The following is a 57,671-nucleotide window of genomic DNA, read 5'->3' as shown; positions in this document are numbered from 1 at the left end:
TATGAATCTCGCGATGCGCTGGTTGATCCATGAGCGGGATGCGCGCGGGTTGAACTATATCAATCAGGGTGACTGGTGTGATCCGATGAACATGGTGGGATACAAAGGCAAAGGCGTATCCGGCTGGCTGACCATTGCGACGGCATATGCATTTAATGTATGGGCAGATCTTGCTGAACAGGCAGGGCATGCCGAGCTTGCAGCGGAATTCCGTCTGGAAGCCAATCAGACGAATGCGGTAGCGAATGAGTACCTGTGGGATGGGGACTGGTATGCCAGAGGCATTACGGATGATAACGTAGTGTTCGGTGTGAGCAAGGACGTGGAAGGGCGAATTTATATCAATCCTCAGAGCTGGGCACTTATGAGCGGTGCTGCGGATCAGGAGAAACAGGAGAAGTTAATTCGCGCGGTAGAAGAGCAATTGGAGACGCCATATGGTGTCGAGAAGCTTGCCCCGTCCTTCACAGCAATGCGGGAGGATGTAGGCCGTGTCACGCAGAAACATCCGGGAAGTGCAGAGAATGGAGCCGTGTACAACCACGCGGCGGCGTTCTATATCTATGCGTTGTATCTGGTGGGTGAGAAAGAGAAAGCCTATCGTCTGCTGCGTAAAATGATTCCGGGGCCCGATGCCGAGGATATTCTCCAACGGGGTCAACTACCGGTATTTATCCCGAATTATTATCGCGGAGCTTATCGTCAATTCCCGCGTACAGCGGGGCGCTCCAGTCATCTGTTCAACACGGGCACAGTGCCTTGGGTGTATCGTTGCCTGATCGATGGATTGTTTGGCCTGCAAGGTCACCCACAAGGGCTTCAGGTTCGTCCACAACTTCCAGCAGATTGGAATGAGGCATCGGTTACGCGGTTGTTCCGTGGGGCTGAACTGAATGTGAACATGAAGAAGGATGCGACTGTCCAGACGATTGAAGTGTGCGTTGACGGTGAACGGATCGACGGTGACATCATCAAGAATATCCAAGCCGGCATGAATTATGAGGTGCTGGTGAAGCTACCATTGTAAAAAAGAGTACAGAGTACTGCTGAACAGTGTGAAGCGTTCCGAACAATTACGAAGACAAATTATAAACTGCCTTTCCTTCTTAGGGAAGGGCAGTTTTTGCTTTTAACTTGATCAGGATTCACTCCATTCTTTGACTCTGTACCAATAGCTGTATATCTGCGAATAACCTAGCTTGGCGTAGAGCTTTAATGCAGGTGCATTATTCGCAACAACTTGAAGATAACTGGACGTAGCACCATTCTCTACTGCCCAATGCAGGAGGTGAAGGATCATCTGTTCTGCAAGTCCCTGATTCCGAAAGTCAGCGTCTGTAATGATGTCATACAAGCCGATATAGCCACGTTCGATTACACCAAATCCACAAGCGACGACTTGGCCGTCCATCAACAACGAGATGAAACCTGCCTTTGTGCGAATATTATTCAACATAAGTTCCGAAGTTTCCCGTTGCAGATCATTCATCTTGTTCAGACGGCAAAAGTGATCCAGCCATATTGTGGTCAACTGTTCGTCAATCTGTACAGCTTGGTGCACAGGTTCTTTGATATTATCCAGACTCCGAGTTTGGACATGGGTCAGATCCACAACAGCATACCCTTTGTCTTGCAAAAGCTGGTCAAGATGATCCGGTTGAATAAACGGTGTGATTTTGAATATGGTATTTAACTGATTGGAAGCATAGATGCGCTCACATTCCGCAATCTTTTCATGCACATCCAGCGTGGAGTAGTGGATAGGTTGAACGGAGTTGGCACGTTTGGTATATCCTTTGGCAAAACGCAGTACCCAGCCGTCATATAGTAAGGTAGACAAGGGCTGCCAGTGGTTAAGAGACATCTCTTCAATGGTTTTTTGTTCTGTATCCGTTGTGTGCGTCATATCCAACCTCCGATCTTATAATTTAATAATAATACATAATAATGTATAAAAATTCAATATGGGTAGTTATATCGCCCAACAGTATGCATTTTAGTCGGATATGGTATACAATTTGATTTGGTTGAATGAATAACTTCAGAAGTGGAGCGCGTTATGTTAATCATAGAATTAAATAATCACAGTATTAACTGTCATATTGAATACGGCAAACGCAAGAAAATATCCATCACGATGGACTTGCCATACATGGTAACGATCAAAGCACCCAATGGTACCAGTGAAGACATGATCCGGCAACTTGTCGAGCAGCATGGGGATGTGATTTTGAAGAAGTCCGCTCTCATGCAGCGGGCACTGGAAGGTCCTCAGGCCAAGGAATATGAAGATGAGGGCAAAGGGAGGTTTTTGCTTTTTGGCAAGGAACATGCACTGCATGAATTAATCCCTGTAGATGGGCGTACAGAAGAAGAGATGCGAGCGAGTCTCAAGAAGTTTTATTTTGCTGAGTGTAAACGCATGATTGGAGAGCGCATCGGTCGTTATCAGCAGGAGTTGAAGGTGAAGCCGAGGTCGATAGAGATCGTGGATTCTCCCACCAAGTGGGGAAGTTGCAGCTGGGACAAAAAGCTTACGTTCAATTATCGCCTGGCAATGGCACCACTGGAAGTAATCGATTATGTCATCATTCATGAACTTTGCCATATTCACCACATGAATCATGATCGCTCCTTCTGGCGGCGTATTGGCAGTATCATGCCGGATTACAAAACAAAAGAAGATTACCTGATGCGAAATGGTCGAGCCATGACGCTATAATTTCAGACTTCATCGTACATTTCAATTTACATGAAAATAGCTGTTCCTCTTGTCGATTTGAAGTACAATATAAGCAAATATATCCATACCACGAATGCATTCATGTGCCCGTGGTGGAAGGAGTCCCCGATGGCTGAGAGTAACCATTATTCTGTGCTGGTAGATGAATATATCTCGGAGTTTGAACCCGATGTACAGGTAAGATTACAGGCGTTAAGACAGATTATTCGTGATTCGGCTCCACACGCCGAAGAGAAGATCAGTTACAAGATGCCCACGTATGCACAGCATGGGAATCTGGTTCATTTTGCCGCATATCAGCATCATATTGGCTTTTACCCTGCGCCCAGTGGGATTCTGGCATTCAAGGAGGAACTATCCAAGTATAAAGGCGCCAAGGGATCTGTGCAGTTTCCGCTGGACCAACCACTGCCGGAGGATTTGATCCGCCGGATTGTGGAGTTTCGGGTGAAAGAAAATGTGGAGATCGCGCTGGAAAAGAAACGCAAAAAGGAAGCATCAAAGTAATCCAAGCTTGTACCATAACCAAAGCTCATATCATAAATCTAAAAACAGTCGGATGCCTAGGCATTCCGACTGTTTTTGTGTTTGAAGTTAATAAATCGTTCGCTACTTCATTTAACTTTAGTTTATCCCAGTACTCTTGCTCCAGTTCTATTCGAAGTAATACGTGACGTCTGAATTACTTGCCGTAGGAATCAAGTACATAAAGCTTGGGTCCACTTGCAGGTAGATGGTCAGATCGGACACGCCCAAGTTAGGAACGGTCAGACTGAACCGACCGGTAGTATCCAGCTTCACCGTTTCAGTACGAATATGTTTTTCGTCAGGTGAAGGACCGTGGATCTGGAAAGAGAATGTTTTGCCTGCATAAGCGGTGAGGGTTCCCCGTACTTTCAGCGTACGATCCGCTGTATATACGAATTGCATCAGATGATTATCCAGGTAGTCCTCGTTCCCGGTATCCGGTTCTTGTGGCTCTGTTCCAGGTTCTGTCCCAGGATTCTGTGGATTAGTAGCAGGCTCTTGTGAAGGGTTGCTAACCGAGAAGAAACGAGTCTGATATGAAATTTCTGCTTTGGACCCGTCTTTCTTTTTCAAACCGGTAATGCGAACGTTGAACGTATCGCCTGCCTTCAGGGATTTCAAGTTATCCGGACGGAAAATGACAGCATAGTTATATCCATAACCATCGGTATTTACATTGAAAAAGGCTTTTGCAGGATCACTGCTAACCGGCGTTTTTGCTCCCAGTACCCATGTTTTCTGATCGGATGAACGAACGATCTCCACTTGTACCTCGGAATTGGAGGGCTTCGCAAAGACGTCCGGATTCAGCTGTGCAGACCAGGCTTGTGACACATGGAATGCTTCAATCGGGAATGCACCTTTGTTCGGATACAAGTTGTAATTGTAATTGAGTTTTCCTGAACGGCTTGTATCCATCACTTGCATAGTGCTGAAGTGGCTCGCATAGTTTTTGTTGTCCCGGGATGCGATCCCGAAGCCGACTTTCTTCAGTTGCGGACTCAAAATCCAGCGACGATGGCCGAGTGCAGCAATGTTGCTGGCATCCGAATCATCCATATAAGCTTCGACGCTTTTGACTGCAAGATTTCCTTGAGCACCATAGGCAGCATACAGGTTGGAACTTGAAGCCGATTTGGCGCCCAGATCAAAAAAGTCTTTTGGCATATCGGCAGGACGGGCCGGGAAATGAGTCAATTCTCCGGTAGAGACCACAACTGCTCCATGTTGGGCTTGACGATTAAGCGCAGCATCCAGAACGAGATCCCCATCCAGACCGGAGAGATAACGATAGAAGTTGGCTGCACCTAGAGCCTGCTCTAATGTGGAATCACTTACTACACCAGCGACGTAAGGTGCCTTGGTCGAAGGATTCTGAGTGAATGTGGCAGGTATGTCCTTGCCACTCATCCATTGTGTCCATTTCTGACTGATTTCCTGCTCACTTCGCTCAGGCAGCAGGCTGTCGACAGGGGCTGCAGCGATCTGCTGGGTCCCCAGCAACATGAATAACAGGCCTGCCAGAGGAAGAGAGAGTAACGAGCGGATGTACCTTTTTTGAATAAACATGTTCTAATCCCCTTCTAGTATAAAATGATAATATTATGTATTCGATGTATATTATCGACATTAGAGGGAGAATTCGTTAGTTTTATGAATGAAAATTGTGTTTTGAATTCAGCGATTTTTCAGCCAGAGCTATTATAATACTCACGGAATCCTGTAATCGAAAAGGAGTTTTGGCATGTCTAAGACGCTGCATAAGTCGTTTTATCTCATTCTGCTCGTGTTTGTTGCTGTGTTTATTGCTTCGTCCTTGGTGGTTCGGGCGCAGTATAACTACGCCTTGTATGGGGACAATCCCATTTTGGGCATGCAGCAGTGGAGTATTTTTCTCCCGGTCATTCTTTTGCTTCTTGGTTCAGGTGTCGGGCTATACGCTCTGTGTCTGAAACTGAACAAATACAGTCCGAAAGTTGTCATTCCAATCGTGCTGCTATGTTCTCTGGCCATTCAGATCATCATCATTTTCGTATTTCCGAGATTGCCCACCGATGATTCACAGACTGTTCTTTCACTGGCCATGAACATGCTGTATGACCAGGACTACTCCTCGTTTGAGACGGGTGGATATTTGCACATGTTCCCGTTCAACTACTCGATCGTGCTGTACCTGAAGACGTTGCTGTACCTGTTCCCGGACAACTATCTGGTCATCAAGCTATTCAATATTTTGTTTGCAACGTTAACCACATTCATGATTTATCTTATTTATAAACAAGTGAACGACAGATCCACAGAACGTGATTACGGTGTGTTGATCTTTGCAGCGACGTACCTGCCATCCTTGTTCCTGAACAACCTGATCTATAACGATGTGATTGCCACAGCATTTCTGACATCGTGCCTATACTTTATCATTCGTTTTGTGCGTGTAAAGTCTTGGAAAACCATCGTCATTGCCGCCGTGTTTCTCGCGATGGGCAATTACTTCCGAAGCATCGGCGTGATCGTGCTAATCGCTGCCATCATCTATATCCTGCTGAATATGCGGAGCATTGGAATGAAGAAAGTCATCCTTTCCATCGGTGTGTTAGCTATGTTATTTAATGTACCAACCTGGACTCAGAATGCGGTTCTTCAGTCCTCCGGTGCCGTGAGTGAACCTGTTGGAGAGAATGCTGCACCGGTCTATATGTGGCTGAATATGGGGATCAACCTGGAGCGTTTTGGCTTCTGGGACAATATGGAGAGTTATCAGATCTATCAGAGACAGGCCAACTACAATAAGGCTGAGAGTGCAGCATTGTTTAAACAAGAGATCGGCAACAAGCTGTCCGAAGCAAGTGCAAGTGACCTGGTGCAGATGTATTACCAAAAGATCATATGGACCTGGACCGAAGGAACGTACCAGATGGACCGATACGGAATCGGCAATGAAAGCTCTTTGGGTACCGGAAGAGGAAGGGGAGGCGGAATCGCAGGCTCCTACAGTTATACCAATGCAATAACAGAGCTGTTGCAAGGGGATTCGGATTATCGGACAGGTTTGCTCTGGATTGTGTATGTGATGAATTTCCTGATGTACTGTTTTATTCTCATCCGGTTGCTCGGTGGAATTCGTCGTAAAAGGTATGACGAAGTCTCATTGATCCTGGTCATTCTCGGATTCATCGGATTTTATATTCTTTGGGAGATTAAGTCCCGATACATCTATCCTGTATATCCGCTGTTGGTTGTGTTGTCCTATATGGGGTTCAAAGACACGTATGACTTCATATTCCATCGTAAAGGTACCTTGGAGTCATTTTCCCTGAGAGAAAGGTGATCATATGCGAAAAAAACAATATTTCACATCGGTTACAATACTCCTTTTGTTAGGGTGTTCGGTTATGCTTGCGGCCTGTGATGTTATCACCGCCCAGAATATTACCAACACCGGTTCTGTGCAAGGCATGAACGGTGGTGGCATGCCGAATGGTGAAGGCTTTGGAATGAACGGAGGAACACCTAGAGGTGGAAGAGACGGGGCGGGTATGAACGAACGTTCAGGCAGTCGAGACATGCTGCAGGGGGGAATGAGTGCCGACATTGCAGGCAGAGTCATCTCGGTGACTGGAAACACAGTTACGCTGGCATTACTTGAGGTCCAGGACAGCTCATCTCCAAGTATGGAATGGAAGGATACCGGACTGGAGATGAAATTGAATATAAGTGATGATGTCACTATCACTGAAGGCATGGGGATGCCACGCTCGGGTAAATCAAGCCCGAGTGCGAATACGTCCATTCAAGTGTCTGATCTTCAGAAAGAAAATATCGTGATGGTGTGGTATAAGGACAACACCGAGACGGTGGAGCGGATGGCGGTTGTCCAGTAAAAGAAAATGGGTTATCGTCGTTTTGTAATTGCTTACATTCAATTTATGGGTTATTATGGAAACAGGTGTTTTTTGAAGGGAGTGAGCGTCATGAAACGACGGTCTAAGATGGTATGCTCGATTACTACAATGAAGGTAAGCATAAACTGAATAATTCCGGCAGACCATCCGATGAAGGAAGAAAAACTTTAGTTTCCCAGTACGGTCTGAGATCTGCCGATCTATAGGGATATAACTGCTCAGTTTTCTGGCGTATGCGAGGTCTGTTTGCTTGTGCAAATTTCTCGTACACTCAGAATTTTTAAAAGCCGCAGGCATAGCCTGCGGCTTTTTGCGCGCAAAAATAGGTACTCGATGGTTGCAAGCAATCCACCTGAAACGATCCAAAAAGGAGAACTGCCCATGTTAAAATTAAAATATTTATTTCATCATAATGACCTTGCCGAGATGATTCTAAAGAATTGGAACTACGATTCCGAATCGCTGGACATGTTTCAGTATTATCGCATATCCTCCAATGCCGTGTACCCGTTCAGAGAGCAGGGGGAAGTTCGATTGCTTCGTTTTGCCCCGGTAGAGGAGAAAAATCAAGTCAACCTTGGCGCTGAACTGGAGTTCCTCGGTTATCTTCGAGCGAATCATTATGGAGCTATGGAAGCCGTACCTTCCCACACAGGGAAAGAAATCGTAGAAGCTCACACGCCATGGGGGACGTACTACGCTTCCGTATTCAAGAGAGTGCCCGGTTCACAGGTAGGAAGCATTGCTCTGAATGATGCCATCCTGTACAGCTATGGTCAGGCATTGGGAGAGTTACATCAACTATCGCGATCATTCATACCTGAGCAAAAGGAGAAGCAGCGCTGGACCTATACAGATGTTTTGGATTGGATGCAGGAGATCCTGGAGGATTTCCCTGGGGAGACGGCTGCTTTGAACGAGGTCGAGCTTCTCCGAACGTATTTTGCGACTTGGCCGATAAACAAGCAAAATTTCGGACTCATCCACTACGATTTTGAACTGGATAATGTGTTCTATGATGAAGGTAGCCAGTCTTGTTATGCCATTGATTTTGATGACGCGATGTATCACTGGTACGCGATGGATGTGGAGCGAAGTCTGGATAGTCTGCGTGAGGAAATTAAGCCTGAGCAATGGCAGCAGAAGAAGCAATTGTTCCTGAACGGGTACTGGTCCGAGGCGGGAGAACGTTATGATCTGGAGAGCATGTTCCCCGCCTGTCGCCGGTTTGCCAATCTATATGGATATGTTCGTGTGCTTCGGTCTGCTGCAGATCAGTGGTTATATGAGCCGGAATGGATGAGTGGACTAAGAGCAAGGTTAGAGAGGAAATTGTCAGAAAGGGCAGAGCAATTCGGTTATCCGATTTAATCTTCAGTGCAAACCGGAGTTTCTCAATGCAATAACCATTGTCATGTTTCACACCAGGGAAAGTATTCTTCCAAAAAATAAACCAGCTGGGAATTCGATGTGAATTCCAAAGCTGGTTTTTACATGTTATTCCGTATAATCACTTATTGCAGTTCGCCCCGCCTCTACACTGATCCAGTAGGAATAATCTTCGCGTACGTCCACATAGAGATTAAGCTCTTTTGCATCGAGGTTACTTACCGTTAGTTTAAAATTACCATAGGCATCTGTTGTAACCTGCTGTGTTTGGATGTGCTCTACAGCAGGGGAAGGACCATGGATTTTGATCGGCATCGTCTGGTTGGCATACGCTGGGAACGTACCTTGGAGGACTAGCGTGTGATCGACAGAATATACTGCTTTTATGGTCTGATCCGGCAGTCCGCCGTTCTTTTCATTCTCGGTAGCTACAGTGGCCTTCTGTGGTCTGCCCCATAGCTCGAAGCCTTTTTCCTTCAGGTTCTGGAGGAAAACGACAGCCTCTGCCCGAGTCAAGGTTTCTTGTCCTGCATAACCTTGGACCGTAGCTGCTGTTTTGCCTGAAGAGTATCCCATGTTCAGCAGATACCGGATGGCATCTTCATCCTGGGTATAATTCTTACCGCCAAGACCTGATACGATTACAGCTACTTCTGTCCGGTTCAAGGCATGATTGCGGAGTTTCGGATTCTGCTGGCTGGTATCCAGATTCAGATTCAACGCGGAAGCATAGGAATAATAACGATCACTCCAGATCTTACCTTTGGCAGCTTGTCCCTCCACAGCATCAATGCTCTGAATAACATGGGAATCAGCATACAGTTTGAATAACATGGAGAGGAACTCGGCTTCACTAACCTGATTATTGGGTTTGAATGTTCCATCCTCGTATCCACTGACCATCTCCTGTTGAACAGCCCATTGAATGGCATCTTTCGCCCAATGTGAGCGAATATCACTTAATTGGGGGATTCCCGTTACCGTAACAGTGACAACCGCTTCGATCCCTTCAAAACGAATCCGGATTTCGGCTTTACCAGCCTGAAGTCCAAGGATTTTGCCATCCTTGATGGCAATGCGATCTGACGTCGTCGTGAAGGAAACGTTAGACTGTGGAACATAGGATGTTCCGTTATCATTCACGGCAGTGATCGAAGGCAGAGCAATCTGCTCTCCTGCTCGAATGCTCAGGTTCTGTTGTTCTGGCGTTATACGGGTAAGTGTTGCATCTTGAATACCGTCCACATGGAAGAAATGTGTGGCGTATGAGATTTCCGCTGTTGTACCGTCTTTCTTTTGCAGACCTGTAATTCGAATGTTGAACGTATCGCCATTCTTCAACAATTGCACATCGTCGGGTCGGAAGATAATGGCGTAGCCATAGCCATATCCACCTGTCTCTACATTGAAGTAGGCCTGATTAAACCATTGTTTATCCGCAGGGTCCACATTGTAATAACCGGTTGGAAAGCCACTATTCTGATTGTTGGCATTAAAGGTCCATGTACGCTGATCGGAAGTTCGAGTCATCTCGACCTGTACCTCAGAACGTGACGGTTTTGCGAATACATCTGTATTCAGTTGAACAGACCAGGCCTGTGTACTGCCAAAGGCTTCGATGGGAAATGCGCCTTGATTCGGGAACAGACTGTAGTTGAACGAAGCTCCTCCAGTTCTGCTTTTATCAAATACCTGCATGGCACTATAGTACTGATCATATGACTTACCTGCTTCACTGCGAGTGGCGAGTCCAAATCCGATTCGTTGCAGTTGTGGACTCAAAATCCAGCGCCGATGACCCAGTCGATCAATATTGGAGGCATCCGAATCATTCATATAGGCCTGAATGCTTTTTGTCAGGACGTTATTTTTGGCACTGCTGGTAACGTACAGATTGGAGCTGCTGGCAGATTTTGAACCTGTGTCAAAGAAGTCCTTTGGCATATCTCCTGGCTGCTCTGGATAATGGGACAGGTATCCACCCGTGGAGACCACAACAGCCCCATGCTGGGCTTGACGATTCAATGTTGGATCAAGGACAAGATCGCCTTGCAGCCCTGTGATAAAACGATAAAAGTTGGCTGCGTTCAGTCCTTGTTCCAGATAGGCATCACTTACCACACCAGCAGAGTAAGGAGCACTTGTCGAAGGTGTTTCAGTATAAAGGGGAGCTGTATCCGTGCCATTCATCCACTGATTCCACTTCTGGACAATCTCCTGCTGACTTCGCTCAGGCAACAAACTGTCGACCTGTTCCGCATGTGCCGCCTGAGTCCCCCATAACAGAAACAGCAGGCCTGCCAAGGGCAGTGCGAACAGCGAATGCATTTTATTTTTCCGGTAAACCATGTTTCCAACCCCTCTCCATTCTGAATGTACGAAGAACATGTGCATGTACAGCATCATGGTATATTCATCGACATTACAGCTGATTTTGCTTAGAGGCAGGCATGGGAAGCATCGTGCGAGCATATGAATGAGGGCGTTAAATAAGTGAAATTGGTGGTTCATTTATAAAAAAAGAGCACAGGCTACCCGGCTGATTCGGGGCAACTCATGCTCTTTCTACATATGTATCTATTTGGTTAGTCGAGACTCAGGTCGAAATCAGGCTCACACATATAATCTAATGGGTACAGATCATCTCGTGCCGAGATTAATGCACGGAAATGAAGATAAAGATTATTGGGCTGTACCACAATGCCACCAACACGATGAGGTATGAGTTCAGCCACGACGAAGACATCTTCGGCATTGTTACATTTAAATAGAACGTTCTTCGGATGAATGACTTCCTCCAGGTAACTGTATGTCATCACATGAAATGTTTGTCCACGCCATTTGGTCTTGACTACTTTATAGGACTGTGTACGAATCATGTCCAGATAACGTTCAAGCGGGAACGTATGCTCAAATTGCGTAATGTAGCCATTTTTGTCCACATCAATCGTAAACTCCACATCATAGCTCACATGCATTTCTTCTTTATAAGTTCCGTTCATGACCTTCATGGCGTCAAAGTGTAATCCGAATTCCGGATCTTCCACATAGGGAATGGTAATGAGTTCGGGGTCAACATAATCTGTAATCATACTGTTCATGGAAGGTGGGCTGTAATACTTCGATGGCTGAAGATCAATGGATCCGATCATGCTTCCAGGAAAACCGGGGCTGCAAGTTATTCGCATAGTCATCTCCTTCGGTGTTGGTCAGTAGTTAGACGAACGAGTAAGAAGAAAGTTGCACCAGAATAAGGAAAAGAAGGGCGGGGGCAAACTCGGCATTTCATTCTCCCAATATTGAGCAGGAACGAGTGGTAGGTAAATTTTCTTTTCATATAAACAGGAGTACCGGCACGATTTCCAATCGTCCTGCTCTTTTGATACAGTAACTGTAGGACATATTGGAGGTATATATCATATATGGATCATGAATGGGTCATGGAGAACAGTGCCCCGTATCGCTCTCAGAGAGGAGTCCATCTTAATGAATGTGAATGAACATGTAATTGAACAGCAGTCACTTACCTTTGTGGGAATTAAACGAACATTTTCTTGTGTGGATGGCGAGAATTTAAGAGAAATTCCTAAGATGTGGCAGGATACTTTGGCAGACGGAATCGAGGAACGTTTAAACGGGTTCAATAACGGAGCTATTCCCGGTCTGGTGGGCATCTTTGTAGATCAGAGGGAGTTGCAGGACAATCAAATGGAGTACTGGATTGCCACCCTGTAAAATCGAATTAGGAGGTCTTCGATGTTATCGAATAAAGTAATTGATCATTGCCAGGAGCAAGGTTGGTGGCATGAAGATGTTCCAGCGGCCTACGAAGAAGCATTACGCAAGCTTGAGATTGACCTTCAGTCCGATTTTGCACAATTTTATTTACATGCAGAGGATGGACCGACTTTTTACAGCAGGCATCAGGAGTTGTACCATATCTGCTGGTTTATGGAGAACACCGTATATATGGAAGACATGAATGTAGCACAGCTTACTCTGGGACTTCCCGAGGCGTATATTCCAATGGATAGTTTTGAAGGTGAAGGTGGATTTTTCTACAACCGTCAGACGGGAGAAGTGGTGCTGGTGGAACTGGGGGAGTCCATCGAACGCTTTCTCAATGGCGAGAGTAAACCGCAGTGGGCTGATTTCAATGCTTTTCTGGAGTGGTATTTTGTTCTGGAGGAGGAGACGGTGCAATGAAAGATCTAACACCGGAACATGCCGAACTGGAGAGACAAATTATAGAAACGGTAGAAGCCGGTAATGTACTGGATGAGACACAGCAGCATGAACAAGCAATTATCTATTATGATCAGGCATGGGGCATGTTGCCAGAGCCAAAGATGGAATGGGAGATTGCAAGCTGGATCGCGTCCTGTCACGCAAATGCACATATGGAACTGAAGCAATATGAACGGGCGAAGCCATGGGCTGAGATATCGTTACATACGCGGAGTACGGATAGAAATACAAGTCCATTAATCGATCTCGGCATGATCTGTATGAGACTTGAACAACATGACGAGGCGTATTCGTATCTGCATCAGGCGTATGCGTTCGGCAAAGAGCGTGCATTTCAGGGCAGACCGAGGGACGTGTTGAGTTATTATAAGGAAGAGCTGGCCAAGCGCAAGTAGCGTGGTTCCGAACATGTAATGCAAAAGAGAAGGGTACTCCCTTTGGGCCAAACATGACCACGGAGTACCCTTTCGTTTATTACGGGGACGTTCAGCTTCATCTAATCCGAAATATTACGCGTATAGTATTCAATAATATCCTTACGACGGATAATACCGAGGAAGACACGATCGACATCCACCACGGGCACAAAATTTTGGTCAGCTGCAAGTGTCAGCATATCCTCCATTTCAGCCTCAATGAATACACATTCATTATATACCCGATTGTTAATCTCATGGACTTGAACCTGATCCATCGTATCAAAAGTCAATCCGGGTGTATTTCGCATTTTCCATAACAAATCGCCTTCGGACAGGGTAGCAACATATTTTCCATCCTGGTCAATCACGGGAATGGCGGTGTAGTGCTGCGATTCCAATTGCTCAATAGCATCTTTCATGGAAGCGGTAGACTTGATATAGGCCACTTCGGCTTTGGGGAGTAAAAAATAGCTGATTTCCATCATCGGGCTCCTTTTCAGCCTTTTGCATAGCAAAAAAGCTTTAGTATGTAATCTCACTCTTCTTATTTAAACATATTATGTGAGCTTTCGGCTATTTTTAATGATAAATTCGTCAGATTTGTTTCATTGTTTAAATGGCTCTGGAAATCTATAGTGTATATTAGAGGTGATGTGACCATGAAATCCAAACGTAAATTAATGTACGGACTGCTGCCCATCTTGTTTGCAGGTGGAATCGGAATGTATCTATACATGCAGAATAGCAAAGAAGCAGAAGCCAAGCCCCAGACGACCGTGAATCAGTACATAGAGCATCTGCAAAAAAAAGAGTTTGACCAGCTGTATACCCTAATGACGTCTGCTTCGCTGGAAGAGTCGGGTATGACCAGGGAACAGTTTGTTGAGAAATACAATGCGATCTATTCGGGGATGGAAGTATCCACCGTTAAGGCAGAGGTTAAGCCTGTGGAAGTTGCCGAATCGGCTTCCGATGGCAGTAAGACCGATACAGAGAAACCAAACCCGGATACGTATGAGGTGGATTACAATCTGCAACTGACCACTTTTTTGGGAGAAGTCAGTGAGACGCATACATTAAAACTGGTCCGGCAGGAGCTGGAGGACGGGGGCAAAAACTGGAAAATTAACTGGCAGCCTTCACTGATCCTGAATGACATGGTTAAGGGAAGTAAGGTACGCGTGAGGACACTGTTCCCGGATCGGGGAGACATAGTGGATCGTGATGGTTTGCCGCTTGCTACCCAGGGCACGATGAATGAATGGGGCATTGTACCGGAGAAACTTGGTGATAACCCGGACCAGATGATTACCCGAATTGCGAGTCATTATCAGGTTTCGGAAGATGCCATTCACAAAGCCCTTGCGCAGACATGGGTGAAGCCAGAGTACTTTGTCCCGATTGGTTCCACAGAGGAGTTTGACGTGCCAGAATCTTTAAGCGGGGTTACGATGCAAAGTAAGGAGATCCGTTATTATCCACTCGGTGAGGCGGCTGCGCACTTGATTGGTTACGTGCGCAAAGCCACCAAGGAAGATCTGGATAAGGATACGGAAGGGTATTATCGCGCAGAGGATTGGATCGGTAAAGCGGGACTGGAGCAGTCCATGGAGAAACAGCTGCGCGGTGAACGTGGTGGTTTGATTGAAATTACGGATGAATCCGGCAACTCCCGTTCTGAGCTTATTCGCAAGGATGCTGTAGATGGACAGAATGTTCAACTGACGATTAGCTCCAAGCAGCAAAAGAAATTGTATCAGACATTATCGAGTGGTGATGATGCCGGTGCGATGGTTCTAATGAATCCGACGGACGGCAACCTGTTAGCGTTGGTCAGTGCGCCTTCCTATAACCCGAACAAGATGGTTACAGGACTTACACAGGCAGAGTGGGATGCGTATTCGGCGAATGAGAAACTTCCTTTTATCAACAGAGTCACGACCCGATATGCACCAGGATCAACCTTCAAAGCGATTACAGCCGCAGCGGGACTGATGGAGAAGGTGACCACAGCGGACAAAACCCATGATATCTCTGGCTTGCAGTGGCGTAAGGACGATAGTTGGGGCGGATATTACGTCAAACGGGTAAAGAGTTTATCTCCTGTTAACATGGTCGATGCGCTGGTGTACTCGGACAATATCTACTTTGCCATGGAAGCGATCGAAATGGGGAGCGCCAAGTTTATTGAAGGGATCCAGAAGTTCGGTTTTGGCAATAACTTTGGACTGGATGAACTGTATCTGAAGCCAAGCCAATATGCCAATGAAGCACATCTGGAGCTGTCTTCGGAGGTATTGCTCGCGGATACGTCCTACGGACAAGGGGAGATGTTAATGTCTCCTATTCATCTGGCATCGTCCTTTACACCTTTTATTAATGAAGGGAAACTGGTGAAGCCTGTCCTGATCGAGGAAAAAGAATCTTCAGACCCAGAGGTGATCATTACTCCGGAAGTCGCAAATACGGTTAAGGATGCCTTGAGAGAAGTTGTTTCCCGGCAGGGAGGTACCGCCCACACCTTGAATTCAATTCCTGGAGGGCTCGCAGGCAAGACGGGAACAGCCGAACTGAAGGCGAAAAAGGGAGAGAAGGGGCAGGAAAACGGATTTTTCGTAGTGTTTGATACCGACTCTCCGACCTACCTGTTAACCGCTGTAATTGAAGAGGTGAACGGCAGGGGCGGAAGCCATTATGTGGTGGATAAATTAAAGCCTTTTTTGGGAAAGCTCGAGATTTCGCAGTAATTCCGATGTAATGTCTAGTCTCACAAGCATATAAATAGCCCGGTCACGATGTTATGGTTCTCACATGTGACCGGGACTTTTTTTGTTCTATTTTATTCAATATAGGGGTTCATTTATTTTCTTGCAGTAATCATGAAGCGTGCCGAGTTGGTACGAATGCCCTTCTCTTCGTAATGTTCTCTCACAAACTGCTGGAATCGTTCAAAGTCAGTTTCTACCTTTCCGAAGTCAGGAATGATGGGTGCATGCGTTAGGAGAAACATCAAATCTTCAGGTGTAGCGTAATGCTCCACCACGTTATATTCACGGGCCTGAATGTCATGAAAACCTGCTGTTTGAAGTTCATGCTTGTAACGTTCCATCAAGGTGCCGGGTTGAATGCCAAGGCTCTGCCCACGGCCAAAAGCTTCTGCAATGTTGGATTTATCGTGTTCGCTGACCTGCTGGGTTAGAAATATCCCGCCCTCAGCAAGAACCCTGAATACTTCTGATGCAGAGAACCCGGAGTGTCTGGAGGATACCACATTAAAGAAGTGCTTCGGGAATGCAAGGTTCTCTGCGTCCATATGAAGAAAGCGTACATTGGGATGAACTCCTGCAGTCTGAAGATTACGTTGTGCGGTTTCAATCATTTCTTGAGCGAGGTCAATTCCCACCAGTAATAAGGGTTCCCCCGCAATGGACAGAATCGCTTCTCCACCGCCTGTTCCAATATCCAGCAACAGATCGGATGATCGCGTATGGCAAACAACTTCCTCATAGAAGTTCCATCCGATTTTCTCCGAGATAACGTTCATGGAGCTGAAGTTCCAGCCATTTGCCCGGCCTACGCGTTCATAGAAGCCAGCGTAATCTATGTTGTTTTTCATTTTCATATTCCTCCAATGTGAGTTTGTTTGAACAGGACAAGAACATTGCGCCAGATCGGTCTATTGTAAATGGTCGAATAGGATCATATGGACAGACGTATCCCTTGATAGCTGGTACGCGTTTTGACCCAGCCCGACGACTATTTACTTCGAACTATTCGGAGCAACATCCGTATCACCTCACAAGTTGGAATGTCTCCATTATATTCAATTGACAGCGTATTCGCGAGGTGTTATTTTGAGGTGGAATCTATTCTATGAGTTCGAGGTGATCCATGGTGGCTATTCGTGCCAAGCAGATTTTTGTCAATTTACCTGTTCAAGATTTGAAGAAATCTGTTGAGTTTTTTACAAAGGTCGGATTTGAGTTTGACGCCAATTTTACGGACGAGTCTGCGACTTGTATGATCATCGGAGATAACATTTACGCCATGCTTCTGGTGGAGGACCGTTTTCAATCCTTTATCTCGAAAAAAATCTCCAATGCTGCCGATACAACCGAAGTCATCGTTGCCCTGTCTGTAGATAGCCGTGAGCAGGTAGATACGATTGTAAAAGCTGCCCTTGATGCAGGAGCGAAGCCATCCAACGAACCGCAGGATCACGGATTCATGTATGGCTGGAGTTTTCAGGATCTGGACGATCATCTGTGGGAAGTCTCCTATATGGATCTAAGCGCTTTTCCTTCGGCGTGACAACATAAGAATAAGTAAAACCTTCCTATATTATAATAGGAAGGTTTTTTTGCATCATTTCTGCATCCATTTATTATCGGAAGTATGCAATGCCAACGAACTGGGCAACATCCGGGTACGCACAGGACAGCAGGGCTGAACAGGAGGAGATACCGCGTGTGGGTATCTCCTTTTTCGTTAATGGAAACACGCACCGAATATATCCGAATTACATATGGTGTATTTTACCTTTTTGCTATATGATAAGTGTCGATTATGTTGACGTTTTGTATCGAAAGATGCCATAAGCTCATGTACTGGAAAGTTAGAAGGTAAGTATACATACGTTTCTTTTTGATGGAGGGATTAGGATGTATTGTCACATATGTGGGACCAAAAGTAGTCCTGGGGATAGTACGTGCAGAAAGTGTAACACAAAACTGAAAGATGCAAGCTCCACAGAGGAACAGATCTGGGCGGAAACAGCCGTGGGTTTGGAAAAAAGAACAGGGGAAACAGCCGAATTGTTATCCCGGCAGCAACAGCCTGCACCCAGACAGAGCAACAGTCAAGGCCGCGCATTTAGTTGGATCATTCCACTGCTACTTGCAGCAGTGATGGGGGCTTTACTGACGTTCTATTACAAGCAGGAGATGAGTATTAATGCGGAGGTGAAATCTCTGCATCAACAGGCGGAACAAGCTGCACTAGAGGGGAAATATAAAGAGGCTCTTCAGCTGCTGGACAGCGCGCTAGCGAAACGACCGAAGTATGATGCGCTTATACAGGATCGGCAAATTACGGCGAAAGCGTTCAATCTGATGAATCAGTTGAATGAGGCTGCCACAAGTCTGCAAACAGGAAAACTCTCAGAAGGAGACAAATCCATTCAGGCAGTAGCGAAAGCATTGAAAGAGCGAGAAGAGCCCGTTTTCACCAAAGTACGTGCAACGTTAAGTAATAGAAAGGTTACGCTGGCTGTACTGAATGTGAAAAAAGAAATCGATAGTTTGACGACGGTAGAGGCACTGGCTGAGAAGCTGGATACGATATCGAATCTGAAGGGTAAGGAAGCCGAAGCCGTAGAGAAGCAAATTGTTGATAAGCTGGCTGGAATTAGCTACAAGCAGGCTGAGCAGCAAGTTAAGACAAAGGATTTTACAGCGGCATTGCAAACGGTCGATCAAGGGCTGTCTTATGCGCCAGAGGATGACAAACTGACAGCGTATCGTGATCGGGTACTGAGTGAGAAGAAGAATTTCGAGAAAGCGGAAGCTGAACGGATTCAACTTGCCGAACAACAGGCAGCAGCAGAAGATCTGAAGAATCGAACGTCGGCAGTGAGCATTGTGAATGTCGAAGCCACGCTTGATATGTATGGTGACCTGTATATTAGCGGTTCAATCATAAACAATGCAACCCGGCCGATCTCTTCCGTCACCGTCATGGTCGATATATATGGTACAGACGGCAATTATCTGGGTCAAACCTATGTGGATGTGTATCCAAGCTGGCTTGAAGTGGGTGAAGAAGGATTTTTTGAGACGTATTACTATGGTGTATACCAAGAAGCAGAAGTATCTGTTGTGAATGCAACGTGGTATCTGGAATAGGAGGATAGGTTGGCATGGGCAAACGAATATGGAGCACCATTATATCCAGTGCAATCATTATAGGAGCCGGAGCAGGAGGCGTGTTCTGGATTCACAGTTATACAGCAGATCAGTTGCAGGCTGAACCGAGATTGGCTGTTGTTAATGCGAAGGAAACAGAAACTGCAGCATCCAAACCGTCCTCCAATACAGCCGTGAAGAAAACACGTAAACAGATTATTGAAGAGAGTCAGAAGAAAGTGGTTACGATCGAGAGCAGCAGCGGACTAGGCTCCGGTTTTCTCTATAATGATCAGGGAGATGTTGTAACCAATGCTCATGTGGTAGAAGGTTCGAAGGAAGTGACGATACGTACCCTGAATCATGAGGAATATAAAGGAACCGTAATTGGAATCGGAGAAGAAACGGATATTGCTGTCGTTCGAGTACCTGATCTGAAAAAGGTGAAACCGCTGGCTATCGCCAAATCTAAAGCCGAGACTGGAGATGAAATCCTGGCTCTGGGGAGCCCGCTGGGGTTCGAGAACACGGTAACTACAGGCATTATCAGCGGTGTTGGACGCAGCTTCGAAATTGCGCCTTACATCTACAGCAATCTGTATCAGATCTCGGCGCCGATTACCCATGGCAACAGTGGCGGACCTCTAATCAACGCAGAGACGGGCGAAGTACTTGGTATTAACTCAGCCGTTGTGGAACAGGAGGGCGGAATTGGGTTCAGTATCCCTATCACCAGCGTGCTGAAGCAAGTGCAAGCCTGGTCCAAGCAGCCATCCAGCACAACGGCGGTTCAGACGGCCGGTGGTACTGGATGGGAATCAACCTCTGCTTCTGCGAAAGCAGAAGGGGTGGTGACCGAATTTTACAACAGTTTGAATCTAAGTGACTATGTTACAGCTTATGCTTTGCTCGGCAGTGAATGGCAGAGCGGTACAAGTTATGCCAAGTTTCGTGAGGGTTACCTCAATACCAGTTATGTAACGATTGGAGAGGTCACTTCTATAGACAAGGGCAATGACGGAATGGAAGTGACTGCAGTGATTACAGCCGATGAACGCAGGGATGGCGAATATGTAACGACGAAGTATAAGGTTACATATCAGGTTGCTTCCGAGAATGGTCAATTGAAAATATTGCATGGTAAAGGTAAGAAAATAACATAATAAGCAATCAAAAAGGAGCGTTGGCATAGGTGCCAATTCTCCTTTTTGATTGCTTATATTCGATGCATCTGTTAAAATACAGAACGAATGTTCAGTATGCGTGGAATGGAGTGAAATGGAATGAATATGAATAAAAAGCAACTTCAAACCGAGCAGACCAAGAAGAAACTTGCGGATGCTTCCAAAGCCCTTTTTGTACAAAAAGGCTATAAAGCAACGTCAATTGAAGATATTGTAGCTGCGACGGGAAGCAGTAAAGGCAATATCTATTACCATTTTAAAAGTAAGGAAGGTCTATTCCTTTATCTCATCGATGAGTGGGACCGGGAGTGGGAAGCGAGTTGGGCGGCCAAAGAACATCTCTATCGCACCTCTACGGAGAAGATTTATGGTTTGGCAGAGCAATTAGTACTGGATGATATGAATCACCCGCTGACGAAGGCGGCTGATGAGTTCTTCACGGGGGAAAAGAAAGAAAATGATATTGAAGAGAGAATCTCTTTGATGTTTGAGCGGCATATTCAATTTAATAAACAAATGATAGAACAAGGGATTGAGAGCGGCGAGTTCAAAGCAGACAATGTAGATCATCTCGCACTGATATTGGAAAGTACCATTATTGGTCTTAGTCAGATGTCACGGGGGATGGAGCCTGAACAGGCTCTTGCGTTGTACCGCCAGGCCGCCAGTGTATTCTTACACGGGATTGCAAAAGATAAAGCTTAAGCACCATTTTGACAACTACGGAGGATGGAATCATGGCATTACTAACACGGAACAGGGGCGCATTGCTACTGTTGATGTTTAATATTTTTCTCGTTTTTACGGGTATCGGTCTGGTTGTTCCAATCATGCCTGCGTATATGGATCTCCTGCATATCACCGGATTCACGGTTGGATTGCTGGTAGCGGCATTTTCCTTCACCCAGTTTCTGTTCTCCCCGCTTGCGGGGCGATGGTCGGATACGTGGGGACGTAAAAAAATTATCGTTGGCGGTATGCTGATCTTTGCCGTATCGGAGTTTATGTTTGGTGCGGTTAATGCACCAGTCTTGCTCTTCGCGGCCCGGATGCTTGGTGGTATTGGCGCGGCGATGATCTTCCCGGCGGTTATGGCTTACACCGCAGATATTACTACCGAAGAAGAACGCGGCAAAGGTATGGGTTTGATTAATGCAGCGATTACAACCGGGTTTATCATCGGCCCGGGCATTGGTGGATACATCGCAGACTTTGGCATTCGAATTCCGTTCTACGCCGCAGGGGTTGCCGGGTTGCTGGCAGCGATCATTACATTGATTATTTTGCCGGAATCCACGCGGAGTACAGGAGAACAGACTAAACCTTTGGCTGGCGCAGCGAAGGTCAAAGCTCCGGGCATGGTATCCCAATTACTGAATTCGTATCGTGAACCCTACTTTTTCAGCTTGATTATTGTATTTGTTATGGCATTTGGTCTGGCGAATTATGAGACGGTATTTTCACTGTTTGTGGATCACAAGTTTGGCTTCACCACGAAAGACATTGCATTTATCATTACATTTGGTTCCATCGCAGGTGCGGTTGTGCAAGTATCGCTGATCGGTTGGTTGCTCAATCGGTTTGGTGAAAAGATGGTCATTTCAGTCTGTCTGTTATTTGTAGCCGTATTTGTACTGCTGACCTTGTTTGTGCACACGTACTGGCTCATTCTTGTCGTCACGTTTATCGTCTTTCTGGGGATGGACATTTTACGTCCGGCGATCAGTACACAGATGTCCAAACTGGCAGAAGAACAACAGGGTTTTGTGGCTGGATTGAACTCGGCGTATACGAGTTTGGGAAATATCGCGGGTCCAATTGTGGCTGGAGCACTGTTCGATGTGAATATTAACTATCCTTACGTTTCAGCAGCGGCCGTTCTGGCGATCTGTTTCCTGTTATCCCTGCGGGTACTCAGAGAGGTCAAAACGGTGAAACAACCGAAGACAGAAATGTAATTTTATAATTGGAAAAGAAAGCATCCACATCAATGTATCAATATTTAAAAAAGTCGACTACACATAAAACATGTGCAGTCGACTTTTTTTAATATTACGCTATTAGCGGATTTCTCCATTTGTTTCAATCAGTTTTTGATACCAGTGGAAGCTCTGTTTGCGGATACGTCTCAATTCTTTGAGATCAAATTCCTCACGATCCACATAGATGAATCCATAACGTTTGCTTGACCCTTGATGTGTGCTAACCAGATCGATCGCAGACCAAGGGCAGAAGCCAAATACATCTACGCCGTCCGTGATCGCCAGTTGAATCTGTTCGATATGTTTATTGAAAAATTCAATACGATACGGATCGTTAACCACGTCGCCTTCCTCCAGTTTATCAAATGCACCCAGACCGTTTTCCGTAACAATTAACGGCAGATGATAACGGGAGTAGATCTGACGCAGGGTAGAGCGGAAGCCCACCGGATCAATTTCCCAACCAAACTCCGTTTTTTGCAGATTGGGATTCACAGATCCTCTATATGCGCCCGGTTCACCTACAATTTCATGCTGGTCTCCTGTATGGGAGAAGTCATTGCCATCGTTCAGGCTTTCACCAACCGTTTGGGAAGTATAGTAGTTAAACGCAATAAAGTCAGGGTTTCCTTGAGCCAGGATGTCCATATCTCCGTCTTCAATGACAGGCGTATATCCTTTTTCTTCGAGATAACTCCAGGCAATATGATTATAACGTCCATATACAGCCATATCGAGATAGAGCCAGTTACGAATGGCAGCATAGTTATCAGCCGCGAGTGTGTCTTCTGGTTTGGAGCTCGCCGGGTAAATTACACCGATATTAGGGGCTGGGCCAATTTTGGCTTCAGGCAGCATTTCATGACATAGCACCATGGCTTTAGCTTGAGCAACCAGCATGTGGTGATTTTGCTGATACAGTGTTTTTTGCGGATCAACAAGTGTTGTATCCAGTGTACCCAGAGAGCCGGGATGCAGGATCAGCATATTTTGTTCGTTAATGGTCAACCAATATTTGACCCGATCTCCGTAGTTCTCATAGAGGGTCTTGGCATATTGTTCAAAAGCATCAATTGTTGCACGGTTGGACCAGCCCCCTTTTTCTTCAAGCGCATAAGGAAGATCGAAGTGATACATGGTCACAATGGGCTCAATACCGTATTTAATTAATTCATTAATGAGAGAATCGTAAAATGCGAGCCCTTTCGGATTCACTTCACCTGCCCCTTGCGGAAAGATGCGTGTCCATGCGATGGAGAAGCGATAGGCTTTGAAGCCCATTTCAGCCAGCAACGCCACATCTTCTTTGTACATATGATAGTGATCACTGGTTACCTTGAAGTCAGTTACACCTTCGACATGGTTGCCCATGTCGATGACAGAAGGGCCTTTACCATCTTCATTCCAGGCTCCCTCGATCTGATAGGCAGAGGTTGAACCTCCCCAGAAGAAATCTTTAGGAAATGGTTTCAGTTGAGTATGTTTCATGGTTAGTTCCTCCTAAGTTGATTCGTATAATATAAGTTTTGTCAGACAACGAGAGTCAGCAGGACATCATTTTTCTGTATCTGCTCTTGAGTTGTTTCGAATACATCCACTTCTTGCTGCGTTAGGGTAACAATAACAGGTGTTACGGTTTCATATCCGGCTTCCTCGATCTTATCGATGTCAAACTGGATCAACAGATCGCCCTGTCTGACGATATCCCCTTCCTGAACGACAGGAGAGAAGTGTTTTCCTTTTAGCGCTACTGTATTGATGCCAATATGAATCAGGATTTCCGTTCCCGTGTTGGTTGTTAATCCAATGGCATGTCCGGTCGGGAAGAGGGAAGTAACAACACCATCTACCGGAGCGACAACTTCTCCAATCTCAGGGACAATCGCCAAACCTTTGCCCATAGCACCAGTCGAGAAGGCTGGGTCATTAATGGTGCTCAGTGCTACGGCTTTACCTGTAAGTGGGCTATAAATTTGTTCTTTCTTGATCTCCGTTGTTTTGGTCTCAGGTATGACAGGAAGCTCTACCGGCGTACTTTCAGCCGATGTGCTGGAGACAGATTCGTTTGTCTCGGAAACTGTGGTTTTGCTTTCATAACCAAACATCACGGTTAACACCGCTGCTACCGCAAAGGAGCAAGCGATCGCAATCACGTAGACAACCGTTGGTGTATAGACAGGAATGGCAAATATATTGTGGAACACATAAGCAGTCATTTTAACACCAAAGTGACCATTAATAGCACCGCCAATCGCACCTGCAATAACCACGATAGGAATCACACGTTTATAACGCAGGATCAGCCCGTATACGATTGGTTCAGTGACTCCTGCAAGTAAACCGGTAAGGCTGGTTGAGCCAGCAAGGGTTCGCAGGGTTTTGTTCTTTTTGGCTTTCAGGAAAATGCCAAAGGCAACACCGATTTGTGCAAAAACGGCTGCAGCAGCCATGGCTTCAATCGGATCGCCGCCAACCCCGATATTCTGTATCGTGATTGGAGTAAAGCCCCAGTGGAGTCCAAAGACAACCATGAAGGTCATGAATCCACCGAGTACAATCCCTGATAATATACCGCTGACACCAATGAGCCAAGTTACGCCGGATGAGATCCAGTCACCTACCGTAGTACCGAACGGTCCAAAGGCCATAGCGGATAGAGGAACCATAATCATCAAAGCAATCATCGGAACAAGGAACAATTGCAGGTCTTTCAAAATGATCTTCTTAAGTAACTTATCCAGAACAGCGTAGATGCTGATCGATATGAAGATTGGGAATACGCTGGCTGAATAATTCATCATGACAACCGGTATTCCCAGGAATGATACATCCGAGCCTTTATCCATTAGTCCGGTGAAGTTCGGCTCCATCAGAGCGGCACCAATTACACCAGCTACATAAGGATTGGCTTTCAGCTTCATACCCAGTGTGATACCAAGGAAGATGGGCAAGAAATAAAATACAGCGTTGCCGGCAGCGGATAAAATCAAGTATGTGTCACTTGTATCCGACATCCATCCGAGCATGGTCAGGACAGTCAGCAAAGCTTTTAGCATACCTGATCCTGCCATAGCCGGGATTAACGGCGAGAAACTTCCGGATATAATCTCAAAAACTTTGGATAATAGCGAGGTTTTTTCCCCTGTGGACTCAGCCGATGAGGAGGAATCTCCTCCAAAATCCCGGTTTTTCATAATCTCCGCATATACATGAGCCACGTTACTACCGATGACAACCTGGAACTGGCCGCCGCTTTCGACAACGGTAATAATACCATCGTGTTTTTCAAGCGTTTCGCGTTCGGCCTTTTTCGAATCTTTCAGGTCAAATCTCAGCCGGGTCGCACAGTGGACAAGACCATTGATATTGGCTTCTCCGCCGACGAGACGAACGATGTCATCCCCCATTTTTTTATGATCCATGTTCATTCTCCTTTGTTGTTAAGATTGCCTGAAAACAAAAAAATACCTAAACGAATGGCTATGATCATCGGAAAGATGACCTGTTGCCAATCATTTAGGTATCGCCTGCTTGAGCAGTAACAATCCTTGTCGTTAAGTTGTGAGACCTACTATATATGACGCCGAAATCGTTTGCAAGCTTTTTTTATTCCGTGTCCAACAACTCGTTACGGGAAGTAACACGTTGAATATGGATCGTCAAATACACCTTTTCATCAATGGACATGGCACTCTCAAACTTTTCCTCAAGATACTGATTGATCCGTTGTGTGCACTCAAAAGCCTTGCTATATTTGTCCTTTACCTGCTCATACAGAAAGTTGTCTCCTGAAGCAATTTGCTCCTGTTCATTACTCAACATTCTCTGCACAAAGTATTGCAGATGGGTAATAAACCGGGAATAATTAAACGAATTTTCATCCAGGGCAATTTGGTAATAATTAGTCACAATGTTAAAGATATCATCAATAACTTCGGTAATTTCAACGGTTTGTTTCATACCCTGAGCATCTTGGCGGGCGTTGACAAAATGCATCGCAATAAAACTTGCCTCATGTTCATCCATTTGGATGCCGAATTGTTCCTGGATCAGCTTCACAGCGTTCATGCCAATCCCAAATTCCTTTTTGTAAAACTTCTTGATCTGCCACAAAAGGGAATTCTTCAGCCCGACGGATTTACGGTACCGGGTAATGGCAAACTGAATATGATCGATCAATGATATATAGATATTATCACTAAAAATATCGCCCATTTCCTTTTTGGCATGGCCCACAATTTCGTCTGCTAACTTCAAATATTCAACCGATGTTTCCCCAATCAGATCAATGAGTTTTTGCGGTATTTTATCTGATTTCAGCACAAAGGTTTTTTCGATTTTATCCTCATCCACGGGCTGCCCGTTTTTCTTTTTGAAGCCAAGTCCGTTGCCAATGACAACAAATTCGTGACCAACCTGGTTCTCTGCCCGGATGACATTGTTGTTAAAAATCTGACGGATGATCATATATGTGTTTCACCTCAATTGGTCGTAATAATAACAAAAAACCCAAACTAAGGCTTAATAGACAGCCTTGGTTTGGGTATCGCCTGCTCACCAGTAACAATCCCGAAGAAGACGAAGCTTCCTCTTTCAATTATGTCCACTATACCGCTTTCATAACAGAATGACAATACAATGATTTATGGAAATGGACGTAAAGCTGTGGATTTTTGGTATAATAAGAAATGCTGGAAGTGAATTAGATGGGCTGGGTTGCATATTAAGTTACCGAGGACGGTCATTTTTAAGCATATACAGGATTATTGGAGTGATAACATGAGCAAAGCAAAAGGAAAAGGTGGCACCGGCCGCGGTACGGGCAAAAAAGGCTGGAACCGTTGGCAAGCCGCTGCTAACCGGGCGAAAAGCGCCCCGAAGCCTTATAAAAGCAAAGGTACGAAGAAGAAGGACGATACCGAAACTTCAAGTGGCAAGTCCGAGTAAGTGTGGCTTGACGATGCCAGAGGAGAGAGCTGCCTGACTAACGGGTGGGTCTCTTTTTGTTTGAAAATATAAAAAAAAATTGACAGTAGTGTAGATCTGGTAATAATATAGAGCTTACGCAAATTAGATGGTAGTGCTACTATATGGAGAAAGGAGCATCAGCATGTCTGTAAATATGGATGAAAATCCACTTGGACTGATTCTGTCACGTACGTATCTGGCATACAAAAAAACAACAACCAGAAATCTGAGTGAACAGGATATTACGCCGGAACAATTTGCAGTTCTGAATGAATTGAGCAAGGCTGGAAGCCATATATCACAGAAAAAACTGGCTGAATTAACCGTCCGTGACCAGACAACGGTAGGCAAAATTATAGACAAGTTGATTCGCAAAGGTCTGGTGACAAGAGAAGAAGATCCACAGGACCGCAGAGCGGTGTTGCTTTGTTTGACGGCGGAGGGACTGGAAATGAATAACGTTCTGACACCAAAGGCAAAACAGCAAGAGCAAGAGGCACTCGCCGAATGTTCCCCTGAAGAGCTTGAAGCATTTATGAATGTGATGAATCGCATTTATGAAAAGATGAAATAAATTTTTTTATTCTAATATGTGCACGTGCATATATATGTAGTGCAATTATTTTAATTTTAACTAACGGGAGTCGTGAACGAATGAAAAGCTTCAAAGATTTTTTTAAAGTGCCACAGACAAAAATAGGATTGGTTTTTGCATTGATTGTTCCACTGTTATTTGTAGTGATCTGGATGACGGGTTATCATCAGGCCACGGAGAGAGTAGATCAACTTCATGTTGCCCTGGTGAACGAAGATGGGATGCAAGGAACAGAGGTGCAAAAGCAGATTGAAACACTCGCGCCTTTTCATGTCAATGTACTGGATTCTGCCCAGGAAGCCGAGAAACAGATGAATGCGGGTAACTATGCGATGGTTATTGTCATTCCGGAAGGATTCGCTGACCAGATTGAAGGCGGTACAGGGGCGAATTTGTCCTTCTATATTAATCAGGGAAATGCGGATGTAGCCAAATCCATTGTGGAACACGCGGCGACTGGAATGACTGCACAGATGGGTGAAGGTATTCTGGAGTCCAAGGTTCAGGTGACACTTAACCAGGATAGTACTAACAATGATGAGCTGAGTGCAGCTATTGGGCAAGCGATGGCCAAGATGAATGAAGGGCCTGTGAAGGCTGAGATTAATAAAACCAACAGTGTAAGTGATTTTGCTACATCGATGCTGCCCATGATTTTGGGTTTTATAACCTACATTGCTTCGATGACCATGAACATTCAGTTCAATATTACGTCTAATATGATGAAGCGCAGCCATACCAAATGGGAAATCTTCTGGGGACGGCAGATGCTATTATTGTGTATAGCTGTGATTGTTCCCCTGATTGTAGATACAGTAGCTCTTCAGTTCACGGATGTTGCGAGCTCCTTCGGCGCTTTGTATCTGTATCATGTGCTGGTAAGTCTGGCTTGTATCTGCTTTACACAAATGAGTTTTGCCCTGTTTGGCAATGCTGGCCCTCTATTTAATGTTGCGATGGTTCCGCTCCAGTTGATGACAGCAGGAAATATCGTTCCAGCCGAGATGCTGACGCCATTCTACCGTTATATTGGAAACTTTCTGCCCGCTTCCAATGGAGTACAGGGATTTATGCGTTTGATCTATAGTGGAGAAGCCGTAGGTGGATACATGGTTCATCTTCTGTTGATCTCGATTATTACGTGGGGAATTACGCTGCTTCGAGTTGGCATGCAAAAGAATAATTCTGCCCAACCCACGGTCGCAGCGGTTACAGCCTAAACATAATAAGAAAGCTCTGATGTGCAACAACGGTCCTGAAGATACGATATATCGTATCTTCAGGACCGTTGTTTTTGTTATTGAACCTGATGATCAGATGTCGTGTTTTAACGGTTACGAAGCCAAAATCTGTTTCAGAAAGTACAGTTATTACTTCATACGTGCCTGTTATGACATGAAAGTTTAAGTGATGAGATTGAGTGCTACACTAAGTTTACATAAAAGGCACAACAAATCTAGGAGGTAAACGAATATGCAAACGGTATTTACTGGAGAGAATATTCAATTCAGTTATAACAAAAAGAAACCAGTACTAAAACAATTATCCTTGTCGGTTGGAGACCGTCAGATTTACGGCTTACTTGGTCCCAATGGGGCAGGGAAATCTACTTTAACCAGAGTTATGCTCGGGCTGGATAAACCTCAAAATGGTAAAATTCAGTGGTTTAATGAACATCTCAATGCAAGTACAAACAAACGAGTAGGTTATGTTCCACAGGATTTGGCCCTGATTTATGACCTATCCGCTTATGAGAATGTATTGTTTTTCGGTAAACTGTACGGATTGAAGGGAGAGCGTCTGAAGAAACAGGTTCGTTTCGCCCTTGAATTTGTTGGACTGTGGGAAGAACGCAAACAAAAACCCAAAAAATTCTCGGGTGGCATGAAAAGAAGACTCAATATTGCTTGTGGTATTGTCCACAACCCGGATGTCATCATTCTGGATGAGCCAACGGTGGGGGTTGATCCACAATCCCGTAATCGAATTTTGGATGCCATTATAGAGTTGAATCAACTTGGAACAACCGTTATCTATATTTCTCACTACATGGAGGAAGTTGAACGAATTTGCTCTCATGTCGGAATTATCGATGATGGACAATTGCTCTGCCAAGGCAAGCTCAATGATGTAATTCAGGAACATACAGACCAGGCTATCATCCGTTTGGAGCTACAGCGTAAGAGTACGGCGTACAGCAAGCAGCTTGAGGATTATGTTGTATTACTGGCAGAAGGGAACAATGTCGAGTTGGGAGTCCCCAAAAATGACGTGAATGCGATAAGTCAGATCAAGGAGTCTTTTGGCGAAGATGTGAAAAGCTTTCAATATATTACTCCTAATTTGGAACAAGTGTTTTTCAAATTAACAAGAAAGAATCTGAGGGATTAGATCTATGTGGACGATATTTGCAACGAGTATGAAGCGTAAGCTTCAGAACCCTGTCGTATTTGTCAATTACATCCTGTTGCCACTTCTTTTGATTCTGATTCTGGGGAATGCATTGTCTGGTGTGTTTCAATCAGGGGATAAGGAAACGAAGTCTACCATCATATCTCAGATTTCAACAGTTGTGGTCAATGAAGATAGCGGGGATGTAGGGAAAAATATTGTTTCATTCCTTAGTAGTGAAGACAATAAAGAGATGTTTAATGTCAAGGTAGGCTCTAGTAGCACAGAAGCTCTTAAGATGTTGGAGTCTGGTGAGGTAGAACAGTATATATATCTGCCTAAAGATCTTACAAGTGAGTATGAGAACAATAAGAACGGTAACATCACGGTGTATGGTAAGGATAATAATATTGAGAAAGTTAATATTACAGACCTGGCCCTATCAGCCTATGGTGATGGCTACCTGGCAATGGAAGTTGCGAGTGCCGACAATCCGAATATCGTATATTCACATGAGTATAGTAACATGCTGGCTGCTCCGGGAACTGCAACAGAGGCTTCCACGGAGAGTGGTTCCAATATTTCAGCGATGAGTTATTATGGCGTGACTATGTTAGTTCTGATTCTTGTATATGGTTTGGCTAATACCATGAATTTTGTACAGGAAGAGTACAGTGAAGCACTGGGAGATCGTTACCTTGTTAGTCCAATTTCCAAAACAGCATTAATTATGGGGCAGTTTCTAACAGGGTGTACGATATCTATTATTCAAGGAGCAGTCATTGTATTCTGTGCAAAACTATTCTTCAACGTCAGCTATGGAGACAACATGATGTTTGTATTCTTCATCATTATCGCAGGTTCAATTTTCTTTAACGCTCTAGGTTTGCTCTTGGGGGTTATTGGACGCCGAATCAAACAAGTGGATGGTGTAGTCACATTGTTGATTCCGGTAATGACATTTGTGGGTGGCGGATTCGTTAAACTTGATATGGGTGAGCTGAGTTCTATAAGCATCAATGAAGTGTTCCAACGTCCAATGTTCGATTATATCGGGCAAGGCGTAATTGATTTGATGCCTGTATTTACTGCCCTTATTGCTGCAATGGGTTTTGTTCTAATTGCAGTGTACTCCCTCACAAGAAAGGAGGCACGATAAGATGCGGGTATTCGAACTGTATTTAAGACGTATTTTCAAGCGAAAACTTACCTTTATCTTAATCTTGTTGTTGCCAGTTGTATTTACGTATTCTGTAGTAGCGCAATATGAGGAAGCAACCAAGGTCACACTCACGATGTATGTAGAAGATTCAGCTGTGAATTCTTATGTCACTGATATGTTGAAGAAGCAGAATGTCACCATTACTCAAGCAGCTTCGGCAGATGATGCTATTCATCATAGTACCAATCTGGGAATCGTATTCAATTCAAGCACTCAGGACATATTTAATGATCCGGATCTGCTCAAGGTGAACAGTTACGTGAATGAACAGAATTTCAATTCAAACTCGTTGGAGATTAAACTGAATAGTGTATTCTCTGTTTTAAAAACACTGGCCAAAAATGCCACCAGTGAAGAATCATTAACCGCAGGTATGAAAGAAGCTGCAGCAACCAAAGCTCCAATACAAGTGGAACAGAAGATTCTTGGAAACCCTAATGCGGTGGTATTAACGAGTTCATTCAATATGATTGTGTTTATCATTATGTTCCTTACAATGACCAATACACTGTTATTCCTTGGTGATAAGGTGCATACCACGACCCAGCGTTTATTACTGGCAGCGAGCAGTAAATTGAGCTACTACGTGCAGACTGTAAGTGTGTTTGCAGTCATCGGTGTAGGACAATTTATACTTATGATTGCTCTTATGACCGGAGTTTTCCAAATTGATCTATCTCTATCGTTCGGAGAACTTCTATTGCTCGTGTTGGCGTATGGATTACTCAATATGATTGCGGCAGGTATTGGGTTACTGCTTGTAAGTCGTACAACCAAAATGTCTACGGGGCGGTTGCTTATTACCGTAGTATCGCTTCCTCTGGCGATGTTAGGCGGAACACTCTGGCCCAGTTCAATTATGCCTGAAGGTATGCAGAAGATTGCAAGTGTACTGCCTACCCATTGGATTACAGAGTTGAACAATGAGATGTTCAGTGGGTTTACAGGTAACAGTAGCATGATTACAGTGCATATTATCAGTTTGTTCGTCTGTGCTGCGATTATTTTTGTACTACTGACAAGAGTGAGAACGGAAGATATTTAAGCTCTTCCAGCGTATAAAATATAGCAGAACCTCGTTTTCCCGGTACATCCTCGAATGAAGGAGATACCGGGGATACACGATGGAGATCGGAGGACGGATTATCATGGCCACTCAGGTTGCGCAAACAATCGAACTATCCAATCTATCATCTCTACACGAAAAAATTCTGTATGCCGAGAAACATCGCAAGAACTATGATATATTCTTTACCGTGAAATATGATTCTAAGTGGGCGGCTTGTAATATAGCTGATGCTATTGAACGAGTAATGGAAGGCCATAAAGCTTTAGGATTAACCATTGTACAGAAAGATTCCCAATATGCTTTTTGTTCTAGGCTAAACACGCCTAATTCATTTAGAAGTCATGTTCCTCTTCAGGATGTCAAACTGAATGTTTTTGAGGGAGAAGGGCTGGCAAAATACTATATAGATGAAGCGGAATGCAGAATTGAATTTCTTATCCATCATCTGGTGTTTGACGGCGATTCGATGAACGAGTTCATGACCGCATTGGAATATTCAGTGCTTCATGGTGAATTCTCTGTTCCTGCTGGTCTGTACGATATGCCAGAGAGGCCAATTCGAAAAGAAGAATCATCGATGCTCCATGACTATTTTGAATCCTTTAAGTCAATATCACATTTCTCTGCCCTTGAGCCATTGGAAAATCCTGTTTATGGAAAATTCAAATTGTCATCACAAGTATGGGAAGCCATTGGATCATTGGCACAAAAGCTCCGGATTACCAAATTTGGTGTCATATTATATGCAATAGCTCTTGCAACGGAGCGTAGGCAATCCCGTTTCGGGATAGTTATATCACGGCGGAATCATCAGACAGAGCAAAATCAGATTGGTAATTATACAGATGTTGTTCCTTATTCATTTCAATTGTCAGAACAGCTGAGTTACAAGGATAACGCTAAAGTTCTGTTCAAAAATTTCTTTGTGGCTATTGAATCTTCAAGTGCATTAACTTATGAGGAATATATGAATCTTATTGGCGCGAAGGGTTTTGACTTGGTAGTCTCTTATACACGAATGTCAGATCCAATTGCCCATTCTGAAGTGTTCTCGACCTTTGTTTTGGGAGATTATTTATACAAATATGATAACCATACACAATTCAATGAATATGAAGACGGTCTGTATATGGAGTTTCGTTACGATAACACGTTAGTAAAGGGCGTATGTGATTGTTTGGGAGAGATGGTACTCGAATTGGATAGTATTAATCTCGATGAGCAGTTAAGTATGGGTGGGCAGGAAGTAAGTATGGAAAAAGGTGAAGTTGAGCCAAAAAACAGCGGCACTATTAGAGCTGGTAAAGCTCAGCAGAGCTCGACACTCCAACTTCTATTTGAGCGATATAACGAAGAAGATCATCTATTGGATACGGATATCACCTCTTTCGAGATAGCTCAGATTATTACGGATGCCTACGAGTACTATGAAGTTCAATTGTCTTACCATGATATTTATACTTGTTCTACAATTAGAGAATTGAAACAGAAACTCAGTAAAAAGTCCATTTCAGAAGGGGAGGATGGACCAGAATCGAATAACCCTAATCATTATCATCTTCCTGGCTTTTTAAAAACAATCTTTATTGATAGTTTTCGGTTTATAAATACGGATATGTACAATGTAAGTTATGCTTTACGTCTAACGTCTCAGGCAGCCAGCCATATGGAACGGGTTAAGGAAGCTATTGAACAGGTTATTCAAGGAAATGATATTTTTTTCACTTCATTTGAAATGCAGGATGGCCAGTTTACAGCTTCGGTAATGCCTCAGCGGCAGGTACATATTGAATGGGTGGATGTAGGAGATTTAAGCGATCTACAGCGAGATCAAGAAACACTTCGTATACATCCTCACTCAAAATTATGGGACTTTAAACTTGTTCATTTGAATTCGACAGGAGATATGTATCTGTACTTTAATATTCATCATATACTTATTGATCATATGGGTATTCAGATCCTGAAAGATCAGATAACAGAGTGTTATAACAATTATGAACCTGTATATTCGCAATATGCTTCATTGGCAGAGGAGTACAGTCATGCTACCTCTATAGCCCTCAAGCAGTGGGAAAGTCTTCTTCCGTACAAACAATTCCATAATCCGGGTAAATCTTCTCTTGGTAGTGGATACTTTCATTCATATCACTGGAACCTGGATATAGGCATACCGAATTTTGAAGAGACTGAATTAAGGATACTAAACGTAGTCCATTATTCACTATCCAGATATTTTGATTACGAAGAGGGATATATTGGTGCTGTCTATCATGGGCGCGTTATAGCACGAACGAGTAAGGTCATTGGTTCATTTGCCAGAGTCTTACCTTTGTTCTTCTCTACTACGAATTCGGATATTCTGAAGAACAGCCTTTATATTGCAAGAGTGAATCAAACGGTATCTTTAATGGATCTGAATGAACATGGATTTAATCTTTCCTATCCTCGTGTTGTTTTTCAAACACTGCAAGAAGGGGAAGAGTCTGCGGATTCATCCATATTTGATCAGACGATTGAATTTGATGGATTATCCAAGTTCCAGATTTTCGTTCAACTGCGTAGAGGTTTTTCACATTCCCAACTGAGTGTGTATATCGATAGTAACGTATATGACTCAGAGGAAGAAAGACGGATAATGGTTACTTTTGAGCGAGCTTTGAGGGAGTTTCAGGTAATCCCTATGGATATTGAAGGAGGGGTAACATCAGATGGAACTTCTTCAATCAAGTGAACTGACATATATACAACGAAAGATGTTTATCTGCAATAAATTGCCTGTGTATCGTCTGCCATTCATCTATGAAATTCCAGAACCGGTTAGCCTTAATGAAGTCTGCGCTGCTCTTCTAATTACATTGCAGGATTGCCCAACCTTACAGACCCGGTATACCTATGATGCGGAGCACCGAATGTTTCATCAAATTTATCATCGTCTGGATTCAAATCAATTCGATATTCCACAGATCTCTTTAGATGAACATCCCGAAATTTATTTGAGACAAAGGAAAGAAATAATCGATCTCACCAAAGAATATCCCTGGAGAACTCAATTCGCAGAGTATAAACAAAAGATGTATTTGCTCATTGAATTTCACCATATCTGTATTGACGGATGGGGAATTCGAAATTTCGAATCTATGTTTATGGATCACCTTGCAGGGCGATCCCGGAATTCTCCAGTTAGCGACTTCAGTTTCTACCAACGAATTAATGAGTTACAGACCAATGAATCTTCTTTTACTAAGGAAGAATTCTTACGACTACCTGAACAAAATCTGCATGTAACAACTGAAAAAAATCATTTAGAACGTCTGATAAAACACTTGAAACCTGAACAATTCCAACAGATTGAGCAAATCTCAACATTGTTGAAAGTAACCAAGAATTCAGTTTTCCAAGGTTTATGGGAATCGGTATTAGAACAAACTTGCACAGGCAGCGTGTATGGAACTATAGGTAATTGGCGTATGAGTATGGGTGCATTTCATGAGATTGGTTGTTTTGTACAGATGCAGTCCCGAAGAATTGCTAGGGGACGCGACATTTTAACAACGATCAAACAAATCTCCTTGGATAATCTCAGTGCGTTTGCAGAGCGGAGCATGGAGCCACCAACACGGTGTAACATAGATCATCCAGTTGTCTATTCCTATGAAGAAGATATGTTCAGATACTTTCAATATATTCCTGCGGATAACTTAAACAAATTTGAACTGTACATCCGTGTTTTTCTACTGAATGGTAACGCACAGATCGAAATTGAATATAATCCAAGTCAATACAGTGAAGAGCAAATTCGTTTTATGTTTGATCTAATTGATACAACGCTGGAAAACTGTCTTGTCTAAAAGGGGGATTTCTGTTGAATGTATTAGAAGAATTAGAGTGGAATTTCAATACGTATAAGGAGAAAACTGCAATTAAGGATTCCTCAAAGACGCTTACGTATGGTCAATTGGATATACTAACAGCCAGGGTAGCGGAACATTTAATGTGGCAAAAAATAGCCAATGAAGATGTGGTAACTATTGAGGCGGAGGATAAGCTGGAGGCAATCATTCTCATGCTTGGAGTTGTCCGAGCGGGGGCTGCATATTGCGTCATTCCCCAAGACTATCCGGACTTTCGCAAGAATAAAATGCGTACTAAAGTGAATGGCAAAGTCATACTTCGTAGTCTTAATGAAATAGAGAAGCAAGAGTGTGCTCGTCAAAATGTGGTACAAGACGTATTGGGGGTAAAGCATGCTTCTCGCCAAGTTAACAGTCTTTTATACATTATCTTCACTTCTGGATCAACTGGCGAGCCTAAGGCTGTAGCTATTGAAGATCGATCTATTGAAAAAATTGTGAGACAAAATGAATTCTACCAAGGCAATGTCATTGGTCAATTTGCTCCTCTTGAATTTGATGCATCCGTCTACGAAATTTTTGGCGGATTGCTGAATGGGATGACACTTAGAATGGTGAGTAAGGACGACAGTCTAGACTTTGATATCATTCCAGAGATTTTGAAAGAGATCGATACGGTATTTCTGACAACACGATTGTTTAATCTATATGTTGAAGAATGTGCGGAGGACTTGCGCAAGTTACAACTCATCTTAACGGGGGGCGAACGTGCTTCCATCAAACATCTGCATGAAGCGGCGCAATATTGTAATGTGTACAATGTGTATGGTCCAACGGAGACGACCGTCTTTGCCACCCGATATAAAGTAATAGGGAATGAAACAGAGATTCCGATTGGGAAGATGTTTGACCAGGGAAACTCTCTTATTCTGGATGAAAATGGCATACGGGTGAACCGTGGAGACCAGGGAGAGTTATTGTTATCTGACTCAGGATTGATGAGAGGCTACATCGACAACGATCAAGCGAATCAAAAGGCGTTTGCCTACTGGGAGGGGCAACGCTATTATCGGACAGGCGATGTTGTTTATGAGAGTGCTGAAGGAGAATTGAACTATGTCGAGCGAGTAGATCGGCAGGTTAAAGTCTCTGGATATCGGATTGAACTTGGCGAGATTGAACGTTGTGCATACAACTATGGCTTAAATAAAGAGTGTCTGGCTCATTACGATGGTAAACGGCTGTACCTGTTTGTAACGGATATGATCGAACTCGAACCATTCCGTCAGCATCTTCGCAATATACTGCCAGATTATATGATACCAACAGTTAAGGTGGTGGACAAGATCCCGATGAATAACAATGGTAAAACAGACATGCAAGCAATGAACGAACATAAAGATGAGGAGTCCAATGATGTAAGCAAGGTTGCAGAAGTAATTACAAATGTACTCCAAAGTGAGCTAATCATGAATAAGACCTTTTTGGAACTGGGTGGTGACTCTATTAAAGCAATGGAAGTCATCTGGAAATTAGGAGGAGAGGGCTACCCGATAGATCTGGATATGCTATTTACACGCACCTTAGGAGAGATCGTGAATGATGTTAAAGCCGGCTAGTGATAGTGAAAAAAGAATTATTAATAGCAGTTTACTGAATCCTACGGCTTATAATATTCCCATGATTGTGAAGTTTGGGAAAGGGCTCAATATTGCCAAAATGTATAATCTGCTTACATTATACTTTGAACAATTTGATATTTTCCGGACTTCCTATCGAATTGCTTCTGACATTGAGAGATGGATCACGGCAGCAGTACCTACAATTGAAATTTGCTCACAGTCCATGTTTGAACCTCAAGCAATGCTCGACGCTCACTTGATATCGGTGGAAGATAAAGAGTTAGTCAAAATTGTATTATGTAAGGTGGCTGATGAAACCAATGATTACCTTTTTGTTAATGTACATCATGCGTTACTTGATGGCTTAAGTATTAATCTATTTTTGCAAGATGTCATTGCAGCATATCTCTCGGATGAGCCCCTGGCCTTCCAATGCAGTTCGGTGGATGAACATACGGATTCTAATATTAGCTCACAGCGTAATACAGTTGATTTTAGAGGATATGAAGGATTTAAATCCCGGTTGCTCAACAAACAGATTGAGCATGTGAACTATCGAAGTGAAACTGTGAAACTGGGGAGTATGATCAAACACAAATACACGGATTTCTCTTTATGTCTGACTGCTTTTGCCATCAGTGTGGCCGGCTGGCTGAACCATAACTCCGTGTATCTGGCTTATCCGTATCTGGGTAGAAATCAGACCAATTTTAGAGCACTTGGAAACTTTGTTCAGTTAGTTCCTTTTCATAAGAGGTTTGATACACAGAATTATTCAAGCGTTGAGCAACTCACTGCAGAAGTTCAACAACAGATATTCAAGGATCTGACAACGAGTAGCCATTATGATGCTGTGAGATATCAGGAGTCCATGAAATGTATGAACATTTTTCGGGATATCATATTTGACTACAAATCAGGAAGTCTGATCGAGACTACGCTTAGTCATGAGCATGAAATAACACTCCATGAAATCGAGACATATCGCGATGAAAAATATGGTCTTCACTTCTCGATATATAAACAACTGAACGAACTTCATATAACAATGATATCCAGTGAATATAGTTCGGAAGACATGGAACAACTGTTATCTATTTTTGGTCGTAATGTCCATGCATTATATGCTGATACGGAAATAGGGCTGGATCAAATGTTACGTTTGAAAGATGAAATTAAGACAGATGGAGATAACGCTTCTCCAAACGATATCTTAAGTGAAGATAACTATGAAGTTATATACAAAGAGGTATCCGGGATGGTATGTACATTGCTGAATGAGCAGACTGTACATGCAGAAGAGAGCTTTTTTGATCTCGGTATGGATTCGACACTCTTGGTAAAGTTCAAAAAAAGAATACGAGAACAATTCAAAGTGAATTTAAAAATAAGTGATTTCTTTAATCACTATACTTCCGAAATGCTGACACATAAAATTCTTGAACGATTATAAGGAGGATAACTCGATATGAAAATTGCATTAATGTTGGCGGGACAAGGAACTAAAGTTAGCGAGGAAGTAAAGGAAGCATGGCTGAAGAATAAACAAACACTAAAATGGATTGAGCAAGCAGAGACACAGCTGCAGCAGCCGATCCGAGAGTGGTTCTGTTCTGATCTAAGCCAAGACACACGAAAAGCACAATTGGCAACCTATGTAGGGTCCATGTGCATGTATCAATTGTACCGGGAACATGTGGGTTTATATCCTAGCATCGTTCTTGGACACAGCCTGGGTGAGATTACAGCACTAACCATTGCAGGTGCTATAAGTTATAGTGAGGGACTAAAACTGGTAGATGTGCGAGGAACTGCCATGAAAAAAGCCATTGATACACAAGAGAGTACGGGCATGACAGCTGTGTTTGCTTCCCCGGAGAAGGTTGAAGCATGGTTGAGTGATAGACAAGATATCTATATAGCCAATTATAATTCTGCTAAGCAAACGGTCATTGCGGGTAAGAAGGTTGATCTGCAGGACTTCGTCAAACAAAACAAGGTAGAGTCTGTTCCTTTAGGAGTCAGTGGCGCTTTTCATACTCATTACATGCAGGCAGCAGCAGATGAAGTTTACAATCAGTTGAACAGTTTTTCGTTTAACCCATATTGGAGTACTGAAGTCATTAGCAACGAATTCGCAAGACCGTATCAGCCTTTGAATATTCGGAAGGGGATATCCAGTCAGATGGTAAATCCCGTCTGCTGGACACAGTCTGTGGAATATGCAGTGAAGCAGGGCATACAAGTATTCATTGATTTATCCCCGAACGGAATGTTTGTCAAAATGCTTGGAAATCAGGTCCAAGTCCACGCCCTCCACAACGAAGAGCAACTCTCAAAGCTTAGCAATGAACTTAAAGACGATATCGAAGTTAATAAACACTACAGTGTCTTTTCTCGAGCGCTAGGGATTATTGTCTCGACCAAAAATAATAATGAAGATCCGGAAGCATATGAAAATATTGTGATTAGTGGATATAACCAGATCAAATCACAGATTGGAAAAGAGGCAACGGCTGAGGATATAGAAAAAACGTTATCCTTGTTGGAGCTTATTCTTCGGACGAAAAAAGTCCCAGAGGAACAAATCATGCATTATCGTAACAAGTTAGCCTGGAAAGCGGGATAAATTCCTGGAAGCTGATCAAGGAGAGGAGGAGAACCATTGAGTATAGGAGATATTGCCATTATCGGTATGGACCTCACGCTTCCAGGGTGTGGGAATATGAATGATGCATGGAATAAAATGCGTGATAAGCGAATTTCCGTGGGGAAATTTCCGACTAACAGACATGAACAGATTGGTGAACTGGTTAATGAGGATATATTCATGCCAGGTTCATACCTTGAACATATCGATCAATTTGATCATAAATATTTCAACATCGCACAAAAAAGTGCTGATTTTATGGATCCCAACCAGAGATTGACCCTGTTATCAGCCACCCGGGCGCTGAATGATGCTGGTTGTCTTGAGCAGATCCGCGGTACACAAACCAGTGTATATGCAAGTGTGAACTCTACACAGCAATATCAATATCAATTATTGTTGCAGCAGCGTAGGTTGAAACCGGATCTGCTTGGAATGTTAAACTCGACCATATCAAGTCGCATACAATATATCTATGACTTACGTGGTGCTTCCATAATGACGGATACGGCCTGTTCATCCTCACTGGTATCCATTATTCAAGCGTCAAATGATCTTAGACAAGGTATTATTGATCAGGCTATAGTCGTTAGTTCTAATCTTTATGTTAAGCCGGGATACAAGTCCGATAAATTGGTAGACATTTTGGCAACAGATGCTCGGACACGTACCTTTGATGATCGAAGCACAGGTACATCCATTGGAGAGGGTGTAGGTTCTGTAATTCTCAAACGGAAGGAGGATGCAGAACGGGATGGTGACTTTATCTATGGTCTAATCCGTAGCTACGCCATGAATAACGATGGTCAGACGATGAATATGTCTTCGCCTAACCCTGATGCGCAAGAACGACTGATTGAACAGGCATGGGCTCCCCTTCAGGACGAGATGCAGCAGCTGGCATTTATTGAAGCACACGGTACGGGGACGGCCATCGGAGACACGATCGAATTTGAGAGCTTGAGTAATTACTTTGCAGAACGTGTTAAAACAAAACAGAAAATTGCTCTGACAGCATGTAAGTCCAACTTCGGACATCTGGATGTAACATCAGGATTGTTCTCATTGATTAAGTCGGCCTTATCTTTACGTAACCGCGTAGTATTACCTCATCCGGATTTTCAGATTCCCAATGAGGAGATAGATTTTGAATCATCGTCTTTCTTTATCCCAGATCGTTCCTTTCCGCTGGAAGAACATGCGCTTGCCGGTATTAGCTCCTTCGGCATGACGGGTACAAATGCTCACGTTATTCTTCAACAATATAGCTGTTCGGTGCCATCCAAAGCCAAGGAATTGCCATTGAATTTAAAGAGTTACTGGTTCCCATTGGATGAAAATTCATTCACAGTACAAGATGATCTTCAGCGCTTGGAAACGGATGAGTGGCTTATCGTGCAGTTTCCTTTACACAGTAAAAGACAATGGGAGATTCGTGAACATCAGTTCAATGGAAAGCATCTGCTTGTAGGTACGAGTATTTTTGAAATGATAGCCCAGGGGTTAGGTTGTACGCCATACACTCTTGAGCACTATGACATTAATGGTCTTCACATTATGAATCAGATGGCGGTTCAAGACGGCCCCCTGATGGTTCTACTCAACCTGGATAAGAAAACCTTAAAGGTGGTTGTAACATATACGACTGCTGGCGTGTTGAAGACTTGGCTACAGTTTGAATTACATGATAAATCTTCAATGCACAGGCCAGTAATAAGAACGGCGATAGAGCTGGATCAGCGAATAAAAGCAGGAGAACTTATGGAAGTCGCTGTAACAAGCCAGGTTGGGGGCGAAGGAGGGGAAGATATTGCTGTATCCCGAAGATGGGATGTAGTAGATCGTTTATGGACTAATCAAGAACATACAAGAGCTGTAGTTAAGCTGAGACCTCCTTCAGAGTATAAAGTTGAATTCTCAATGTATAGCTTTTATCCCTCCATTCTCGATCCTGCCTTCAATGCTCTAAATCGAATGGCTGAACCCGAACAGATTGTGTTTCCATGGTATTGGAGCGATATCCGTTTTGAGCAGTTTGAACTTGTAGGGGAAGAGTTCTATTCGGAAATAGAATTAGTAGATCGTACCATGGATGAAAGAGGGAACATCATCCTTTCACTTAATGTTAATTTGTTCGATGGACAGTGGAATCTTATTCTATCTGCTGATCATTATAAAGTTAAAAATGCTCTTAACAAGGAAGAATCGAGTCCGTACTTTAAGCAAGAAGAGATTATACCTGCAACGTTTACACAACATTCGTATAGTTCATCCGAAGCAATCCATTTTGTACATGAATCCTTGCGTTCACAGCTTCAACTTGATAGTCCAATAGCCTATTTTACGGAACTAACAGAAATTAGCGAGAAGGCGATGGGGCTCCAAGAGAAACATATGATAAAACACGTATATCTGTGGGACCGGAATTATACAGAGGTAGATCGTATTGCGGATGAGACGTATACCCTTGGAAAAGTGCTAATCAATTTAAATAAAATACTGCATATGAAAAAGTTTTATTACGTAAATTCAGGGGTTTTAGGATACACAGGTAAGCAGGGCGAGTATCCCAAAATGAATGCCTTAAATCGTTCCATAGCCATGGGAGCCTATGCCTTAAGACTGGAAGTGAACAGTGAAGTTATTGTTGTGGATACAGATCATACATACTCAACGGATGTGGGGCGAGTTGACTATGGGTCGGAGCAACATATTATTCACCGGGAAGGTAAGTTCTATATCCTGCGTTTGAGGAGTTTGAAAGTAGATGAATCATCCCGGGACAAATTCTCCGAAGGTACGACTGTACTGATCGTTGGGGCTAGTTCTGGAATTGGTCAGGCCTACACAAGAGATTTGGCTGATCGATCTGCTGACATCCAAATCATAGCTGCGGGAAGAAGGTCCGTGTGGGATGGTCTGCCATTAAGAGATAATGTGAGTTATCTCAAGTTGGATATATCTAATGAGGAAGAGGTTTCTTCTTTCGCTGCTCAGTTTCATGGCAAACTTGATTATATTCTGAACTTTGCAGGTGAGCCAGCTCAGGGATTGTTTGTTAACAAGTCCAGGAATGAGTTTTGTTCGAAGACAAAAAGTAAAATAGAAGGTTCGAATCTGTTGGGAATGTATTTCCCTGAAGTGAAAGAAATCATTCATTTCTCCTCACTAGCGGGTGTTATTGGGGCGATGGGACAAGCGGAGTATTCCATGGCTAATGCATATCAATCGGGCTTGCCCCTAACGAATACGAATGTAAGAGTTCTCAATCTAACGGGTTGGCAGGATGTAGGTATGTCAGCAGGGATGGAAGATTATTATTTCGAGAAATTAACCAGTGCAGAGGGCATTCCATTATTAAATCGGTTCATTCAATCGAATGCCAAGTCGGCTGCTCTCTTTAAGCTAAAACGTGCAGCAGATGAGTATTCTTCTCTCTTCAGTCCTGTTACAAAAATGCACAGAAAGCAACAAGTAGAGAAGGTATACACGGGTTCTGATCGTGTTAAAGATCATGTCGTTACTGCATGGCGGAGAACACTTGGTGAAGATGATTATGACCAAAATGTTAGTTTCTTTGAACAAGGTGGGGACTCTATTACAATCGTACATTTATGTGATGAATTGAATCTAGCGTTTCCAGGACAATTCGATGTAACGACATTGTTCTCTATTGCCACGATACAGGGTCAGGTTGATCTTATCAATCAGGTGGACAACCGGGAAGCAGTGAAAGAACAGAGTGATGGTCATTATGATGCAGCAGAGATGCTGGCATTTCTCAATAAATAATAATCATGAAAGAGGCGATTGAACATGAAGGCGAGTGAGTATATCTTCGGTCAGATTCAAAAGGGCCAACTTGATTCAGCAGTAGGCAAAGATTTATTAGAAGAGATTATTCCAGATGATATTGCGATAGTAGGCATGTCATGCGAATACAGTGATATCAAAGATACATTTGAGTTTTACCAAACGGTAAAAAACGGAAAACAGGGGTTTAAGGAATTTCCCAAAGGTCGAATTGGTTATATTCCCGAAGATCACACTTATCTGCACAACGGAGCCAAACATTTAAAGATCACACCAGAGGAATTCCTGGAGAGATTGTGCAAAGAAAAGGGATCTTATCTCGATGATATTGATACCTTTGATTATGAATTTTTCGGCATTAGTCAGGACGAAGCCAGATATATTGATCCCACGCATCGTTTGGTTATGAAGCACTCCTATCTTGCTCTGGAGGATGCAGGTATTCGCCTATCCGATGTTAAGGATAGCAAAACAGCTATCTATGTAGGCAAAGACAAATCCATTACAGCAAGTTATCGTTCCGAGATTGAAGAGGACTCCAATCATATAAACTCAGGAAACTGGGAAGGCATACTGGCAAGTCGTCTCAATTATATTTATAACTTGTCTGGAGGTTCGTTTGTCGTTGATACAGCTTGTTCCTCCTCGTTGGTCGCTGCACATATAGCATTGAAAACACTTCGGGATAAAGAGATTGATACAGCAATTGTTGGCGGTATTGCTCTTGGACTATTTCCACGTCAAGGTAGTGTACTCGATCAATACAGTAATGTGGAGACACCGCGTTCCTTCCTGAAAGTATTTGATGCTGAATCTCAAGGAACGATCTTTGGCGAAGGTGTAGGTATTGTCATTCTGAAAAGGTTGAAAGATGCGATTGCAGACAATGATAACATCTATTCCATTATTCGTGGCAGCATGATTAATAGTGATGGCAAATCTAACGGTTTGACCGCCCCTAATCCCCATGCTCAAAAGGATCTTCTACTGGATGCCTATACAAGCAGCCATATCTCGCCTGAAACGGTGGATTACATTGATGCACATGGAACGGGCACGAAACTTGGCGATCCGATTGAAGTTCGAGGGCTAACGGATGCATACAAAAAATATGTGAACAAACGTGGCTTTTGTGCATTGACAAGTTTGAAGGAAAATATCGGTCATACCGTAGGAGCAGCAGGGGTAGGCGGATTGATTAAGATGTCGCTGGCTCTTCGCAACCAGGAAATCTTCCCAAACCATTCTTTTGAAGCTCCGAATGAATATATCAAGTTTGTGGACAGTCCATTCTACATTCCTACCCAGGCTGAGAAGTGGATCAAAGGTAAATATCCGCGTCGAGGAGGAATCAGTTCCTTCGGATTCAGCGGTACCAATGCTCATGTGATTCTTGAGGAATATGAGCACGCTATAAACGAATTAGATTATGACCCAATGGCTTTTCCATTTGTTTTCACGGCACAATCGACTAATCAATTAATCAAGATGTTGTACAAGTATGTGAAACATGAAGAATACATGAGCGAATATAGACTGCAAGATATTTCATATACCCTTATTCATAGAAGAAACTGGTTTAACACAGGAGTTGGTTTCCAAGCTAACTCAATGGAAGAGTTTATAACAAAAGTAAGAGCGGCGATAACATTGCTGGAAGGCCGAGTGCCAGCAGACGGAATCTTTACGACGAGTGATCGGGAAGTAACAACGGATATGAAAAAACTTATCCATTATCAATTGAAAACAGACTACAGACAGTTTGACTTGAATGAGCTTATTCAACTCAAACTGGATGGGTACGAGACGACATTTGATGAATACCCGTATGAGAAGGCTAGAACTGTAACATTACCTGGTTACGAATTCAAATCTGATATTCTATGGGCTACGGTTAAACGATATAGTCCGCCTGTTCAATCAGGCCCGAGCCTTCCAGTGAAAGCGACATTAATTCAAGAGCAAGTGATCAGATCCGCCAAATCGGATGTGTACCAAGTCAACTTATCCCCAGATGATTGGTTCGTAGATGATCATCGAATTGGAGGTAAGCGTACGTTCTCAGGTACCACGTATACCGAATTGGCTGCTGAGTTAGCTTCCTTATACTTTGACGAACCTGCGTTCACGTTAGAAAAGTTGTATTTCAAAAATCTGATTCAGCTGGATGATAAAACAGATAAACGTTTCCTGATTCATGTGAACAAGCTGTCTGCCAAGCAACTGGATATTGAGGTTCTCTCATACGAAAATGATGATCTGGAGCAGTATAAGACGCATGCAGTCTTTACACTTAAACCCCAGGAAGTAATGGAGAAGCATAAGCTTGATTTGTCCTCAGAGGTACAGAATCAATTGAAACCTACAACGATGGGAAGTACAGAAGAGGAGAATAACTTCTTCAAGGGACGTTGGAACTTTATCGCTCAGGACTTCCGGATGGTTCATATGGCCGATTCCAAATTACTTCTCTCACTTGATCTACAAGAGGAATTCCTTGAAGATCTTGATGCCTATCATCTGCACCCTTCCATGTTGGATGGAATTCTGGGGGCTATGGTATATGAACGGGCTCAGGCTCGCCAGAAGACATATCTTCCCTTGTCTTACGGTCGGTTTACCTATACAGGAGTAAGGTTCACCAAGAAGATGTATTCCGTCACCGAACTTCTTTATGACATTACCGGTGATCATGATGTAATCACTGCGCACATCCATGTGTACAATGATCAGGGAGATCTAGTTGCTTATGTAGATAAATATGTTATGAAGTCTTTTGCCAATATGTTATTTAAGCCGTATCTTCATACTATTGGGTGGGAACGTTCAACAGTTGAGTTTACAGGTGGAGAAGAAGAACATTGGGTTAACAAACAAGTGTTACTGATAAGCAATGATCTGGTTTCAACGGCTGAATCTTCTACAATAACTCGTGTGAATTATGAGCAATTAGATCAGATAACAACAGGAATTAGATATGATCTGGTAGTTTATGCACCGTGGATTGGATTGGACATATCTGACCCTGGGAAAATTGAAGAAGAGATGATGAAGTACTTCCTATTCGCCAAGACAGCTAACAAGTTCCTCAAGAGAGGCGGTAAATTAATTTTTGCAGCTGATCAGGGTCTTGCTTTGGAGAAAGACCAGCTTCAAGTTAACCCGCTTCAATATGCAATGATGAGTTCAGGTCGGATTGTGGGTTTGGAGAATACAGGTTTCGCCACACAAATGATTCAGATCTCCGGGTTTAATATTACCGAGTTGTTAAAGGTCGCTGCTCGCAGTGAACTGGATGGTAAAAAAGTCATTGTTGATGATGGCATCATATACGAAGAATCTCTCATCGAAAATAAAGATTTGAAGCCTAGATCCGTAGACTTGTTGAATGATGACTGCGTTATTGTTACAGGGGGTTACGGGGGCATCGGGCTTGAATATATCGAGCAGCTACTCGATGTGAATGCTGAAGTACACATAGCGGTATTGGGACGTACAGATATCCAAGCGGCCCTTGCTTCCAAACAAGAACGTTCATTGTATGAGGACAGTAAACTTAATAAATTGAATAAGCTGATATCCAGAGGGGCTAATCTGAAATTCTACCCTTGCGATATTTCACATGAGTCTGAAGTACAGATAACTATAACCAGAATTCAAGCGAAATATAATATAGCTGGAATTATTCATTTGGCGGGAGTTCCAGAGGAAGGCATGTTGTTCTCCAAAACGGAGGATGAATTCAAAAAAATTATAGCACCAAAGGTTACCGGTACACTTTTGCTCCAGAAGTATGTTAATGCAGACAAGCTGCAATTCTTTGTTACCAGTTCTTCAATGACTACAATTACAGGTTCTGCAGGTCAGTTCTCTTATACCGTGGCTAACGCATTTTTGGAAGGGACGGCACTATCTGATTCGTTAATAACAGCAATACAGTGGCCGGGATGGAAAGAGACAGGAATGGCCCTTAATTTCGGAGATCTGGCTGCTGCGGATGAACATCTCTTAATGAAATCTGTTTCTAACATGGAAGGCAGAGAATATATTAAACTTTCGCTTCATACGGGAGACTCCGGTTTTATTGCAGGTGAATTTAACACATCCAGGATCGAAGAATATTTAGGTGAATATATCCAGTTACCAGGCAGTTACAGTCATGGGAAATCTCGAACTAATTTGGAGGGGGAAGAGGAGGAAGCACGTCCTTACCAGATCAAGGAGTATGGTTCTTTAACTGTAACTGGGACGGATCGCCAGGATGATATTGAGAAGTTTGTTACCGTCGTGTTTGCTTCGGTGCTTGATCTTAATGAGATTGATGTGCATAAGAGCTTTACCGATCTGGGTGGAGATTCTCTCAAAGCATTTGGCATTTACGGGCCTATTGCAGAGCAGTTTAACATTGATATAGAGGTTGCTGATGTCTTTATCTATCCGACGATTGTGCAGTTAAGTGAATATGTGAAAGAGCTGATGGAAGAGGCTGCAGCATGAGTAAATCCAGTTCTCGTGTCGTCATTGTAGACTACCGCTGGGATATGCCAGCGATGGATGATTCGCAAGCGAAGCAGCTTCTCCATAGCAAGGACAAGCTCTGGGAAAATAGAATAGAGCAGTTGAGCGAGCGCTTTAGTCAAGATTTCCACGGAGCTAGCTCATTCGATGGGATTTTCTATCCATCCATTGAAGAAAGATTTCCTTTAGAAGGCATAGATGAGGAAAAAACATCATATTTGCTCTCCAGTGAAAGAATCACATTATCGTTGTTTCAGTCGCTCATCAATCAGAATGTCATGACAACGAAACACGATGTGTTGGTATCTAACGGAACTGCACAAACAGACTTGATATCTAAATCGGCCTATTTGGGAATGCAGGGCGTTGATTTCATGAAGGCTATAGAATTGCTTGATCCGTTGGCATATCTGAAAATGCTACGTTTATCCAGGCCGCCAGCAATTCAGATGGTAAGCGAAGCATCAACTTCAGGCATAGGGACTTTATATAGCGGATATAAAGCCGTTAAAGAGGGGAAGTTTAACGCGGCCCTGGTCGGTGGTTCTTGCGCTAGTACGATGCCATTCCCCCATGAGTTATCCAACTTTGGGTTCGGTTCTGATCGATTTATTCAACCGTTCGAACAAGGTGCTTCAGGGCACTATTTTTCAGAAGGAGGCGCTGCCTTTCTAATTAAAGAAAGGCAGCAAGCCCTTGCAGATGGAGATCACATTCTTGCTGAAATTAAAGACATCACCGCAGGCACTATGGGAAGTCCTGTAATTAATCGCAATGCAGTTAAAAAACTGGTGCTTCAATCTCTGGCAGATGCCGGTGTACTTCCTTCAGATGATATATTTATGGACCTGTATGGAAGAGGTAATGAGATCGATGATACTGCTGAGTTTTCCTGTTTGAAAAATGTACAGAAGGTGTTCCCTGGTTTAAAGGGAGGATATCTGAAACAACATGCTCAATACATGATTGGATACTATGGATTAATTGGATTATGTCGTTTGCTGGAATCGAAGAAAAATAACACAGAGTTACAGGGAAGTGGTGTTACTCAGCCCAACTCCTATATAGGCAAGATAGAACCGGATCAATGGACGACTCAAGTGAATGACTATCATTGGATTACAATGCCCATGTATTCAATGCATGGCAACGTGTATAACTTAGTCATTCATATGGATGCTGATGAAGGATAGAGGAGGAAATAGACATGCAACTGATATGTTTTCCTTATGCTGGAGCTCATGTAAATGTATTTGTTGAACTACAAAATCAGATCAAAAACAAGTATCCCCATATGCAGATCATGTCTGTGGAATATGCTGGGCATGGGAGACGGTTTTCTGAGACAGCGTATCAGTCCATTCAAGAGAATGCGGCCGATCTATACATGAGAATTACAGCAACAATGAATAAAGAAGAAGAAATCATGTTGCTTGGATACAGTATGGGTTCAATTGTTGCCTATGAAGTTGCACAAATGCTAATCAGGGAAGGCTACAACATAGTCAAACTGATTTTTATGGCCGCTACTCCGCCTCATCGAATAGATATTCGAAATGAGGATTTATCAGGAGATGAGGAACTTCTTCTACGCTGCAAACATTACGGCTTGATTAAAGAAAGGCAGTTTGATTCCGCACAGATGCGTAAGCTGTTTCTGCCAGCACTTCGCCATGACATTAATGCAGTGAATACGTACAATGTCGTCAACAACTATCAGAGCTATACATTTGATGAAAAAGTTCAAATTGCTGTTTTTCTAGGTCAGCAGGATCTGTCTGTCGCCGATGAAGATTATTGGACAGACCTTTCCGAGAATGATGTACAGTATCATTTCTACCCTTCTGGACATTTCTTCTTATATGACCACCAGAATCAAGTCAGTCTGGATGTTATTGATTTTATTACTAATTCAAATAAGACCATTATCTGAGGAGGGGTTAGAATATGAGTTTACTTGGAATGCTTCAGCAAAGCGTGGAGATGTATAAGAACAAGATTGCCATTTCCGAAACGAATCGTATGGTTACTTATGGAGAATTGAATGCATTGTCGAACCAGTACTATGACTGGCTAGAAGAAAAAGGGGTATCCGTTAATGATATTGTTGCTATTGAACTGGAGAGAAGCATAGAAGCTATTGCTGCAATGATCGCCATATTAAAACATGGTGCAGCATATACGGTTATTAATAAAGACTATCCAGAGACTCGTAAGGAGTATATGAGACAAACACTGGACATTAAGATAACCATTGAATCTGTTTTTGAGGTAGATCATCAAAGGATGGAAGAGTGGTCAGGTGTAACGAGAACAGAGGATCAAATGTGTTATGTCATTTTCACATCGGGAACAACATCCCTTCCCAAGGCAGTGGGAATTCCTGATAGTGGAGTGGTGCGATTATTGCATGAAGATCGTTTGGGATGGGACGCAGCTAAGACCATCTCTCATATCAGTCCTCTGGAATTTGATGCTTCAATTATTGAGATCTGGGGGGGATTGCTTAGTGGCATGACCATTGCGCTACTTTCCAAAACAGAGGTTCTGAACATTTATCTGGTTGAAAAACGAATTCAACAAGAAATAGATATCATGTGGATAACGAGTTCCTTGTTTAATTTTTGGGTGGATAAAAAACCTGAAATGTTCAAGAAATTAAGTCATGTTATTGTGGGCGGGGAGCAGCTAAGCTTGTCACATGTGGAGAAGGTCCTACCATTTACGAAAGTTATTAACGGATACGGTCCTACGGAGAACACTGTTTTCACTACACTAGATGTAATGGAAGGTTCTGTGGACGAGATTGCAATAGGAACGCCAATTTTCGGAACGGAAGTATATATCGTTAATGAGCAAGGTGAGATGAGTAATGAAGGGGAACTTTACGCAGCGGGAGAGGGAGTAGCCTTAGGATACCTTGGTAACCCCGAGAAGACGATGGAATCTTTTATTAGCTGGAATGGCCTACCTGTGTATAAGACGGGTGACCTTGTAAGAGTGAATGCAGACGGCCGAATAATCTATATGGGAAGAAAAGATACCCAGGTTAAAATTAATGGTTACCGCATTGATCTTCAGGAAATCGAATCTACTGTAAAGTCGTTGGGTATCTCCAACTGTCATGCTTTTGTTCAGGATAAAAAAATCTACCTTGCTGTTACAACACGCCAAGAAAATATAGCTAGCCAACTAAAACGATTGCTTCCTATTTACATGATCCCGTCCAAAATAGCTTATGTTAGCGAATTGCCTTTGACAGGGAACGGGAAGACCGATACTAAAACGTTGTATGAGCATTATTTTATTACCAAAACGAAAAGACTTATTCGAATTTTACAGCGGTATTTGAATGCGGACATCACTGAACAGACCAATTTGTTTGAGTTCGCCATCGATTCAATTACGATCTGGGAGATTGCAAGAGAGATTAATCATTCGTTCCACAGTGATCTCAGTTTCTTTGATATTATTGAGAATCCGACAGTCAATGAGATTACCAAAATGTTAGGAGAAGAATATGATGCAGCGTACAATTTATGATTTTCTGCTCCGAAAGTATGAACTGCATCATGCAGGTCAAGACCCTTCATTTAGGAAAACATTCACGGGAAGCATGAAGTGGTACTGGGGATTAAAACTGATTGTAGTGGGCATCTACATTGCTCTTTTTCTCCATTATGTAGGAAAGGATCAGTTTCTTCCGTCGGAAACGTATTGGTTCATTGGGGGAATTGTGTTCTCATTATTCGTTATTACCTTATCCTACCTGAATATTTTTACAGCCTGGTTTGCCATCATGCTTGGAAAACATCGTAAATGGATAGACAATCTATTAATTATTACAGGTATTCTGTTGTGTATAAAACTCCCCGTGTATACGTTTGGAAATGGTGATGTTAACTTTTTCAATATACAGGAGTCACTGCTTCTTCCCGGTATATTGATGATTGCTATGGGGCTCTATCGTAAAGTTCATTATAGATCTTCAAAAGTAGTACCTTGGTGTGCAGCCGTGAGTCTCTTGATCTCAGCAGTGATTCTTGTTAAATTCCCAATTGATTCTATCGGCCAGAGTATTTATCTTGGATTTATAATGTTGGTAAATGCAGGTTTTATCATTGATTTGCTAGTGCTCTATATGTTGCATTTCAAATCAAGAATGCTGGCACATTGAGGTGAATGCGTATGATTACTCCAAATCTGATTGCAATTAGTGAGCAAGAGATTGAGGCTGACGACATCTTGAGTCCTTATGAGCATGAAATATACGATAACATAACCAATGAAGGCCGAAGGAAAGAGTTTCTGGTCGGGCGATATGCTATTAAAAAAAATCTGAAGGATCAATTTCCCTCATATCATGGGGAGATGAGTAATATCTCTGTTGAATATGGGAGCCTGCGTTTTCCGCTGATTCATGACAATCTGTTCGAAGTGGGATTAAGTCACTCCAAGACATATGCTCTTTCTGTACTATACAGCAAGGATAACGTAGTCGGAGTTGATATAGAGACCATACGTTCAGATATCCCGATTGCAGAGATGCTTAGTGAGGCCGAGAAAAAACTTATAGAACATCTTTACCCAGCTTTACAATTTGCCTATATATTCTTCAGTTGCAAAGAGGCACTGGGGAAAGCGTTGAAAATGGGACTTCTAGCTGATTATTCAATCTATGAGATAAGTGAAGTTGTTTCAGAATTAATACATGGACAAGAAGTGTTTCGTATACAATTCAAACGATTTCCGTTCCTTACAGGTTATAGCTTTATGAAAGATGATAAAGAAATATGTAGTTTGGTTGTACCGCAAAAAGTTGATATAAGGGAGGTACTGAGATTACTCATTGCTTCCTGAATCATGAAAAGACAAAACCACCACGGTTAGTAGTCTTACAGACTACGAAATCGTGGTGATTTTGTCTTTTCATGCAGTTACGTGACATTATGAAGCGCTTATGACATAGGTAAAGGCAGATCATGTACGTTTGTGACGGAAAGAATCAATAGTAGGAAGGGAACGGATGTATAGGTCTTTACTCCCCTATAATTAGTACCAGAGAGGTGATCAACATACAAGAACAACCCGCAGTACATACCAGTTTAACGGAATCATTGGCTAGTAAGATTGCACTATGGATTAACAAGGAGCGTGATGGAGAACACATTCGATACTTAAAGATGAAGCTTGGTATTGAAACGTTATTGATTAATACCATGAAAAGTGTTTTGGTCTATGGTCTGGCTCTCTTATTCAATATGCTTCTGGAAACGTTAATTGTACATGCTACATATTATGCTGTCCGTCGAATATCATTTGGATTGCATGCCAGTACAAGCTTCAGATGCAGCATGATCAGCATCATGTTATTCGTTGGTTTACCCTACATATGCTCATACATAATGATTGGCAACGATATGGTTTTAATTACTGGATTGATCTCTGCAGTGCTTTTGTATCGATATGCGCCAGCAGATACTGACAAATTCCCACTTCTTGGAGCGAAGAGAAGAAAGAAACTGAGAATGGCTTCTGTACGAACGGCAGTAATTCTCACTTTAATTGCACTTTTATGTCCAAGTCATACGGTGAAAACATTAATGATGACAGGCATGTTGTTACAGATCATTTCAATTCTTCCCGTAACATACAAAATACTTAAGAGGAGTGTTAGAAATTATGAAAAATATGAAACAGATGCTGTTGGACGGATTTAAGAATAATGTAGCGAAATCAATGGAGGTAATGGCGATTAAAAGTGGAGAGATTGCGATGGAAACGAGTTGTTCACTTTTCAATTATGAGTCTAAAATCCCGAGCGAATTGTTGTTGAGTAATAAGTAAGTAGTTAAATGTTACCTATATTATCCTAATAGTCTATCTTACTTTGTACCCAGCTATGGACTGGTGAAACAGTAAGATAGACTATTTTGTTGATAAATTTTACATTATTTCATATAATCATGATTACAATCACTTACTAATTTTTGTTAATGATTAATCAGATTTTTCATTATAGGCAAGACTCGCTTAATCTTTACTACATAGAGAGAAGGGTTATTGATAATGTTGCTGATTTTTGGTTCTATAATTCAAATGGTAACCTTTAGTTTGTCTATTCCTATCATGTTGAAGAATCAATTTAGTCGGAAGTATATTGCTTATATGGTTACTGTTTCAATCCTTCTAGGATATTTCTTTTTTTTAGTTATGGGATCAGCAAGTAGTTTTGTAGTTTTACTGTTTCTAATGTTAAGCGTGTATTACCAGTTGAGAAAGTTTATTCTTAGCATTCTAATTCCTACGATTACGCTTATTTTTATGGTCATAAGCGACTACATATGTGGTGTAATAAATATCAGGGTTATTGGTGGTTCTAATGTATCTCTTCAATATAATTCTTTCTATATGTTACTCTCTGTGACGGGAATTATGGTTTTAACATTTCTAATGAGCGCAATAGTCAGGGGACTTTTCACAAAGCTAAATAGCCGAGATATCTTTTTGAAAAAATATGGTTTATATCTATCGATTTTATCCATTTTTACTGTTGTGATTTTTTACATCAATATATGGATCGGGCAACGACAAGGTTTCTCAGATGAGAATATTCAAGCCAATAGTATACTTTTTATATTCTATTTTATTTTGTTAATTGGTGTTTTTGTTGCACTAACTCGAACAGTTATGAAAGAGTCGGCACTTCAGAATAGACAAGAACAGTATGAACAGCTGACAGATTACACGGAAAATCTGGAACACTTATATACTGATATGCAGAAATTCCGACACGATTATATCAATATTCTTCTGAGTATGTCTGAATTTATTCGAAATAAAGATATAGAACAGTTACAAATTTACTTTGAAAAAAAGATTATGCCAATCAGCCAAGGAATGCAGTCCAATACATACAAGTTAGGGCCGTTACATAATCTGAAAGTACAGGAATTAAAAGGTGTTATATCTGCCAAGATGATTAAAGCGCAAGAGTTGAACATTGATGCGGTAATTGAGGTGATTGAGCCTATTGAGCACATCAATATGGATTCCATTCAATTATGCCGATGTGTAGGGATTTTGCTAGATAATGCTATTGAAGAAGCGATTCATTGTGACGAACCGATTGTGACTTTAGCACTGATTCGTAACGAAAGAGGCATATTAATTGTGGTCATGAACAGTTGCAGAGAGGAAACTCCTGAATTATATAAACTTTTTGAGAAGGGCTTCTCAACCAAAGGCAACAATCGTGGACTTGGTCTTAGCAACTTAAAAGAGATCGTTTCACAGTGCAAGGGTGTTGCTTTGGATACTGAGCGAAAAGAAAAGACATTTATTCAAATATTAGAAGTGCTCGAGCCCTCAGTCAACAGTGATGCCAATAGATCTACGAGCAGTGTGATATTAGGATAACTCAGTTTAAGTGGGGGGAAAGGCATGTTGGAGATTTTTATTTGTGAAGATGATGAAGAACAACGCAAACGTTTAACCAAATATGTAACGGACTATATTATGATAGAGAACTTAGATATGAAGGTTGTTATCTCTACTGCACATTCTAGTGATATTATTGAATATCTCCAGCAAAATAATACAACAGGTCTATATTTTTTGGATGTAGACATTCAGGAAGAAAAGAGTGGAATTGCGCTTGGAGCGGAAATTCGTCAATATGATACTCAAGGAGCCATCGTATTTGTGACGACACATTCAGAGCTGACCTATCTAACATTCACTTATAAAGTCGAAGCAATGGATTATATTACAAAAGATAATTTTACTGATATACAAAAACGGGTTATCGAATGTATTAATACGGCAAATCAGCGATATGTTCAAAATAAACAAAACAGTCGTAAAATATTTCAAACCAAGTCTGGCGATAAAGTCATCAGTATTGAGTACAACGATATTTTATTTTTTGAAACCTCTCCGCAATTACATAAAGTGATTCTTCATGCTAAAAATCGTCAAGTTGAGTTCTATGGAAAATTGAAAACCTTACTTGAGATGGACAGCAGGTTTTATCGTTGTCATAACTCGTATGTAGTAAATAAAGATAATATTTCAGAAATTGATTTTGCCACGAGAGAGATTCAGATGGTGAACGGTCAGATCTGTTATGCTTCCAGTCGGTTTTTGAAAGGATTAAAGGATATCGTTCAAAAGTGAGTATATGTTTAAAGTAGAAACGAAATTTTATACTCCATGAATATGTGCCTATACATATTTTATAATGAAGAGAAATGTGATGAGCCAAGAAGGGCTGCAACTAAATAAGTTTATTTAAATAAAGTGTTGCAATTAATAATCTGACGTGATATATTATTAATCCGGCCAAGAAAACACGGTTCAAACGGTGCGGCAAGCGAATGAAATAAGCTTCGAAAGAAACTTTAAAAAAAGAGCTTGCAAAGTTGGTTCGGACATGATATTATATAAGAGTTGCTGAAGAGAACGACATTCGGTAACGGAACGAGTTTGATCTTTGAAAACTGAACAACGAGTGAGTAAACATTCTGCTTGCAGAATGAACGCGAAAGTTCGAAACAAGCCTTGGCTTGAATCGGCTGGAGCACAAATGAGATTTTTAATCTCGTCAGATTCAAAATGAGCTTATCGCTCTTTTCAATACTTTATTGGAGAGTTTGATCCTGGCTCAGGA

Annotated in this window: 46 protein-coding genes (1 of these 46 running past the window's edge); 37 read left to right on the top strand and 9 right to left on the bottom strand. The window is 42.7% G+C overall.

What is annotated here, in order from left to right; genetic code table 11:
* A protein-coding gene (locus tag ACTHPG_RS25290) for a GH36-type glycosyl hydrolase domain-containing protein (protein WP_440392137.1) crosses the window boundary here: on the top strand, positions 1 to 1,027 show its 3' portion. The gene continues 1,352 nt to the left of window position 1, outside the view; the window shows 1,027 of its 2,379 coding nt (coding positions 1,353–2,379); its start codon lies off the left edge, out of view; the stop codon is at positions 1,025 to 1,027.
* A gap of 111 nt (positions 1,028 to 1,138) precedes the next feature.
* On the opposite strand, the gene ACTHPG_RS25285 is transcribed toward ACTHPG_RS25290, so the two are convergent.
* Complete coding sequence (locus ACTHPG_RS25285; RefSeq protein WP_440392136.1) at positions 1,139 to 1,906, bottom strand: GNAT family N-acetyltransferase; 768 nt, start codon at positions 1,904 to 1,906, stop codon at positions 1,139 to 1,141.
* A 153-nt stretch (positions 1,907 to 2,059) separates the two neighbouring features.
* Between ACTHPG_RS25285 and ACTHPG_RS25280 the strand changes: the two genes are divergently transcribed.
* Together ACTHPG_RS25280 and ACTHPG_RS25275 are read left to right on the top strand one after the other, a co-directional pair.
* Positions 2,060 to 2,722: a M48 family metallopeptidase gene (locus tag ACTHPG_RS25280; protein ID WP_440392135.1), complete on the top strand. Its 663-nt coding sequence runs from the start codon at positions 2,060 to 2,062 to the stop codon at positions 2,720 to 2,722.
* A gap of 129 nt (positions 2,723 to 2,851) precedes the next feature.
* Entirely contained in the window at positions 2,852 to 3,250 is a 399-nt protein-coding gene (locus ACTHPG_RS25275; RefSeq protein ID WP_440392134.1) for an iron chaperone, read from the top strand.
* 147 nt (positions 3,251 to 3,397) lie between these two features.
* Here ACTHPG_RS25275 and ACTHPG_RS25270 read toward each other — a convergent pair whose 3' ends face one another.
* Positions 3,398 to 4,840: a CAP domain-containing protein gene (locus tag ACTHPG_RS25270; RefSeq protein ID WP_440392133.1), complete on the bottom strand. Its 1,443-nt coding sequence runs from the start codon at positions 4,838 to 4,840 to the stop codon at positions 3,398 to 3,400.
* A gap of 175 nt (positions 4,841 to 5,015) precedes the next feature.
* On the opposite strand from ACTHPG_RS25270, the gene ACTHPG_RS25265 reads away from it, so the two are divergent.
* From ACTHPG_RS25265 to ACTHPG_RS25255, 3 genes are all read left to right on the top strand, one after another.
* A complete protein-coding gene (locus tag ACTHPG_RS25265) occupies positions 5,016 to 6,599 on the top strand; it encodes a glycosyltransferase family 39 protein (RefSeq protein ID WP_440392132.1) in 1,584 nt (527 codons plus the stop codon).
* Positions 6,600 to 6,603: 4 nt separating this feature from the next.
* Positions 6,604 to 7,152 carry a hypothetical protein gene (locus ACTHPG_RS25260; protein WP_440392131.1) on the top strand — a complete coding sequence of 183 codons (549 nt, stop codon included), beginning with the start codon at positions 6,604 to 6,606 and terminating at the stop codon, positions 7,150 to 7,152.
* Positions 7,153 to 7,554: 402 nt separating this feature from the next.
* Positions 7,555 to 8,544: a phosphotransferase enzyme family protein gene (locus ACTHPG_RS25255; protein WP_440392130.1), complete on the top strand. Its 990-nt coding sequence runs from the start codon at positions 7,555 to 7,557 to the stop codon at positions 8,542 to 8,544.
* Between the two features lie 126 nt (positions 8,545 to 8,670).
* Here ACTHPG_RS25255 and ACTHPG_RS25250 read toward each other — a convergent pair whose 3' ends face one another.
* Positions 8,671 to 10,911 carry an S-layer homology domain-containing protein gene (locus ACTHPG_RS25250; RefSeq protein WP_440392129.1) on the bottom strand — a complete coding sequence of 747 codons (2,241 nt, stop codon included), beginning with the start codon at positions 10,909 to 10,911 and terminating at the stop codon, positions 8,671 to 8,673.
* A gap of 236 nt (positions 10,912 to 11,147) precedes the next feature.
* Entirely contained in the window at positions 11,148 to 11,750 is a 603-nt protein-coding gene (locus tag ACTHPG_RS25245; protein WP_440392127.1) for a hypothetical protein, read from the bottom strand.
* A gap of 298 nt (positions 11,751 to 12,048) precedes the next feature.
* Between ACTHPG_RS25245 and ACTHPG_RS25240 the strand changes: the two genes are divergently transcribed.
* From ACTHPG_RS25240 to ACTHPG_RS25230, 3 genes are read left to right on the top strand one after another with little or no spacing between them, the layout of a single operon-like run.
* Positions 12,049 to 12,297 (top strand): GyrI-like domain-containing protein, encoded by a 249-nt coding sequence (locus ACTHPG_RS25240; RefSeq protein ID WP_440392126.1) that lies wholly within the window; start codon positions 12,049 to 12,051, stop codon positions 12,295 to 12,297.
* Between the two features lie 21 nt (positions 12,298 to 12,318).
* Complete coding sequence (locus ACTHPG_RS25235; protein ID WP_440392125.1) at positions 12,319 to 12,768, top strand: hypothetical protein; 450 nt, start codon at positions 12,319 to 12,321, stop codon at positions 12,766 to 12,768.
* Positions 12,765 to 13,205, top strand: a complete 441-nt coding sequence (locus ACTHPG_RS25230) for a hypothetical protein (protein ID WP_440392124.1) — start codon at positions 12,765 to 12,767, stop codon at positions 13,203 to 13,205. The genes ACTHPG_RS25235 and ACTHPG_RS25230 overlap by 4 nt, the downstream gene beginning before the upstream one ends.
* Positions 13,206 to 13,306: 101 nt before the next feature.
* Here ACTHPG_RS25230 and ACTHPG_RS25225 read toward each other — a convergent pair whose 3' ends face one another.
* Positions 13,307 to 13,711 (bottom strand): CBS domain-containing protein, encoded by a 405-nt coding sequence (locus tag ACTHPG_RS25225; RefSeq protein WP_047840578.1) that lies wholly within the window; start codon positions 13,709 to 13,711, stop codon positions 13,307 to 13,309.
* 177 nt (positions 13,712 to 13,888) lie between these two features.
* Here ACTHPG_RS25225 and pbp4 point away from each other — a divergent pair, with 177 nt between their 5' ends.
* Positions 13,889 to 15,976, top strand: a complete 2,088-nt coding sequence (pbp4, locus tag ACTHPG_RS25220; protein WP_440392123.1) for a penicillin-binding protein PBP4(5) — start codon at positions 13,889 to 13,891, stop codon at positions 15,974 to 15,976.
* 113 nt (positions 15,977 to 16,089) lie between these two features.
* Here pbp4 and ACTHPG_RS25215 read toward each other — a convergent pair whose 3' ends face one another.
* Positions 16,090 to 16,845, bottom strand: coding sequence for a class I SAM-dependent methyltransferase (locus tag ACTHPG_RS25215; protein ID WP_440392122.1), 756 nt, complete (start codon positions 16,843 to 16,845; stop codon positions 16,090 to 16,092).
* A gap of 278 nt (positions 16,846 to 17,123) precedes the next feature.
* Here ACTHPG_RS25215 and ACTHPG_RS25210 point away from each other — a divergent pair, with 278 nt between their 5' ends.
* From ACTHPG_RS25210 to ACTHPG_RS25190, 5 genes are all read left to right on the top strand, one after another.
* On the top strand, positions 17,124 to 17,540 hold the full coding sequence (locus ACTHPG_RS25210) for a VOC family protein (protein ID WP_440392228.1): 417 nt from the start codon (positions 17,124 to 17,126) through the stop codon (positions 17,538 to 17,540).
* Positions 17,541 to 18,007: 467 nt separating this feature from the next.
* Complete coding sequence (locus tag ACTHPG_RS25205) at positions 18,008 to 19,132, top strand: FxLYD domain-containing protein (protein ID WP_440392121.1); 1,125 nt, start codon at positions 18,008 to 18,010, stop codon at positions 19,130 to 19,132.
* A gap of 14 nt (positions 19,133 to 19,146) precedes the next feature.
* Complete coding sequence (locus tag ACTHPG_RS25200; protein ID WP_440392120.1) at positions 19,147 to 20,295, top strand: S1C family serine protease; 1,149 nt, start codon at positions 19,147 to 19,149, stop codon at positions 20,293 to 20,295.
* 126 nt (positions 20,296 to 20,421) lie between these two features.
* Positions 20,422 to 21,021 (top strand): TetR/AcrR family transcriptional regulator, encoded by a 600-nt coding sequence (locus ACTHPG_RS25195; protein ID WP_440392227.1) that lies wholly within the window; start codon positions 20,422 to 20,424, stop codon positions 21,019 to 21,021.
* Between the two features lie 32 nt (positions 21,022 to 21,053).
* Positions 21,054 to 22,274: an MFS transporter gene (locus ACTHPG_RS25190; protein WP_440392119.1), complete on the top strand. Its 1,221-nt coding sequence runs from the start codon at positions 21,054 to 21,056 to the stop codon at positions 22,272 to 22,274.
* Positions 22,275 to 22,376: 102 nt separating this feature from the next.
* Here the strand turns inward: ACTHPG_RS25190 and ACTHPG_RS25185 are convergent, their stop codons facing one another.
* From ACTHPG_RS25185 to licT, 3 genes are all read right to left on the bottom strand, one after another.
* Positions 22,377 to 23,786, bottom strand: coding sequence for a glycoside hydrolase family 1 protein (locus tag ACTHPG_RS25185; RefSeq protein ID WP_440392118.1), 1,410 nt, complete (start codon positions 23,784 to 23,786; stop codon positions 22,377 to 22,379).
* 41 nt (positions 23,787 to 23,827) lie between these two features.
* Complete coding sequence (locus tag ACTHPG_RS25180; RefSeq protein WP_440392117.1) at positions 23,828 to 25,720, bottom strand: beta-glucoside-specific PTS transporter subunit IIABC; 1,893 nt, start codon at positions 25,718 to 25,720, stop codon at positions 23,828 to 23,830.
* A gap of 184 nt (positions 25,721 to 25,904) precedes the next feature.
* Positions 25,905 to 26,765 (bottom strand): BglG family transcription antiterminator LicT, encoded by an 861-nt coding sequence (licT, locus tag ACTHPG_RS25175; RefSeq protein ID WP_440392116.1) that lies wholly within the window; start codon positions 26,763 to 26,765, stop codon positions 25,905 to 25,907.
* Between the two features lie 312 nt (positions 26,766 to 27,077).
* On the opposite strand from licT, the gene ACTHPG_RS25170 reads away from it, so the two are divergent.
* The 22 genes from ACTHPG_RS25170 (at position 27,078) to ACTHPG_RS25065 (ending at position 57,178) form a co-directional block, all read left to right on the top strand.
* Positions 27,078 to 27,245 carry a DUF3934 family protein gene (locus ACTHPG_RS25170; RefSeq protein ID WP_440392115.1) on the top strand — a complete coding sequence of 56 codons (168 nt, stop codon included), beginning with the start codon at positions 27,078 to 27,080 and terminating at the stop codon, positions 27,243 to 27,245.
* A 163-nt stretch (positions 27,246 to 27,408) separates the two neighbouring features.
* Positions 27,409 to 27,840: a MarR family winged helix-turn-helix transcriptional regulator gene (locus ACTHPG_RS25165; RefSeq protein WP_440392114.1), complete on the top strand. Its 432-nt coding sequence runs from the start codon at positions 27,409 to 27,411 to the stop codon at positions 27,838 to 27,840.
* Positions 27,841 to 27,920: 80 nt separating this feature from the next.
* Positions 27,921 to 29,081 (top strand): YhgE/Pip domain-containing protein, encoded by a 1,161-nt coding sequence (locus tag ACTHPG_RS25160; RefSeq protein ID WP_440392113.1) that lies wholly within the window; start codon positions 27,921 to 27,923, stop codon positions 29,079 to 29,081.
* Positions 29,082 to 29,334: 253 nt separating this feature from the next.
* Positions 29,335 to 30,252, top strand: coding sequence for an ABC transporter ATP-binding protein (locus ACTHPG_RS25155; protein WP_440392112.1), 918 nt, complete (start codon positions 29,335 to 29,337; stop codon positions 30,250 to 30,252).
* A gap of 4 nt (positions 30,253 to 30,256) precedes the next feature.
* Positions 30,257 to 31,411, top strand: coding sequence for an ABC transporter permease (locus ACTHPG_RS25150; protein ID WP_440392111.1), 1,155 nt, complete (start codon positions 30,257 to 30,259; stop codon positions 31,409 to 31,411).
* Between the two features lies 1 nt (position 31,412).
* Positions 31,413 to 32,519 (top strand): ABC transporter permease, encoded by a 1,107-nt coding sequence (locus tag ACTHPG_RS25145; RefSeq protein WP_440392110.1) that lies wholly within the window; start codon positions 31,413 to 31,415, stop codon positions 32,517 to 32,519.
* Positions 32,520 to 32,622: 103 nt separating this feature from the next.
* Complete coding sequence (locus ACTHPG_RS25140) at positions 32,623 to 35,277, top strand: condensation domain-containing protein (RefSeq protein WP_440392109.1); 2,655 nt, start codon at positions 32,623 to 32,625, stop codon at positions 35,275 to 35,277.
* The gene (locus tag ACTHPG_RS25135) at positions 35,255 to 36,394 is read left to right on the top strand and encodes a condensation domain-containing protein (RefSeq protein WP_440392108.1); all 1,140 of its coding nucleotides are present in this window, start codon (positions 35,255 to 35,257) and stop codon (positions 36,392 to 36,394) included. Before ACTHPG_RS25140 ends, ACTHPG_RS25135 begins: the two co-directional genes overlap by 23 nt.
* A 14-nt stretch (positions 36,395 to 36,408) precedes the next feature.
* Positions 36,409 to 38,016, top strand: a complete 1,608-nt coding sequence (locus tag ACTHPG_RS25130) for a non-ribosomal peptide synthetase (protein ID WP_440392107.1) — start codon at positions 36,409 to 36,411, stop codon at positions 38,014 to 38,016.
* Positions 37,997 to 39,472: a condensation domain-containing protein gene (locus ACTHPG_RS25125; RefSeq protein WP_440392106.1), complete on the top strand. Its 1,476-nt coding sequence runs from the start codon at positions 37,997 to 37,999 to the stop codon at positions 39,470 to 39,472. The genes ACTHPG_RS25130 and ACTHPG_RS25125 overlap by 20 nt, the downstream gene beginning before the upstream one ends.
* A 15-nt stretch (positions 39,473 to 39,487) precedes the next feature.
* Positions 39,488 to 40,648: an ACP S-malonyltransferase gene (locus tag ACTHPG_RS25120; protein ID WP_440392105.1), complete on the top strand. Its 1,161-nt coding sequence runs from the start codon at positions 39,488 to 39,490 to the stop codon at positions 40,646 to 40,648.
* A gap of 36 nt (positions 40,649 to 40,684) precedes the next feature.
* Entirely contained in the window at positions 40,685 to 44,461 is a 3,777-nt protein-coding gene (locus tag ACTHPG_RS25115) for an SDR family NAD(P)-dependent oxidoreductase (RefSeq protein WP_440392104.1), read from the top strand.
* A 24-nt stretch (positions 44,462 to 44,485) separates the two neighbouring features.
* Positions 44,486 to 48,979 carry an SDR family NAD(P)-dependent oxidoreductase gene (locus tag ACTHPG_RS25110; protein ID WP_440392103.1) on the top strand — a complete coding sequence of 1,498 codons (4,494 nt, stop codon included), beginning with the start codon at positions 44,486 to 44,488 and terminating at the stop codon, positions 48,977 to 48,979.
* On the top strand, positions 48,976 to 50,193 hold the full coding sequence (locus ACTHPG_RS25105; protein ID WP_440392102.1) for a beta-ketoacyl synthase N-terminal-like domain-containing protein: 1,218 nt from the start codon (positions 48,976 to 48,978) through the stop codon (positions 50,191 to 50,193). Before ACTHPG_RS25110 ends, ACTHPG_RS25105 begins: the two co-directional genes overlap by 4 nt.
* Before the next feature lie 14 nt (positions 50,194 to 50,207).
* On the top strand, positions 50,208 to 50,933 hold the full coding sequence (locus ACTHPG_RS25100) for a thioesterase II family protein (RefSeq protein WP_339239675.1): 726 nt from the start codon (positions 50,208 to 50,210) through the stop codon (positions 50,931 to 50,933).
* A 14-nt stretch (positions 50,934 to 50,947) separates the two neighbouring features.
* On the top strand, positions 50,948 to 52,543 hold the full coding sequence (locus ACTHPG_RS25095) for a non-ribosomal peptide synthetase (protein WP_440392101.1): 1,596 nt from the start codon (positions 50,948 to 50,950) through the stop codon (positions 52,541 to 52,543).
* Entirely contained in the window at positions 52,521 to 53,177 is a 657-nt protein-coding gene (locus ACTHPG_RS25090; RefSeq protein WP_339303950.1) for a hypothetical protein, read from the top strand. Before ACTHPG_RS25095 ends, ACTHPG_RS25090 begins: the two co-directional genes overlap by 23 nt.
* An 11-nt stretch (positions 53,178 to 53,188) precedes the next feature.
* Complete coding sequence (locus ACTHPG_RS25085) at positions 53,189 to 53,860, top strand: 4'-phosphopantetheinyl transferase family protein (protein WP_342571901.1); 672 nt, start codon at positions 53,189 to 53,191, stop codon at positions 53,858 to 53,860.
* Positions 53,861 to 54,066: 206 nt separating this feature from the next.
* Positions 54,067 to 54,720: an accessory gene regulator B family protein gene (locus ACTHPG_RS25080; protein WP_339239683.1), complete on the top strand. Its 654-nt coding sequence runs from the start codon at positions 54,067 to 54,069 to the stop codon at positions 54,718 to 54,720.
* Entirely contained in the window at positions 54,683 to 54,847 is a 165-nt protein-coding gene (locus ACTHPG_RS25075; RefSeq protein WP_440392100.1) for a cyclic lactone autoinducer peptide, read from the top strand. The genes ACTHPG_RS25080 and ACTHPG_RS25075 overlap by 38 nt, the downstream gene beginning before the upstream one ends.
* Before the next feature lie 222 nt (positions 54,848 to 55,069).
* Positions 55,070 to 56,419, top strand: a complete 1,350-nt coding sequence (locus ACTHPG_RS25070) for a GHKL domain-containing protein (protein WP_440392098.1) — start codon at positions 55,070 to 55,072, stop codon at positions 56,417 to 56,419.
* 24 nt (positions 56,420 to 56,443) lie between these two features.
* Positions 56,444 to 57,178: a LytR/AlgR family response regulator transcription factor gene (locus tag ACTHPG_RS25065; protein WP_440392096.1), complete on the top strand. Its 735-nt coding sequence runs from the start codon at positions 56,444 to 56,446 to the stop codon at positions 57,176 to 57,178.
* Positions 57,179 to 57,671: the final 493 nt, after the last annotated feature.

The sequence above is a fragment of the Paenibacillus sp. SAF-068 genome, from assembly GCF_051967555.1.
In the GTDB taxonomy this organism is placed as follows: Bacteria; Bacillota; Bacilli; order Paenibacillales; family Paenibacillaceae; genus Paenibacillus.
The sequence above is the reverse complement of the archived record's forward strand: the minus strand, read 5'-3'. Positions and strand labels throughout refer to the sequence as shown.

Bases quoted from the DNA above. Each gene is read 5' to 3' on its own strand.
- ACTHPG_RS25285 (WP_440392136.1), bottom strand. From the start codon at position 1,906: ATGACGCACACAACGGATACAGAACAAAAAACCATTGAAGAGATGTCT.
- ACTHPG_RS25280 (WP_440392135.1), top strand. From the start codon at position 2,060: ATGTTAATCATAGAATTAAATAATCACAGTATTAACTGTCATATTGAA.
- ACTHPG_RS25275 (WP_440392134.1), top strand. From the start codon at position 2,852: ATGGCTGAGAGTAACCATTATTCTGTGCTGGTAGATGAATATATCTCG.
- ACTHPG_RS25270 (WP_440392133.1), bottom strand. From the start codon at position 4,840: ATGTTTATTCAAAAAAGGTACATCCGCTCGTTACTCTCTCTTCCTCTG.
- ACTHPG_RS25265 (WP_440392132.1), top strand. From the start codon at position 5,016: ATGTCTAAGACGCTGCATAAGTCGTTTTATCTCATTCTGCTCGTGTTT.
- ACTHPG_RS25260 (WP_440392131.1), top strand. From the start codon at position 6,604: ATGCGAAAAAAACAATATTTCACATCGGTTACAATACTCCTTTTGTTA.
- ACTHPG_RS25255 (WP_440392130.1), top strand. From the start codon at position 7,555: ATGTTAAAATTAAAATATTTATTTCATCATAATGACCTTGCCGAGATG.
- ACTHPG_RS25250 (WP_440392129.1), bottom strand. From the start codon at position 10,911: ATGGTTTACCGGAAAAATAAAATGCATTCGCTGTTCGCACTGCCCTTG.
- ACTHPG_RS25245 (WP_440392127.1), bottom strand. From the start codon at position 11,750: ATGCGAATAACTTGCAGCCCCGGTTTTCCTGGAAGCATGATCGGATCC.
- ACTHPG_RS25240 (WP_440392126.1), top strand. From the start codon at position 12,049: ATGAATGTGAATGAACATGTAATTGAACAGCAGTCACTTACCTTTGTG.
- ACTHPG_RS25235 (WP_440392125.1), top strand. From the start codon at position 12,319: ATGTTATCGAATAAAGTAATTGATCATTGCCAGGAGCAAGGTTGGTGG.
- ACTHPG_RS25230 (WP_440392124.1), top strand. From the start codon at position 12,765: ATGAAAGATCTAACACCGGAACATGCCGAACTGGAGAGACAAATTATA.
- ACTHPG_RS25225 (WP_047840578.1), bottom strand. From the start codon at position 13,711: ATGGAAATCAGCTATTTTTTACTCCCCAAAGCCGAAGTGGCCTATATC.
- pbp4 (WP_440392123.1), top strand. From the start codon at position 13,889: ATGAAATCCAAACGTAAATTAATGTACGGACTGCTGCCCATCTTGTTT.
- ACTHPG_RS25215 (WP_440392122.1), bottom strand. From the start codon at position 16,845: ATGAAAAACAACATAGATTACGCTGGCTTCTATGAACGCGTAGGCCGG.
- ACTHPG_RS25200 (WP_440392120.1), top strand. From the start codon at position 19,147: ATGGGCAAACGAATATGGAGCACCATTATATCCAGTGCAATCATTATA.
- ACTHPG_RS25195 (WP_440392227.1), top strand. From the start codon at position 20,422: ATGAATAAAAAGCAACTTCAAACCGAGCAGACCAAGAAGAAACTTGCG.
- ACTHPG_RS25190 (WP_440392119.1), top strand. From the start codon at position 21,054: ATGGCATTACTAACACGGAACAGGGGCGCATTGCTACTGTTGATGTTT.
- ACTHPG_RS25185 (WP_440392118.1), bottom strand. From the start codon at position 23,786: ATGAAACATACTCAACTGAAACCATTTCCTAAAGATTTCTTCTGGGGA.
- ACTHPG_RS25180 (WP_440392117.1), bottom strand. From the start codon at position 25,720: ATGGATCATAAAAAAATGGGGGATGACATCGTTCGTCTCGTCGGCGGA.
- licT (WP_440392116.1), bottom strand. From the start codon at position 26,765: ATGATCATCCGTCAGATTTTTAACAACAATGTCATCCGGGCAGAGAAC.
- ACTHPG_RS25170 (WP_440392115.1), top strand. From the start codon at position 27,078: ATGAGCAAAGCAAAAGGAAAAGGTGGCACCGGCCGCGGTACGGGCAAA.
- ACTHPG_RS25165 (WP_440392114.1), top strand. From the start codon at position 27,409: ATGTCTGTAAATATGGATGAAAATCCACTTGGACTGATTCTGTCACGT.
- ACTHPG_RS25160 (WP_440392113.1), top strand. From the start codon at position 27,921: ATGAAAAGCTTCAAAGATTTTTTTAAAGTGCCACAGACAAAAATAGGA.
- ACTHPG_RS25155 (WP_440392112.1), top strand. From the start codon at position 29,335: ATGCAAACGGTATTTACTGGAGAGAATATTCAATTCAGTTATAACAAA.
- ACTHPG_RS25150 (WP_440392111.1), top strand. From the start codon at position 30,257: ATGTGGACGATATTTGCAACGAGTATGAAGCGTAAGCTTCAGAACCCT.
- ACTHPG_RS25145 (WP_440392110.1), top strand. From the start codon at position 31,413: ATGCGGGTATTCGAACTGTATTTAAGACGTATTTTCAAGCGAAAACTT.
- ACTHPG_RS25140 (WP_440392109.1), top strand. From the start codon at position 32,623: ATGGCCACTCAGGTTGCGCAAACAATCGAACTATCCAATCTATCATCT.
- ACTHPG_RS25135 (WP_440392108.1), top strand. From the start codon at position 35,255: ATGGAACTTCTTCAATCAAGTGAACTGACATATATACAACGAAAGATG.
- ACTHPG_RS25125 (WP_440392106.1), top strand. From the start codon at position 37,997: ATGATGTTAAAGCCGGCTAGTGATAGTGAAAAAAGAATTATTAATAGC.
- ACTHPG_RS25120 (WP_440392105.1), top strand. From the start codon at position 39,488: ATGAAAATTGCATTAATGTTGGCGGGACAAGGAACTAAAGTTAGCGAG.
- ACTHPG_RS25110 (WP_440392103.1), top strand. From the start codon at position 44,486: ATGAAGGCGAGTGAGTATATCTTCGGTCAGATTCAAAAGGGCCAACTT.
- ACTHPG_RS25105 (WP_440392102.1), top strand. From the start codon at position 48,976: ATGAGTAAATCCAGTTCTCGTGTCGTCATTGTAGACTACCGCTGGGAT.
- ACTHPG_RS25100 (WP_339239675.1), top strand. From the start codon at position 50,208: ATGCAACTGATATGTTTTCCTTATGCTGGAGCTCATGTAAATGTATTT.
- ACTHPG_RS25095 (WP_440392101.1), top strand. From the start codon at position 50,948: ATGAGTTTACTTGGAATGCTTCAGCAAAGCGTGGAGATGTATAAGAAC.
- ACTHPG_RS25090 (WP_339303950.1), top strand. From the start codon at position 52,521: ATGATGCAGCGTACAATTTATGATTTTCTGCTCCGAAAGTATGAACTG.
- ACTHPG_RS25085 (WP_342571901.1), top strand. From the start codon at position 53,189: ATGATTACTCCAAATCTGATTGCAATTAGTGAGCAAGAGATTGAGGCT.
- ACTHPG_RS25075 (WP_440392100.1), top strand. From the start codon at position 54,683: ATGAAAAATATGAAACAGATGCTGTTGGACGGATTTAAGAATAATGTA.
- ACTHPG_RS25070 (WP_440392098.1), top strand. From the start codon at position 55,070: ATGTTGCTGATTTTTGGTTCTATAATTCAAATGGTAACCTTTAGTTTG.
- ACTHPG_RS25065 (WP_440392096.1), top strand. From the start codon at position 56,444: ATGTTGGAGATTTTTATTTGTGAAGATGATGAAGAACAACGCAAACGT.